The sequence below is a fragment of the Streptomyces sp. NPDC005004 genome, from assembly GCF_053600675.1.
This window is the reverse complement of sequence record NZ_JBSGAH010000002.1, coordinates 170,469-225,164: the sequence shown is the minus strand read 5'-3', so window position 1 is coordinate 225,164 and position 54,696 is coordinate 170,469. Positions and strand designations below refer to the sequence as shown.

The following is a 54,696-nucleotide window of genomic DNA, read 5'->3' as shown; positions in this document are numbered from 1 at the left end:
TCGACGGGCGCGGCCCCGGCCGGTTCACGGCCGAGTCCGGCGTACCGGTCGAAGGCGGTGACGGCCGAGCCCACCCGGCGCCGGCTCTCGGTGACGTCGTCGTACAGCTCGCGCAGCAGCCGGGACATGACCTCCTGCGGGGAGGTGGGGACCAGCCAGTCCATGTCGTCGGGGTCGGGGTGCAGCAGGGCCAGGTCCAGCAGACAGGGAACGGGTCCGGCCTCGGCGCGCGGCACCCGGCCCCGGCGCAGGGCGAGGGTGTACACCCGCTCTCCCGGCCCGCACAGCCGGTCGGCGCCGTGGGGATGCTCCTCCGTCCCGTGCCCGGCCATCGACCATTCCACCCCCGGTTGCTGCCACTTCCGCAGCGCAACTATGCGCGGCCCCGTGCGGGTCCGCAACACGGCTCTCCGCGCCCCCGGAAGCGCGGAGTACGGGTATGCCCCGGAATCGCCCGGGCCCCCGGAAGGCGGGGCCGACGCGGCCGGTGGGGGCGTCGGCCGGCGTGCCCGCACGGCAGTCGGGAGGGGGCCGGGACGTTTCCTAGTGGAGGCCGGCGGCGGCGCAGGCGGCCTTGTACGGGGCGGTGCAGATCTCGCCGACCGAGTAGATGCCGTCGGCGACGACGGTCGCCTTGATCTTGCTCTTGGTCAGCGCGCTCACCTGGACGAGCTGGGACGGGATGTTCTTCTGGGTGGGGCTGTCCACGTGGTCCTGGGTCAGGGCGTCGAACTGGATGTCCTTGCCCTGGACCTTGGCGACGGCCATCTGCGCGGCGGCCTCGGCCTCGTCCGGGTAGGACTTGTAGACGCTCATGTACTGCTCGCCGGTCAGGATGCGCTGCACGGCGTCGAGTTCGGCGTCCTGGCCGGTGATGGGGGGCATCTTGGTGACACCCGCGGCCTTGAGCGCCTTGATGACACCGCCCGCCATGCCGTCGTTGGCGGCGTAGACGCCGGCGATGTTGGCCTTGCCGACCTTGTTGATGACCTCGGCCATGTGGGCCTGGGCGATCTCCGGCTTCCACTCCTTGGTGTCGGAGGTGTCCGCGATCGTCACCTTGCCGTTCAGCTCGGAGAGCGCGCCCTCCTTGAACTGCTTGGCGTTGGGGTCGGTGAGCGAGCCGTTCACCATGACGATCTTGTCGGAGATCCCGGCGTTCGGGCCCAGCGCCTCCAGCAGGGAGCGGCCCTGCACCTCGCCGACCAGCTCGTTGTCGAAGGAGATGTACGCGTCGATCGGGCCCTCGGCCAGGCGGTCGTAGGCGATGACCGGGATGCCCGCGTCCTTGGCCTTCTTCACCTGCGGGGCGATCGCGTGCGAGTCGACCGCGTCGAGCAGGATGATGTTGACCTTGTCGTCGATCATCCGCTGCATCTGGTCGGCCTGCTTGGACGCGTTGGCGTCCGCGTTCTGGTAGTCGACCTTGCCCTTCTTCTTCGTCAGTTCGGCCACCTGCTTCTGAATGATGGGGTAGTCGAACTTGTCGTAGCGGGTGTTCGCCTTCTCCGGCAGCAGCAGTCCGATGGTGACGTTGTCCCCCATCGTCGGGCTGGCGCTCGCGCCGTCCCCCGCCGCGTTCAGCACGCCACAGCCGGCGAGCGAGAGGGACATCGTGGATACAGCCACGGATATGGCGATACGACGCATGCGAGGGCTCACTTCAGGTGCGTTCAGAGAGGAGGGGGCCACGGAGGTGATGCTTCCGCCCCGGGTGTCTGAAAAGACAACTTGGAGGCGCTACCCGCCGTCAAGCAATACAACTTAACGAGATGGCAACATCACTCTCCGTCGAGGACGTGAAGAGTTCGCGAACCCGTACGCCACTCCCTGTAAACCCTGGCCACCGTCTCTTCACCAACTTCCGACCTTCGCCCGCACGTTCTCCACCACTTCCGCACTCCTGAACGAACGAAATCGGCCAGATGCCGCGCTTTACCGCTTAACGGCCTCAACTTACCCCCCACTGCTGCCAGTTGAGGCGTCGGGTACGCCGAAGGGGCCGGGAGGACTGCTCCTCCCGGCCCCTTCGAAAGACGGCTGTCAGTCGGCGGACTGCTGACGCTTGGGGCGCCACACCACCAACGCGCTGCTCTGCTGCACCTCCTGGTACGGCACCAGATCGCGCCGGTAGGAGGCGTGGACGGCGGCCTCGCGCTGGCGCATCGCGGCCGCCGCGCCGTCCAGGGCCGACTCCAGCTCCGCGACGCGGGACTGGAGCGCGGCGACCTGGTTCTCCAGTTCGATGATGCGCTTGATGCCGGCCAGGTTGATGCCCTCGTCCTGCGACAACTGCTGCACCTGGCGGAGCAGTTCGATGTCACGGGCCGAGTAGCGCCGGCCGCGGCCCGCCGTGCGGTCCGGGGAGACCAGACCGAGGCGGTCGTACTGGCGCAGGGTCTGCGGATGGAGACCGGAGAGCTGCGCCGCCACCGAGATGACGTAGACCGGGCTGTCCTCGGTCAGTTCATAGGGATTACGGCGACGACCGGGTGTGTCCATGGGGGCTCAGTCTCCCTTCGCGGCCTCGAACAGCTCCGCCCGCGGATCCTCGTCCGCGGTCGCCTCGCGATACGCCTCCAGCGCGTCACGAGCCTTCCCCGAGAGGTCCTTGGGGACACTCACCTCCACGGTGATCAGCAGATCGCCGTGGCTGCCGTCCTTGCGCGCCGCGCCCTTGCCCCGCGCCCGCATGGTGCGGCCGTTGGGCGTGCCCGGCGGCAGCTTCAGCGTGACGGCGGGACCGCCGAGCGTCGGCACCCGCACCTCGCCGCCGAGGGCCGCCTCCGCGAACGTCACCGGGACGGTGACCGTGAGGTTGTCGCCCTTGCGGCCGAAGACCGGGTGGTCGCCCACGTGCACGGTGACATAGAGATCACCGGCCGGACCGCCGCGCTCGCCGGGGGCGCCCTTGCCACGCAGCCGGATGCGCTGCCCGTCGGTGACGCCCGCCGGGATGCGGACCTGCATGGTGCGCGAGGAACGCGCCCGCCCGCTGCCGTGGCACTCCAGGCAGGGGTGCTCCGCGATCAGGCCGCGGCCCTTGCAGTCCGGGCACGGGTCGGTGAGCGAGAAGCCGCCGCCCGAGCCCCGCGCGACCTGTCCGGTGCCGACGCAGGTCGGGCACACGCGCGGCGTGCCGTTCTTGTCGCCGGTGCCCGAGCACGCCTTGCAGGGCTGCTGGGACGTCATCCGCAGCGGGACCGTCGCCCCCTCGATGGCCTCGGTGAAGCTGAGGGTCACCTCGGTGTCGACGTCCTGGCCCCGGCGCGGCTGCGTACGGGTCGTGCCCGCACCGCCGCCCCGGTTGAACAGGCCACCGAAGACATCCCCGATGCCACCGCCGAAGCCGCCCTGGCCGCCGCCCGCTCCCGCGCCCCCGGCGCCCCCGAAGAGGTCACCGAGGTCGAAGTTGAACTGACCGCCGCCGCCCGGACCCGGACGGAAACCGCCGCCTCCGAACAGGGCGCGGGCCTCGTCGTACTCCTTGCGCTTCTTGGGGTCGCCGAGGACGTCGTTCGCCTCGGAGATCTCCTTGAACCGCTCCTCGGCCCTGGCGTTGCCCTTGTTGGCGTCCGGGTGGAACTCGCGGGCGAGCTTCCGGTACGCCTTCTTGATCTCGGCCTCGGTGGCGTCCCTGGGGACGCCGAGGACCTTGTAGAAGTCCTTCTCGATGAAGTCCTTGGTGCTCATCCCCGACGTCCCTCCTTCCTGTCCTTCGTGATTACGTCAGCCCTCCTCCGGGCCACCGTTCTCCTTGTCGTCCGCCGCGCTCTCCTCGGCGTCCTCCGCCTTGACGGTCTGCGCGCCGGGCTGCGGCTCGGCCACGGCCACCCGCGCGGGGCGGATGGTGCGCTCGCCGATGCGATACCCGGGCTGGAGGATCGCCACGCAGGTCGTCTCGGTGACGTCCGGCGCGTAGGAGTGCATCAGGGCCTCGTGGACGGTCGGGTCGAAGGGCTCGCCCTCCTTGCCGAACTGCATCAGGCCCATCTTGGCCGCCACGGTCTCCAGCGACTCGGCGACCGACTTGAAGCCGCCGACCAGCTCGCCGTGTTCCCGCGCGCGGCCGATGTCGTCGAGCACGGGCAGGAGCTCGGTCAGGAGGTTCGCGATGGCGATCTCCTTGACCGCGACCCGGTCGCGCTCGACCCGGCGGCGGTAGTTCTGGAACTCGGCCTGGAGGCGCTGGAGGTCGGCCGTGCGCTCGCCGAGCGCCGTGCGCGTCTGGTCCAACTGGGCCACGAGGGCCGCGTCCTGGCTTGCGTCCCCGGCCGGGGCCGCCTCCTCGGAGGAGGCGGCCTTCGGCTCGGCGTCGTCGGGGGTGGCGCCGGAGGGGACGTCGGGCTTCTCCTCGAAGCCCGGGGTCTCCTCCGTCACGCGGCACCGTCCTTGCGCTCGTCGTCGACGATCTCGGCGTCCACGACGTCGTCGTCGGCCTTGGCGTCACCGGCGTCGGCGGAACCGCCGGCGGCCTGGGCGCCCTGGGCGTCGGCGTACATGGCCTGGCCGAGCTTCTGCGAGACGGCCGCGACCTTCTCGGTGGCCGTGCGGATCTCGGCGCTGTCCTCGCCCTTGAGCTTCTCCTTCAGCTCGGCGACGGCACCCTCGACCTCGGCCTTGATCTCGCCCGGGACCTTGTCCTCGTTGTCCTTGAGGAACTTCTCGGTCTGGTAGACGAGCTGCTCGCCCTGGTTGCGGGTCTCGGCGGCCTCGCGGCGGCGGTGGTCCTCCTCCGCGTACTGCTCGGCCTCCTGGCGCATACGGTCGACCTCGTCCTTCGGCAGCGAGGAGCCGCCGGTGACGGTCATCTTCTGCTCCTTGCCCGTGCCCAGGTCCTTCGCGGTCACGTGCATGATGCCGTTGGCGTCGATGTCGAAGGCGACCTCGATCTGCGGGACGCCGCGCGGCGCCGGGGGCAGACCGGTCAGCTCGAACATGCCGAGCTTCTTGTTGTACGCCGCGATCTCGCGCTCGCCCTGGTAGACCTGGATCTGCACGGACGGCTGGTTGTCCTCGGCCGTCGTGAAGATCTCGGACCGCTTGGTCGGGATCGTGGTGTTGCGCTCGATGAGCTTGGTCATGATGCCGCCCTTGGTCTCGATACCGAGGGACAGCGGGGTGACGTCGAGGAGCAGGACGTCCTTGACCTCGCCCTTGAGGACACCGGCCTGGAGCGCGGCGCCGATGGCGACGACCTCGTCCGGGTTCACGCCCTTGTTGGCGTCCTTGCCGCCGGTCAGCTCCTTGACGAGCTCGGCGACGGCGGGCATACGGGTGGAGCCACCGACGAGGACGACGTGGTCGATCTCGTTGATGGAGACGCCGGCGTCCTTCATGACGTTGAAGAACGGGGTCTTGCAGCGCTCGAGCAGGTCCGCGGTCAGCTGCTGGAACTGGGCGCGGGTGAGCTTCTCGTCCAGGTGCAGCGGGCCCTCGGCGGACGCCGTGATGTAGGGCAGGTTGATCGAGGTCTCGGAGGACGAGGACAGCTCGATCTTGGCCTTCTCGGCGGCCTCGCGGAGGCGCTGGAGGGCCATCTTGTCCTTGGCGAGGTCCACACCGTGGCCGGCCTTGAACTGCTGGACCAGGTAGTCGACGACGCGCTGGTCCCAGTCGTCGCCACCGAGGTGGTTGTCGCCGTTGGTGGCCTTCACCTCGACGACGCCGTCACCGATCTCCAGGAGGGACACGTCGAAGGTGCCGCCACCGAGGTCGAAGACGAGGATGGTCTGGTCGTCCTTGTCGAGGCCGTACGCCAGGGCGGCGGCGGTCGGCTCGTTGACGATGCGCAGGACGTTCAGACCGGCGATCTCGCCGGCCTCCTTCGTCGCCTGACGCTCGGAGTCGTTGAAGTACGCGGGGACGGTGATGACCGCGTCGGTCACCTTCTCGCCCAGGTAGGCCTCGGCGTCCCGCTTCAGCTTCTGCAGGATGAACGCGGAGATCTGCTGGGGGTTGAAGTCCTTGCCGTCCAGCTGGATCTTCCAGTCGGTGCCCATGTGGCGCTTCACCGAGCGGATGGTCCGGTCCACGTTCGTGACCGCCTGGCGCTTGGCGACCTCGCCGACGAGCACCTCACCGTTCTTCGCGAAGGCGACGACGGACGGCGTGGTCCGGGCACCCTCGGCGTTGGTGATGACGGTGGGCTCGCCGCCCTCCAGAACGCTGACGACGGAGTTAGTCGTGCCCAGGTCGATGCCGACCGCACGTGCCATGGTTGATTCCTCCAACTGACTTGAGTGGAACGGACTCAAGCATGACACTCCCACTCCGCTGAGTCAACAGACATGAGTGAACCCGGCTCAACTCTTATCTCGCCCCTACACGCAACGCCCTTCGGGCGGGGGCAAGTCGGGGCGATCTTCCCAGTCGCACGGCGCCGCGAGGGCCCCTTGGGGGGCGTGTTCCCCGAGGCGCGTGGATACGGGGGGCGATGGGGACCGCCACAGGTGCCCCGGAGCGACCCCGGAACCGGACGCGAGAGAGGCTGCGGCGGCCCGGCCACGGGTTCGGCCGCGAGACGACGCGGGCGGTCGAGGCGGCGGCTCGGTGCGGCCAGGGCCGGGGTGCGGCCCTGGCGCGCCGGCGTCGAGGTCACCGGGTGGCCCGGATGCCGGTGCGGACCCGGGGTCGCTCGTGCGGCGGCCCTGTCACCCGGGTGTACCAGTCGGCCGGGGTCGGACCGTTTCCCGCGCGCGCGGGCGCGAGTGGGAGGATTTCACCGCCGTCCCGCCGAACCCCCTGGGCAGGGAAAGGCTAGCCTCAGCGATCCACGTCACCCCGCGGACAGCTGCATCGCGGCGGAAGATGGGGGTAGTCTCAGACGGACTGCATAAGTTACCGCTTAGTAATTTCGAGGCCGCCTCAGGAGCCCCTCATGCAACTCGCCGCGATCATCGTGTCGCTGGTCCTGACCGTGATCGGCGTCGCGCTGCTGGCCCGCGCCATCGGTCAGTTCGTCCGGTACTTCAAACTGGGCCAGCCCGTGCCCGCGGGGACCCGGACCGACAACCCGTACCAGCGCAGCGTGACCCTGGTGCGGGAGTTCCTCGGCCACACCCGGATGAACCGGTGGGGCATCGTCGGCATCGCCCACTGGTTCGTGGCCGTCGGCTTCCTGACGCTGCCGCCCACCCTGGCGCAGGCCTTCGGTCAGCTCTTCAAGGCCGACTGGACGCTGCCGCTGATCGGCGACTTCCTGCCGTTCGAGCTGTACATCGAGTTCATCGGTGTGATGACGACCCTGGGCATCCTGGTGCTCATGGCCATCCGGCTGATGAGCCTGCCGTCCCGCCCCGGCCGCAAGTCCCGCTTCGCGGGCTCCAAGTCCGGCCAGGCGTACTTCGTCGAGTACGTCATCCTCACCATCGGCCTCGCGATCTACACCCTGCGCGGCCTCGAGGGCGCCCTGCACCACGTCGACCACTACGAGGCGGCGTACTTCGCGTCGTATCCCCTGGTCCTCGCGTTCAAGACGCTGAGCGTGACCACCCTGCAGAACCTGGTCTACCTGGTCGCCACGATCAAGATCGGGACCTCGTTCGTCTGGATGATCGTCGTCTCGCTCAACACCAACATGGGCGTCGCCTGGCACCGCTTCCTCGCGTTCCCGAACATCTGGTTCAAGCGCGAGGCCACCGGCGGCACCGCCCTCGGCGCGCTCCAGCCGATGACCTCCGGCGGCAAGCCGATCGACTTCACCGACCCCGGTGACGACGACGTCTTCGGCGTCTCCCAGGTCGAGCAGTTCTCCTGGAAGGGCCTGCTGGACTTCTCCACCTGCACCGAGTGCGGCCGCTGCCAGTCGCAGTGCCCCGCCTGGAACACCGGCAAGCCGCTCTCCCCCAAGCTCCTCATCATGTCCCTGCGCGACCACGCCCACGCCAAGGCGCCGTACCTGCTCGCGGGCGGCGGCAAGACCATGGAGGGCGACGAGAAGGCGAGCGAGGAACAGCTCAAGGACGTCCCCGCCGCCGCCCTCGCCGAGGCCGAGCGCCCGCTCATCGGCACCGCCGAGGAGAACGGCGTCATCGACCCCGACGTCCTGTGGTCCTGCACCACCTGCGGCGCCTGCGTCGAGCAGTGCCCCGTCGACATCGAGCACGTCGACCACATCGTCGACATGCGCCGCTACCAGGTGATGATCGAGTCCGCGTTCCCGTCCGAGGCGGGCACGATGCTCAAGAACCTGGAGAAGAAGGGCAACCCCTGGGGCCTGGCCAAGAAGCAGCGCCTGGAGTGGCTCAAGGAGGTCGACTTCGAGGTCCCGGTCGTCGGCAAGGACATCGAGGACCTGACCGAGGTCGAGTACCTCTACTGGGTCGGCTGCGCCGGCGCCCTGGAGGACCGCGCCAAGAAGACCACCAAGGCCTTCGCGGAGCTGCTGCACATCGCGGGCGTCAAGTTCGCCATCATGGGCGGCGACGAGAAGTGCACCGGTGACTCCGCCCGCCGTCTCGGCAACGAGCCCCTGTTCCAGGAGCTCGGCATGGAGAACGTCATGTCCCTCAACGCCGCCTTCGGCGAGGAGATGGACGACGACGGCAAGGTGATCCCCGAGTCGGCGAAGCCCAGGTCGGCCAAGAAGATCGTCGCCACCTGCCCGCACTGCCTCAACACGCTCGGCAACGAGTACCCGCAGCTCGGCGGCGACTACGAGGTCATCCACCACACCCAGCTGCTCCAGCACCTGGTGGACGAGGGCAAGCTGATCCCGGTCACCCCGGTCGAGGGCCTCATCACGTACCACGACCCCTGCTACCTGGGCCGCCACAACAAGATCTACACGCCCCCGCGCGAGATCATCGGCAAGGTCCCCGGCCTGCGCAACGAGGAGATGCACCGCCACAAGGAGCGCGGCTTCTGCTGCGGCGCCGGCGGCGCGCGGATGTGGATGGAGGAGCGGATCGGCAAGCGCATCAACAACGAGCGCGTCGACGAGGCCCTCTCCCTCAACCCGGACATCGTCTCCACCGCCTGCCCGTTCTGCCTGGTGATGCTGACCGACTCGGTCAACGGCAAGAAGAACGACGGGAAGGCCAAGGAGTCCATCAAGGTCGTGGACGTCGCCCAGCTCCTGCTGGAGTCGGTCAAGACCCCGGTGGACCCGTCCGAGGACGACGAGCCCGCCAACGAGCCGGAGCCCGAGCCGGTTAAGTAGCAACGGCACGACGACGCGGCGGCGCCCCCGGCCAGCAGCTGGCCGGGGGCGCCGTTCGTCTCACCGACGGCGGGAAAGGGCTACGCCTCCTTCGGCGCCGCCTGCTGCACCACCTCGAACGACCACAGCGTCGAGCCCGCCGCCGCGGGGCGGTGCTTCTCGCCGCCCTCGCCGCCGCCGGTCCCCTGGTGGGCCGCCTTCATCGGGCCCTCCATCCACGCCTGGAAGGCCGCGTCGTCGCGCCAGCGGGTGTAGACGAGGTACTGGTCGGTCCCCTCGACCGGCCGCAGCAGCTCGAACCACTCGAAGCCGTCCGAGCTCTCCACCGTGTGGGCCCGCGAGGCGAACCGCTTCTCCAGCACCTCCCGCTGCTCGGCGGGAACGGTCAGTACGTTGATCTTGACTACGCTCATGCCCCCATCCTGCCCCCGCCGCCCCGGCGGCGCGCCCCCGACACCGGGGTCACGGCGACCCCACGGGACCCACAGGCCACGGCAGACCGAGATTTTCCCGAACTCCAGTACAACCCTTACGCCTTCACGCCGGTCTCTTGATCGCCGACCGTCGCGCTCCCCCTCGGGCGGACCGAGGGGGAGCGCGGCGGGCGGCCTCATTCGACTGCGGATGCCCGACCCGGCGTCCCCTGTATGCCGCAGGAGAAACCGCATGTACGCACCTCACAGACTCGCCCTCGCGACGGCCACCGCTGCCGCGCTGACGGGCGGTCTGTTCACCTTCGCCGCCGCACCCGCCTCGGCCGCCGACTCCGTCAAGGTCGCGCACGCCGACTTCAACGGCGACGGCTACGGCGACATCGCCACCGAGGCGGCCGGCGCCTACGTCGGCGGCCTCAAGGCAGCCGGCCAGGTCTCCGTCGTGTACGGCGGCGCCTCCGGCGTCTCCGGCGCCAAGCACGTCACCCTCAGCCAGAACTCCGCGGGCGTCCCCGGCACTTCCGAAGCGGGCGACCTCTTCGGGGAATCGGAGGCGTACGGCGACTTCAACGGCGACGGCTACGACGACCTCGCCGTCGGCGCCCCCAGCGAGAAGGTCGGCTCCGACACCAACGGCGGCACGGTCGCCCTGCTGTGGGGCTCCAAGAGCGGTCTGACCGGCAAGGGCGTCACCCTGGCCGACCCCGCGCCCAGCTCGCACGACCGCTGGGGCCTGACCCTCGCCTCCGGCGACTTCGACGGCGACGGCAGGGCCGACCTGGTCGTCGGCAGCACGTCCAACACTCTCTACCTCTACCGGGGCGGCCTCGACGCCTCCGGCACGGCCCCGAGCCGTACCACCTTCACGGTGCCCATCCAGAAGGGCACCTCCGACTACCCGTACGGCCCGCTGCACCTCGCCGCGGGCGACGTGAACGGCGACGGCCGCAGCGACCTCGTGATCAACGGCTGGGAGAACTCCAGCGACTACGGCTGGAACACCAACTACTGGCTGCCCGGCACCAGCAGCGGCCTGACCTCGTCCTCGGTCAAGACGCTGAAGTCCGGCATCGTCACCGGCATCGGCGACATCAACGGCGACGGCTACGGCGACATCGTCAGCGGTGTCGGCTGGGACGCGGGCAAGCTGGACGACGGCACTCCCATCCCGGACTCCTCCACCGGCGGCCGCGTCAACATCACCTACGGCTCCGCCTCGGGTCCCGCCTCGACCACCGTGATCAACCAGGACACCGGCAACGTCCCCGGCGGCTCCGAGAAGGGCGACGAGTTCGGCTGGGACCTGGACCTCGGCGACGTCAACGGCGACGGCTACCAGGACATCGCGATCGGCAGCCCCTTCGAGGACCTCGGCGGCGTCGCCGACACCGGCCAGGTCACCGTCCTGTACGGCTCCGCGAGCGGTGTGAACACCACCTCCGGCGGCCAGGCCCTCGCCCAGAGCACCGCGGGCGTCCCCGGCAGCGACGAGAAGGCCGACCACTTCGGTCTCGACGTCAAGCTCGACGACGTCAACGGCGACGGCAAGGCCGACCTGGTCGTCGGCTCGGACGAGAACGGCGGCAACGGCTCGCTGACCTACCTGCCCTCCGACGGCACGAAGATCACCGCGACCGGCGCGCACCTCGTCAACGTCGGTGACGTGGGCATCTCCACCGCGGGCACCCCCGAGCTGGGCGGCATCTTCGCGGACTGAGGAGAAGGGCCAAGCCTGAGGAGGACGGCCACGGTGCGGTGACGGCCCTGCGCGGCACCGCCTCCGGCCCGACCGCGGCCGGCCTCCGCCGGGTTCATCGGCGCCCGTGACGTCTCCGTCGCGGGCGCGGTCGGCTTCGGCTGGGAGATCGCCCCGTGACCCGCACCCGTCCGGCACATCCCTGACCGACCCCTGACGGTCCCTTAGGGGATGTCACAGGTCGGCCGCAAAGCCGGTCCCAGCCCCCTGAGCCCGGCCCGCGACCGCCCTGGACCAGGTACGTTCGACGGGTGGCTGGATTCAGGATCGGACGCGGGGACCACGACAATCGCTCCCCGCAGGGACAGGGACATCAGGCGCCGCAGGGCCCGTCGTACGGCGGCGGACCCGCCCCGCGCCACGGACAGCAGGGACCGTCGTACGGCTACCCGCAGGGCGGCCCGGCGTACCCGCAGCAGCAGGCGTACCCCCGGCCGGGACAGCCGGGCCCCGGTGGCCCGTCGTACGGCTACCCGGGCCCGCCCGCCGACGGCCCGGAGTACTTCGGCGACGTCGGCCACCACCCGGGGCCGCGCGCGCCGCACGACCCGTACGCCGCCGACAACCCGGGCCACACGCAGGCGTTCTCGGTCGACGACGCCGCGGGCTACACCCAGGGCGAGACCTACCACGCCGGTGCCGCCGAGCCCTCCGGCCCGATCGGGCCGCCGCTGCACTGGAAGGAACTGCTGAAGGGGATCGTCCTGTCCCCGAACCAGACCTTCCTGCGTATGCGCGACTACACGATGTGGGGCCCCGCCCTCGTCGTCACCTTCCTCTACGGCCTGCTCGCCGTCTTCGGCTTCGATGGCGCCCGCGCGGACGCCATCGGCGCGACGCTGACCAACGCCATCCCGATCGTGCTGGTCACCGCCGTCGCGATGGTGCTCAGCATCTTCGTGCTGAGCGTGGTCACCCACACCCTGGCCCGTCAGCTCGGCGGCAACGGCAACTGGCAGCCGACCGTCGGCCTGTCGATGCTGATCACGTCGCTCACGGACGCGCCCCGGCTCGTCTTCGCGATGTTCGCGGGCGGCGACGCGGGCTTCGTCCAGGCGATCGGCTGGGCGACCTGGCTCGGCGCGGGCGCCCTGCTCACGCTGATGGTGTCCCGCTCCCACGACCTGCCCTGGCCGAAGGCGCTGGGCGCGTCGGCGATCCAGCTCATCGCGCTGCTGTCGATCGTGAAGCTCGGCACGTTCTAGTCCCACACCCGGACACCTGGTCCGACACGCGGACACACGCCCGGGAAATACCCGTATGGCATACACCCGTCCGGCATATGCAGATCCGATATGCCCCTTTATCTCCCGATACGTTGAGGATGCCGCACCGGCCGAGGAGCCGGTGCGTGCCTCTTCTTCGAGACGAATCAGGGAGTGAGTGTGAACGCTCGCTTTGGCGTGACCCGCGCAAAGGCGCTCACGATCGCCGCACTGTCCGCCCTCGCCGCCACGGCCCTCCAGGTACCGGCCACGGCCGCCGGCGGCACCGGGGGCGGAGGCGGCGCGGACCACTGGGGTGTCATCACCCGCAACACCATCGGCTCGCCGGTGGCCGCGCTGCGGGAGGGCCCCTACGGCTCGTTCGGCGTCACCGGCGCGGCCGCCCGTCCGCCCTTCGGCACCGGCAGCCTCGGCATCGAGGTGGCGGACAACTCCACCTCGCTGACCCCGCCCAGCGAGAAGGTGGACTTCGGCAACGAGGTCGACTTCTACGGCCACCCGGTGCTCGGCCTCACCCAGGTCGGCTTCCGCGTGTTCCAGACCGGCGAGAACGTCTCGTACGGCGGCCCGGCGAACCTGCCCAACATCAAGTTCGAGATCAACCCGAACGTCGCGGCCCACCCCGGTGACACCTACTCCACGCTGGTGTGGGTGCCCGGATCGGTCACCACCACCGACCGCTGGAGCGGCTACCTCGACGCCACCACCACCGGCACCTGGTACCTGACAGGCGGCGAGACCGCCTGCACCCAGGCCGCCCCCTGCACGTTCGCGCAGGTCAAGGCATCGCTGAACGACGGCGGCGCGGCACCGCTCATCTACACGGCGGCCGTCGGCAAGGGCCGCGACCACCTGTGGACCGGCGCGGTCGACGGCCTGCGCATCAACAACGACGTCTACGACTTCGAGGCGAACGGCGTGAAGGTGCGCCGCGCCTGACCGAGCCGCACGCGGGTGACGCGGTCCCGGGACGGCCGACGGTCCTCGGCCGGGATCAGAGGGCGTCCTTGGACGGCGTCACCGGCTCGCCCCGCCTGCGCACCGGAGGCAGCACGCTCCACGGGAAGTTGATCCAGGCGTCGGTGCGCTTCCACACGTACTCGCACTTCACGAGCGAGTGCGGCTTCTCGTACACGACGGCGGTGCGCACCTCGGCGACGGTCTCCCGGCAGAAGTCCCGCACCAGCTTGAGCGTCTTGCCGGTGTCGGCGACGTCGTCGGTGATCAGGACCTTCTTGTCGGAGAAGTCGATGACGTTCGGGACGGGCGCCAGCATGACCGGCATCTCGAGGGTGGTGCCGACGCCGGTGTAGAACTCCACGTTGACCAGGTGGATGTTCTTGCACTCCAGGGCGTAGGCGAGACCGCCGGCCACGAAGACGCCGCCGCGGGCGATGCTCAGCACGATGTCCGGCTCGTAGCCGTCGTCCGCGATGGTCTGCGCCAGCTCGCGGACGGCCTCGCCGAAGCGCTCGTAGGTCAGGTTCTCCCGTACGTCGCTCATATCGCCCTCACACCTGGGTCCGATGGAAGTTCAGGTAGGAACGCGAGGCGGTCGGGCCGCGCTGGCCCTGGTACCGGGAGCCGTAGCGCTCGCTGCCGTAGGGGTGCTCGGCCGGCGAGCTGAGCCGGAACATGCAGAGCTGGCCGATCTTCATCCCGGGCCAGAGCTTGATCGGCAGGGTGGCGAGGTTGGACAGCTCCAGCGTCACGTGACCGCTGAAGCCGGGGTCGATGAACCCGGCGGTGGAGTGCGTGACGAGGCCCAGGCGGCCCAGCGAGCTCTTGCCCTCCAGGCGGGAGGCGAGGTCGTCGGGGAGCGTGATGACCTCGTACGTGCTGGCCAGCACGAACTCACCGGGGTGCAGGATGAAGGGCTCGTCCCCCTCGGGCTCTACCAGCCGGGTGAGGTCGGCCTGCTCGACGGAGGGGTCGATGTGGGGGTACCGGTGGTTCTCGAACACCCGGAAGTAGCGGTCGAGCCGCACGTCGATGCTGGACGGCTGCACCATGGATTCGTCGTAGGGATCGATCCGCACCCGCCCGGCGTCGATCTCGGCCCGGATGTCCTTGTCTGAGAGAAGCACGTCCCGAGGATACGCAAGGGGTACGGAGGGCGGACAATCGTGGCGAGCGCGTGCACGGGCGGCTACGCAGCGCGGCCGCCCCCGGAGGTGGGGACGGCCGCGCGCGTCACTCTTCCGTTCTCCGCCCGCTACCGCTTCTCGAGCGTGACCGGTACGACGCTGCGGAGCCGGGCGCACCGCGGGCACCGCACGAGCCGGCCGGGTCCGAGCCGCTCGGCCTGCTGCATCGGGAACGAAGTGGTGCTGAAGACGTGGCCGTCCACGCAGCGGACGACGGTGCGTTCCATCAAGTCCCTCAAGTCCCTTCCCCAGGAGCCTCGTCGGGCCATCAACCCCGACGACAAAAGCCACATTACGGGATGCTCGGGAAGCCCCTCCAGGCGGCACTCCGCCCCACCCGAGCCCTCTCCGAAGGCCCCACCGTACGCCCCAACTCCGCACTCCCGTACCGCCCTGAGCCCCCGACACGCCAAGCACCCCGCACCCCTGGTGGGGGATGGGGTACAGTGAGCGAGCGTTCGGACATCGGCTGCGATTCGGCCGATATGTCCGTCTTACGCGGGTGTAGTTTAATGGTAGAACATCAGCTTCCCAAGCTGAGAGCGCGAGTTCGATTCTCGTCACCCGCTCCATGACAAAGGCCCAGGTCATCGACCCGGGCCTTTTTGCTGTTCGGCATCTCTCAGTCGTCGCGTGCCACATCCGTGCCAGAAGCTTGATCCTTCGGCTTGCGTGCCCCAGCCTGGCGAGCCTTCCGCACGCTCCGGTCGAGCATCCCCGCGACCTCCTGTTGCCGCGCATCCTCGGAGTGCTGGTAGCGCATCGCAGCCTTCTCGGACGACTGCCCGGCCCGTGTCATCGTGTCCTTGAGCGTGGCGCCCGAACGGGTCGAGAGGGTGTGCCCCGTGTGCCGGAGATCGTAGAAGCGGAAGTTGCTCGGGAGCCCGACCACCGCGCGAGCCTTGCGCCAGTACCGGCCGAAGGTGCTGCGACGGAAGGGCGCACCGCGCTCCCCGACGAAGACCAACCCATCGGGCCCGTCTTCCGCGAACGACTCCATGTGCCAGCGCACCTCCCGCTCAAGGAACGATGGCAGATGGATCGTGCGGACGCCCGCTTCCGACTTGGTCTCGCCGGGGGCGCGTCGCCCGTTCGTCCGCTCGGGTTCGGCAACCCGGATGGTGACCTTCAAAGCATCGAGATCGACATCACGGCGGCGGAGACCCGCCAACTCTTCCGGCCTGGTCGGCCCGTACGCCCCGAGGTAGACCATGAGGCGCCACCGCACACCGATGGCGTCGGCCAGGGCATCGACTTGGGCGACGGTCGCGATGGGGCGTTCCTTCGCCTTCTCGGCCCCCGCGCCCTTGATCCGGCAGGGGTTGCGACGGATCAGCTCGTCGTCGACTGCGGTCTCCATGACCGCCTTGAGCAGCCGATACGCCTTCGCGGTCGCGGTCTTCGCGCCAGTGCGGAGCCGTTCTGTACGCCAGGCCCGAACACGGGGAGAGGTGATCTCGTCCAGGTTGTCGTCACCGAAGGTCGGCAGGAGGTGCGCGTCGAGGAGGTAGCGGTACAGGTCGACCGTGAGGACGCCGAGTTCTCGATCCTCAACCCACTTGTCGGCGAAGACACGGAAGTTGACCGCGCCTGCCTCAGGGTCTCGCCAATCACCCTTGCGGACCTCCGTTTGCTTCTCGGCAAGCCAGTCGTCCGCCTCGGACATCGTCGCGAAAGTCCGAGGCGCCGGACGCATCACACCATCCGGGCCGGGATACCGGGCCTGGAACCGGCCGGAGGGAAGCCGCCTGATCGCACCGAAGCGGCGACGCCGCCCCCTGTTGTTCGCCATCAGGCCGCCCTCCTCACCGGGACGGTGCGCGAGGCGATGTACTGCTTGACCACCGATTCCGCGATGAAGACCCTCCGGCGGTCCTTGACGTACTCGATCCGCCGTTCCTCGATCAGGCGCCGTACGTAGCGCTCGCCTCCGAGCACGTCAGCGACCTCCCGCACAGTGAGCAATCGGTCCATGGTCACCACTCCCCCTCGGCGTGTAGGTCGGGCGCGTTGTGCAGTTCCTCGCGGGCGGCTTCGCGGTTGTGCTGGATGTCGCGGCGGATGTTGGCGGCGAGCCAGGATTCGCCGGGGGTGTGGCCGTGTCCGGCGTAGGCCCAGTGCGCGAGCGTGAGGGTGGTGGCTTCTTCGTCGTCGGGGTCGGGCAGGCCGAGGGCGGCGCGTTGCTGGCTCGCGCGGTAGTCGGCGCGGACCTGGCGGAGGGCGCCGAGGGTGGTGGAGTAGCGGCGGGACTTGGTGGAGAAGTGGCCGCGGAAGCCGAGCATGTGGGCCCAGTCGCGCAGCTTGCGGTCGGGGTAGAGCGGGTGGAGGTCGAGGCAGGCGGCGATGAGCCGGGCCGGGTGCTCGGGCACGTCGAGCAGGGCGAGGGCTTCTTTGTTGCCGATGCGTCGGTCCACGGTGCCGGTGGTTTCGGCGGCTTTGGTGGCGTACTTGGCGACGTAGGAGGCCACGGCCTGTTCTGTGATCTCTGAGCCGTCTCCGAAGGCGCGGATGGGGCGCACGTCGATCTGCTCGCCCCACCGGAGAGTGCGGGCGGGCTGGTTCCCGGCGGGGTCCACGTCGACGGCTACGCGGGCGGCGGCGGCGCGGATCGCGGCGTCGAGCAGGTCACCGGTCGCCCAGGGCGGGGGCGGGCTGTCAGGGCCGTCCGGTCCGTCGAAGCGGATCACGGCGTGGAAGTGCACGGCGCCGCGTTTCTGGTACTCCGCGACCTTGCCGAAGGAGATCCGGGACTCTTCCTTGGCGGCTTTCTGGGTGAGCCCGGCGGCGCGGGCGATCTCGCGGCGGAGGTAGATCGTGAAGTAGCGCCACAGGTCGGAGGCGTGGTTGTTCCACAGCACCGCGCCCGGGTAGTCGTACGTCTCTGGGTCGAGCGGGGTACCCAGCTCCGGGGCGTCCTCGGCGTGCCGGGTGCCGCAGCGGCAGGGCCGGTTGCCGGGGCGGTTGTGGACCGGGCCGAACGACGGGGCGGTGAGGGTGGCGAACACCCGCGGGTGGTCGCGGATGGTGTGCGGGGTGCCCTTGTCCGGGTCTCCGACGAGCCCGGCGCGGATCAGGTGGTAGGTGTCCCCGGCGTAGGTCCAGGCGCAGGAGGGGCAGCGGGAGGCGCGCCGGTTGCCGCAGGCGATGCGGAGCCGTCCGCCGGGCTCGGTGTCGGTCGAGTAGTGGTGCAGGACGTGCCCGGTTGAGGCGTCGCGGGTGACGGTCAAGCCCTGGAGGTGGATGGGATCGGTGCAGCCGCCGGTGCGGCGGATCTGGTCTTGGATGCGGTCGAAGCCGGGAGACCCGGCCAGCCTCAGCACGTCAGCGAGGGTGGCCGGGTCCAGGCCCGCCGGAGAGGCGGTGTCGATCACTTACCGCCCTCCCCGTCAGCGTGGGTGTCGATCCACTGCTCGGCGCACACCTTGTGGACGGGCTTGCCCTTGTCGGAGCGGAGCGGTGTCGGCTTGTCGCAGAGGACGCACGGCTTGTCGCCGGTCGGGTCGTAGTGCTCGGGCGAGCGCCAGTCGAGGAGAGCCACGGCGGTCACCGCCCGGCGCGAACGAGGCCGGCGGCGGGGGCGCGGTGGCCGGTGCCCTGGCAGGCGGGGCAGTCGACGCGGACCAGGACGCGGCTGCCGTCGGGGTGGCGGGTGCCGGTGGTGATGGCGACGGAGGCGAAGCCGTCACAGTCACGGCACAGGCGCGGGGCAGGGGTGTGCTGGGGCATGATGGGGCTTCCCTTTCGGGTCCTTTGGATCTGGAAGGTGGGAAGGCGCCCGGAGCGGACGAAGTTTGGCGACCGAGGCCGCTCCGGGAGCCGTTCAGCGGTGGTTGTGCGAGTCCTTGACGAGCGAGCGCAGGACGACGGCGCAGATGGCGACGGAGACGCCGGTGATGGCGACCGCCAGGAGCATGGAGACCAGCACGGCGCCGACGACGAGGACCACGGCGGTGCCGCCTCCGACGAGCGCCAGGGTGCTGCCGGGGGTGAGCTGAACCACCGGCCGGTTCAACGCCGGAGCCGGGGCCACCGGGACCGGGGTCGACGTGATGGTGGCCGGGGTGTCCGCGGCGGTCGCGGGCGCCGGGGCGGGCACGGCCGGGGCGGTGTCGGTGGGCGGGTATTTCGGAGTGAACATCGGATCTGTCCTCCTGTCAGGGGTTGCAGCGGTGGGCGCGGGCGGCGAGTTCGGCGGCGGCGCGGTCGGCGTAGTCGGTGGAGAAGCCGCAGCCGGGCGCGGAGCAGGCGGCGGTGTGGCGGGTGCGGCCCCGGCCGTCGTGGTAGGTGGCGACGGTGACCGGGCCGAAGCGGCGCACGTCACGGAACCTGCGATACACACTCATTGATCAACCTCCTTCCGGATCAGGCGAGTTGGAGTTGCGCAGCGATCGCTTGGCAGGTCGGGGCGGGCAGCCCGAGCCGGGCGGTGAGCGCGTCGGCGGTGATCGGCTCGCCGGTCGACTTGCGGTGGGCGTCCGCGATGGAGCGCGCGTGGTCGAGCAGGGCCGCCGGGACCGTAGGAACCGGAGCGGGCTGCTTGACCGAAGCCGGAGCCAACTCCGCATGAGCGGGCACGGGTGCCGGGGCCGGGGTGGTGTCGGTGCGGTGCATCTCGACTTCCGGCGCCTCCGGCTCGGGGTCCTTCTCTGACGCGTCCGGTCGGGGTGCGTGGACCAGGAGGGTTCCGCCGAGGAAGGCGAGCGCGGGCCACCCGGCGACGAGGATGCGCAGCCAGGGAGGCACCTGGTCGAGATCGAGCAGGCCCGCGGTGGCGACGTTCGCGCCGAGCGAGGCGGTGAGCGCGATGGCGAACCAGGTCCACGAGGACCGGTCCCGTCCCGCGCGCAGCCGACGCCAGGCGGCCACCAACAGCAGGTCGACGGAGACGGGGTAGGCCCACGCCTTCCACCCGGACTGCCCGGCAGCAGCGGCCAGATCATGCAGGTGAGCGAAGGACAGCGCCCCGGCGATCACGGCTTGGATCAGCACGGCGTCGAGTCGGATCGAGCGGTTCACGGCGATCACTCCCCGTCCAACGCTTCGCCGGAGCCCAGGCAGGACAGGCAGAGCGCGGCCTGACGGTCATCGGTGGCGCGGCCCTTGCGGGCGCCGACGCGAACGGTCTCCGTGACCTCACCCCCGCCATCGCAGTCGAGGCAGGGGATCGGCTTCGGCGGGATCTTCTTGCGCGTGGCCATAACGGGCTCCCCCCTTCTCAGTCCGTGACCGGGACCGGCTTGACCAGCGACGGACCCGGCTCCGGGACGGTCGCGGGCACGTGCGGGCGGTACGGGTCGAGGGCGGGAAGGTCCGGGACCAGGTGGGCGAACTCCCGGCACACGGCCGCTGCTTCGGCGCGCGAGGTGTGGGGGGTGCGGATCTTCGTCCAACCGCCCGAGGTGTCCGCCGCTACGGCGGTGCCGGGACGCTCCGCGGGGATCAGACCGGCCGCTATGACCGCATCGGGGGCGACATCCGCGAGACCCATTTCGGCGGTCTGCTTGTCGTTGACCCGGTGCACCACACGGCCGGTGAGCTGGGCTCGGAGCATGGTCGCGCCGCGTCCGAGTTCGGAACCGAAGCGCTGCCCGCACACCTCCAGGTAGATCCCAACCGCGCGCGCCATCTGCGCGAGCCGGATCAGGGCGGTGACGATCCGTTCCCGGCGCTCCTCATCCTTCTTGGAGGAGAGCAGGAACAGCTCCGCCACCTCGTCCACGAGGACGACGACGGGCACCGGCCGTAACGCGGTCGGGAGGTCCCACACGTCGGAGACGCCGTGCAGGCTCAGCAGGTCGAACCGGGATTCCATCTCCGCCACGAGCACATCCAGCAGCGAGGCGGAATCGTCCGGGGTCGTGGCCAGCGCGGACAGGCGGGGCGCGTACGCGGACTGCTCGACGCCGCGCTTGCAGTCGATCCCCACCAGGGCCACCGGCAGCTTCGCCAGACCGCTGATGAGGTTGCGCTGGTAGACCGACTTCCCCGAGTTGTTCGCCCCGAGGGTGAGCGCCATGGGCACCTTGCGGTAGTCCCGCACGAACGCGGTCCCGTCCTCCCGCAGCGCCACCGGAACCGCCAACCCCTCGGCCCGGGCCCCGCGCGGCATCCGGACCCGGCGCAGCACGTCGTAGCCGGTCATCCGCAGCTCGACGTGGCCGGGCTTGGTCTCCGCGACGGTCACTGAGTGCACACCCCAGGCGTGGCGCAGCCGCTCTGAGGCGGCCACCAGGTCGGCCGGTTCGAGACCGGCGGGCAGGCGCAGGGTCACCCGCAGCCCGGTCGAGGTCCCCCGGACCCGGCGCACCTTCGGCGGGACCGGCAGCACCTCACGGTGGGCGACGTTCCGGGCCAGGAACGCCCGCAGGCGGGACGGCTGAACCGTCAGCCCGCACACGTCCATCGTGGACCGGTAGGAGATCGTGAACCGGCCCCAGGTGACCGGCAGTCCGACCAGCGACCAGTACACGCGGGGCGCGTACACCTTCGCGTACCCGAGACCGCCAGCGCCCGCGAGGACACCGGTGGTCTCCAGCACCGTGGACAGGTCGGTCATGGTCAGACCGCCGGGGTGATCGCGACCGCGCGGAACGAGATCCCGTGCCGCTTCTGCCCGTTGAACTCGTTCTCCCAGTCCCGCGCCTTCAGCCCCACGACCCGCACCGGGGTACCCGGCGTCAGACCCTCCTGGTAGCCGGTCTCCGGGATGGTGACCTGGTAGAGGTTGCCCTCTCCCTCGTCGGAGACCAGCAGACCCACCGTCGAGAGCGGGGCCCCGGTCTCCCGGTCCATCGCGCGCTCACCGGTCTTGGCGTTGGCCAGCTTCGGCGTCGGCGCGGTCGCCACGAACACCACAGCGGTCGAAAGGTCGATCTTGAACGACGGCATACAGCACATCCCTCGCTCTGGGAGGCCACCCTTCGCGGCCTCTCTAGACATCTTCAGCTTGAGGCTGCCTGTCTAGAGATGTCAAGTGGGATGTATAGAGATGTTGGTTGGCCTCGATCGCGGTCACACGCAAAGAGCAGACGGCCTAGCTATGGCCTAGGCTGTCTAGAGAAGAGAGGAGGGCTCCGGAATGGCCAACACCGACGACGACCGTCGGCCGAAGTACCAGCGGATCGCGGACACCCTGCGGGAGGCGATCCAGTCGGGCGAGTACGGTCCGGGTGATCGGCTTCCGGGGGAGAACGAGTTGATGGCTGCGCACGGCGTGGCCCGCATGACCGCCCGGCAGGCGCTGAGCGTGCTCCGTGACGAGGGCGTGGCCGAGGCCCGCAAGGGCGCCGGTGTGTTCGTCCGAGCCTTCCGCCCGCTCCGGCGTCGAGGTATCCAACGACTGTCACAGGAGCAGTGGGGCAGTGGTCGGTCCATCTGGTCTGCGGATATCGAGAACCGCGCGCTGGAAGTTGACCAGGTCACCGTGTCCGAGGAGACGGCTCCGGACCACATCAGCGCCGTCCTGGATCTGAACGACGACGACACGGTGTGCGTCAGGCGTCGGCGCTTCGTCCTTGACGACAAGGCCGTGCTGTTGGCCACCAGCTATCTGCCCATGTCGGTGGTTGCCGGGTCTGCGATCACTCAGGAGGACACCGGTCCGGGTGGCACGTATGCCAGGCTTGCCGAACTCGGGCACAAGCCGGTGCACTTCCGCGAGGAGATCCGCTCCCGGATGCCGTCGAAGGACGAGGCCGCACGGCTGAGCATGTCCGCGGGTACTCCGGTCATCCTCATCTGTCGTACCGCGTTCGCGGATGAAGGGCGCCCCGTCGAGATCAACGAAATGACGTTGGACGCTGCCTCGTACATCCTGGAGTACGACTTCGACGCGTGAGCCAACGCGGGCTGTTACAGGTTTCTCTACCTCATCAAGCCCCGGCTCCGCTCCGCTCCGCCGGGCGCGCTCCCGGCTCCGCCGCGGGCGGCGCTCCTGCCTCCGGCCCGCTCTGCCCGCGCTGCGCCGACGCGCGCCCTGGGACAAGGTGGGCCGGGCGGCATGAGGCCAGAACACGTCGTGGCCGGGGCGGTCGGCTCCACGGCTTTAGGCAGCCACTTTGGGGGGAGCCTCGAAGATCATGGCCCCAACGTCGTGCTTTAACGGGCAGGTCCACAGACTGCCCGACGCGCCGGAAGCTTACGGGGCCATGATCACTCCCCCCAAAGCAGCTCCAGCCCAAAGCCGCTCCACCGACCTTGCGTCGTCAGCTAGGACGCAAATCTCTCCGGTCCGGGGAAGTCCTCGTGCCCCACATACATCACGTTGCCGACATAGTTCACGTACTTCACGTAGGAGGCACCCCTACGGCGAGCGATGGTCCCCTTCTTCCGCGTCCGCTTGGACTTGTTAGTGATCAGCCTCCGGTCGCGCTTCTCCTCACCGAGGTACTGGCCGTCAACGCCGTAGACCTCGTCGCCGTAGAACCTGCCAGCGTGTCGGCCCCCGTGAGTAAAGAGATCATCACCAACTCGGTAGCCGAAGTACTTTCCGCCCCAAGTCCAGTAGTGCTTATCAGCCATGTGGCACCTCCTCACCACAGTGTGGGGCACGGCACTGACAACGGGGGATCCGTGCCACATCCGTGCCAGATCACGCGGTGAAGCACGGGGAATGACGGGGAAATACCCCGCCAGCCAACCCGGCCCCGTCGCCGCTCCACCGCATGTCAGCTCGACAGCCGCCCGTAGACGACCCGAGCTTCCCAAGCTGAGAGCGCGAGTTCGATTCTCGTCACCCGCTCCATGAAGAAGGCCCTGGTCGACGACCGGGGTCTTTTCGCTGTTCGGCCGGGAAAAATCGCTGTCCCCTCGGTGGCGCGCGGTGGTAGGGAGTCCGTGTGACGACGACACTCGCGTTTCCCGCCCTGTTGCGACTGCTCGACGAACGGTCGAGCGCCTTCCGCGCCGCGGTCGCCTCCGCGCCCGACCTCGACGCGCAGGTGCCGAGCTGCCCCGAGTGGACGCTGTTCGATCTGGCGGAGCACATCGGCGAGGGGCGCCGCGCGTGGGCCGCCACCGTCGCGGCGGGGCCCGCTCCGGCCAAGTCGGCTGGGGAGGGCCCCCTGACCGCGCCCCGGGAGCGCGAGGCGCTGGTGGCCTGGCTGGCGCAATCCACGGAGCGACTGCTGGACGCGCTGCGGGAGGCCGGCCCGGATCGCGTCTGCTGGACGTGGTGGGGTGCGTCCCAGTCGCCGGTGAACTGCGGTGCCGTCGCCCGGCACCAGCTCCAGCAGATGGCGGTGCACACCTACGACGCCCAGCTCACCGCGGGTGCCCCGGAGCCGCTGCCGGTCGAGGTGGCACTCGACGGTGTCGAGGAGTTCCTGTTCACCTGCATCGCGACGCCGAGCGCCTGGCCGCACAAGCCCACCGCCTTCGACTTCCACGCCACCGAGGGCCGCTCCTGGCGCCTCACGCTCGACGGCGACGGCGCGCGTTCCGCCCGTATCCCCGGGCCCGGCACGACGCCTGTCGCCGCGCCCGGCGTCTCCGTTCACGGCACGGCCGGTGAGCTGGTCCTCTTCGTGTACGACCGCATCCCGGCGGACTCCGTCCGGATCGAGGGAGACGCGGGTCTGTTCGACCTGCTCCGCGAGTGGGAGCCGGAGGAGTAGGACGGGTGCCCGGGCGGCAGCAGGACGAGGGCGCGGTAGTGAGACCAGGCGCTGGGGTGGTTCGTACGTGCTTTTCGGCGTCACTCACGGCGAGTTGACCGGCATCCTCGGGGAGGACCGGGTCGCGACCGTGCCCGCGAACGCCTTCCCGCCCGCCGTCGCGGACACCGAGGGCGCGCGCTTCCTGCAGACCGTCGGCGTCCCCACCGGGACGCTCGCCCTGCGTCAGCCCGAGGAGCCCGGCGGCCGGCTGCCCCTCGTCCGGGACGCCGTCCACCTCGACGACTTCGAGGACCTTCCCCAGGAAGCGGGCGACTGGCCCGTCATCGGCCGGCTGCTCAACGCGCACCTCGCCCTCGATCCCGGGTCGGGCGCGGTGTACGCCCTCGACGCCGACGAGCAGAGCGCGCAGAAGCTCCACACGGACGTCTCCTCCCTCGCCGAGGTCGCCCTGCGGCTCCAGCGCCTGCTCGGCGAGTTCAGCTTCGGCGACGACGAGGAAGCGGGCTTCGAGCGCCTGGAGGGCGACGTCGACCGCATCCGCGAGGAGACGGGCGACGTCGACCCGCTCCCCTTCCGGGACGACGAGACCGTCTGGTCGGTGGTGGGCGACGAGATCGCCATGGGTCAGCGCTTCACGGGCGACAGCCCGGGTGGCCGTTCGCTCTACGGCTGACCGACCCGGTACCAGTGGGTGCCGCCGACCAGGAACTCGTAGGTCGGGCGGCCGTTGCTGCCGGTGGTGCGGAACGGGGTGCCGTGGTCGCTGATGCGGAGGGTGCCCTGGCGGCCGCCGCTGTTCCACTGGAGGTCGACGTACCACCGCACGTCGTGGGTGTCGGCGCTCGCGGTGATGTAGAGGACCTCGGGGTCGGACTGGCTGACCTTGTAGGGGAAGCCGCGCTGACCGGCCTTCGGGACGACGACCGGGTGGGCGGCGTCGAGATTCGTGCCGAAGGACCTCGTCTCCACTCCGCCACCGCAGCCCGACGAGCCCAGATACGCGTTCCAGGCGGGCGGGGCGCTCGAGTCGACCACGACGACGTGCATGGACTCGATGACGACCGTCTCGTCACCCGTGCCCTGCACGGTCAGCGCGACGCGCTGCTCGTCGGCGGCGACGGCGCCGTTCGCCTTCACCCACCCCGGCACGTCCTGTCCCATCACCGGCGGCGAGACCTGCCCCGGAGGGCGGTTGATCAGGTACTTCGCCTCGCACTGCGGGTCGTCCCAGCCGTAGGTGCGGGTGCTCACCGTGAGGGGGAGCGCGTCGTGGTGCGGCTCCGTCGTGTGTGCCGGGGGCTTGGTGGTGGGCGGGGTGGAGGCGGCGGTGGGGGACGGGGACCCGGTCGGTCGCCTGGCGGGCGAAGTCGACACCGCGGGGTGCGGCGTGGGGGCGGGGTTGCCGGCGGCGGTCACGGTGCCGGTCGGGCGGCCGTTCGCCGTCGGGGTCGTTCCCCAGTCCTTCGGGTCGAGTGCGAGGGCGGTGGACACGGCGACGACCACGGCCACGGCTGCGGCGACGGGGATCCAGCGCCTGCGGGCGCTTCCGGGGGAGGGGGTGGATTCCGCCGGAGGGCCGGGCACGGGTGTGGGCTCCGGGGCGGGTCGGTCCGTTCGCGGCTCCGGGGCGGTGTCGGGCGTGGCCGCTTCCGGGGTGTCCATGGAAGCCGGGGAGGCTGTGGAAGCCGGGGTGTCCGGGGTGTCCGGGGTGTCCGCCGGCTTCCGGCCGCGTTCGCGGGCCGCGTCCGCCAGGACCCAGCGGCGGTGCAGCTCGACCAGTTCCCCGGGGGTCGCCCTGCACAGGCGGGCGAAGCGGGAGAGGACGGCGTAGTCGGTCGGTACGCCGTCACCCTTGCAGTAGCGGTGCAGCGTCGACGTGCTCATGTGCGCGCGTTTCGCCAGGGCTTCGTAACTCAGCCCGGACCGCTGCTTCAACTCGCGTAACAGCGCGGCGAAATCGGCGATCTCGTCAGCGGCCCCCACCAGTCCCCCATTCCGTTCGGCATCCCAGGGTGGTCATGTTTCCCCAGGTCAGAGCCGGTGCGAGCATCCCAGCGTCCCGAAACTCCCGATGGAATGGCGGGCGGGACGGCGGGTGGCACAGGCTGAGGTCATCCAAGCACGGAGCCCCGCCGGGAACGGTGACGGCCCCGCTCGGACCGGCTCAAGGGGCCGCGCCTCCAGGCGCGTTCGGCCCGACCCACCTGTACAGAGAGAGCAGTCGACCCATGCGTATCGCCTCCCGCTTCACCGCCCGCGTCACCTCCTCCGTGGTCGTCGCCGGTGCCCTCGCGCTCGTCGGCGTCCAGGCCGCCGGGGCGACCGCATCCGCCGCCACCAAGGCGTCGACGGTCACCTGCACCAGCGCGAACACCAAGCTGACCGTGACCGAGGTGTCCCGCCCGATCAACCACCTGCTGCTCAAGGCCACCAACACCGGCACCGCGGCCTGCAACGCCTACTACGCCCCCTTCCTGCGGGCCGGGGCCGACGCGCAGGCCCCGCTGGCGTGGGCCGAGGAGACCAAGCCGCAGGCCGTGATGACGCTCAAGCCGGGCGAGTCCGCGTACGCCGGCATCCTGACGTACTCCCCCGACGGCGAGGGCGGCTCCACCGCGAAGACCCTGGGCGTGATCTTCACCGACAAGAAGGCGGCCTCGACCGCCAAGGAGAAGACCCTGAACCTCCCGAACGGCGGCGTCTTCTTCAACAGCGCGGCCGCCGTGACGTACTGGCAGGACGACGCGGCGGACGCCCTCGCCTGGTAGCCGAGGCGAAACGCGAAAGCCCCGGGCCCGCCTGCGTGGTGGGCCCGGGGCTTCGTGGGGTCACTTGGTGAAGGTGAAGTACTTCCAGGCGCCGTGCGTCGTCGAGTTGACGTTGTCGCCGGAGGTGCCGTTGACGTACGACGAGCGGGTGCGGGCGAGGATGCCGGATTCGCCGGGGGCCTCGAGACGGACGGCGGAGGTGCCGTCGGAGGCGAGGGCGAAGTACTCGGAGTCGGTCTGGTACCAGGTGCCCTGGTAGTAGACCTCCAGCTCGAAGCGCTGGCTGCGGCCCTTGTAGTAGTTCATGGTCGTGGTGAGGACCGGGTCGGTGTTCTTGTGGAAGTAGTAGTAGGTGTGGGAGCCGATCCGGCCGGTCTTGTAGTGGTGGGAGACGGCGGTGGAGACCTTGGCCTTGGCGTACGCGACGGACTTGGCGGTCTTGTCGGCGTAGCGGGCGTCGCCGGAGAAGACGGCGGTGACGGTGGTGTCGCGGGTCATGTCGACCGTCGCGGAGATGTCGCCCTTGGAGTTGACCTTGGCGGTCTTCAGCAGCTTCTTGGACTTGTCGGAGCCGAAGGGGTCGGCGTAGAGGGAGACGGTGCGGTTCTTGTACGTCGTGCCGAGGTGGGCGGTGAAGGTGACGTCCTTGCCGTACGCGTACAGCTTGCCGTTGTTGTTCAGGCTCAGCGACGTCGACTTGCGGGAGACCGCGACCGCGTCGGAGCCGGAGGCGGGGGCGTGGGTGGCGTCGCCCGCGTAGGTGACCTTGTAGGTGACCTTGCCGCCCGCGGGCGGGGTGTCGGTGAAGGAGAAGGTGCCGTCCGCCTTGGTCTTCGCGGCGGCCAGCGTCTTGCCCTTGGGCGACTCGACGTCCGTACGGGTCACCGTCAGGGCGGTGCCCGCGGCCGGGCGGACCTTCGAGGTCAGCTTGCCGGTGACGGTCAGCTTCGTCGCGCGGTCCGCCTTCGCCGGGGCCGACACCGTGAGGGTGGGCAGCTCCTTCGTCGGGTCGGTCAGGGTGCGCAGGGTGAGGGTGCCGTAGGTGTTCTCGGAGACGGCGAAGAGCCGGCTGGAGTCCGGCGCCCAGGCGAGCGCGCCGTCCACGAGGGTGTCGGCGCCGCTGCTGTTGCCGGTGTTGGGGAAGTCGTACGTCCGCACCGGCACCTGGTCGCCGGGGCGGTGGATGTGGACGTCGGGCTCGTACCAGGAGAAGCTGCCCGCGGCGACCGTGCCGTCGGGGGCGACCCGCACGGCGTTCGGGTACGCGTCGTCGGGGTAACCGGTCTGCTGGGTGAGGTCGGTGGTGGAGTAGACGCCGATGGAGTAGCCGCCCCCGGAGCCCCAGGAGGTGAGGACCTGGCGGCCGTCCGGCGTCAGGTCGAGCTGCTTCACACCGGAGTCCATCTGTCCCCTGGCCCGGAGCGTGGCGCCGTCGGCGGTGACGTCGTACACCGCGAGATCGCCGCCGTTGCCCGCGACCAGCACGCCCGGGACGGACGGGTCGGCGGCGAGGAACGTGGAGCCGCCGTAGAAGCCGACGTCGCCGCGCTGGGCGAGGTGGACGACGGGTTCGGCGCCGGAGACGTCCAGCGAGCCGAAGTCGGTGTTCTGGCTGAACCAGATACGCCCGTCCACGACCTCCAGGTCGCTCGGGGCGTCGCCGACCGGGTAGCTCGCGGTCTGGGTGTACGTACCCGTGTCCACCGCGATGATCCGGTCGCTGTTCTTGACGGCCGCGTACACCTGGCCGGAGTCGGCGGACAGCGCGAGGCCGGTCACGCCGGAAAGGCCGGTCAGCGTGGCCTTCACGGTGCCGGAGTAGTCGGTGACGACGATCTTTCCGCCGCTCGGGTCGGAGACGTACACGCGCTGGTGCGCGCCGTCGACGACCATGTCGCCGACCGACGTCACCGGAAGGACCTTGGCGGAGTCCGCCGCCGCGGTACCGGCCGCGCCCGCCATCAGGGACGCGGAACCGAGAACGACCGCGAGCGCCGTCGCGATCGAGATGCTGCGCCTGCGCACAGTGATTGAACCCCCACGGGAATGTCCGGTGCTCCCCGGACGAAGACGAGACACCACCTGTCCCCCCTCGCCCCGGATGCGGGTGCGTGGTCGGTGGTGTGGAGGGCAGCGTATGGCATGGCTGCGACAAGAGGGGAGGGGGATACGGGGCTCGGCCGAGGAGCTTCCGGCGGGGTCCGGCATGGGGTGCTCGCGAGAGCGGGCGTCGTTATAGTGGGCGCGCGTATGCGTCGGCACGGGGTCGGCGCCGGCCCGAGGAGGTGAGTCCCATCAACGCGGTAATGGTCGGGATTCCCTGCTGGAGGGCTCGTCGTGGACGACACGCTGCTGGAAGCCGCTCGTACGGCTGCTGATACTTCTTCTTTTCCCGCAAGTTCCGCCTCTTCGCTGTCCTCCGTCGCCTCGCGGCTGCGTGCCGCCGGGTGTGTGTTCGCGGAGGAGGAGGCCGCGATGATCCTCGACGCGGCCGCGCGGACGGGCGAACCCGGTGACGGGATGGTCGAGCGGCGGTGTGCCGGAGAACCGCTGGAACACGTCGTCGGGTGGGCCGCGTTCGGGGGGCTGCGGATCGCGGTGGGGCCGGGGGTGTTCGTGCCGCGGCGGCGGACGGAGTTCCTGCTGGAGCAGGCGCTGCGGGTCGGGCGGGACGCGGGCGTGGTCGTGGACCTGTGCTGCGGGGCCGGGCCGCTGGTCACCGCGCTGGCCGTGCGGCTGCCGCGGGCCGAGCTGCACGCCGCCGACATCGACCCGGCGCAGACGGCGTACGCGCGCCGCAATCTCGCGCTGTTCGCGGACCGGGCGTCCGTCCACGAGGGCGACCTCTACGACGCGCTGCCGTCCGCCCTGCGCGGTCGCGTCGAGCTGCTGGTGGCCAACGCGCCCTACGTCCCCCGCGACGCCCTCGCCACGCTGCCGGCCGAGGCACGGGACCACGAGCCGGTGCGCAGTCTGGACGGCGGGTCCGACGGGCTGTCCGTACAACGGCGGGTCGCTCGGGGGGCGTCGGAGTGGCTGGCGCCCGGGGCGCATCTGCTCGTGGAGACCAGCGCGCGACAGGCTCCGCTCACGCGCGGTGCGTTCGCCGGGGCGGGGTTCGACGCGTGGGTGGTGGAGTGCGAGGAGCGGGAGGCGAGTGTCGTGGTGGCCCGCCGGCGGGGCGGCGTGTGACGGTCGGGGGAGCGGCGCGTGGCGGCGGTGCTCCCCCGTGGCTCCGCCGGGTGCGCGCCGCTCCCCCTGTCTGTGGGGTCAGGTCACCCGGGGCAGCCGGGTGAGGTGGTCGGCCGTCAGGTAGTCGCGTACGTGGGGGGCGCGGGCTGTCGTGAAGGCCCAGGACGTGACGGTGGGGCGGGCCCGGTGAGTGGCGGTGCGGGGGTCGTCGAGCCAGGTGAGGCAGGAGCTGACGAGGCTGCGGTAGTTCGTGCGGGCGGCGTTGTCCTGCGCCAGGTCGGTGCCGTACCCCGGGGCCTGGGTGTGGGCCAGGGTGACCCAGGGGTCCAGGGCGGTCAGGGCGATGTCCGGGTCGCCGCTGCGCAGGGCGCCGAGGACGAGCAGGTGGCGGAACGAGCCCTCGGTGAGGTGACGGTCCTCCTTCATCTCCCTGCGGAGGCGGGCGTCGGCCTCGGTCAGGAAGGCGAGGGCCGTGGCCCGGTCGCGGCGCATCAGGTGGTCCTCGAACGTCCAGCACATCAGGTGCAGCCGGACCATCGGCTCGAGGTACGTGTCGCCCTCCTCCTCCGCCCGCTCCAGCAGGGCGTCGAGTTCGGCCCGGCGCTCGTCGTGCTGCCAGGGCCAGGCGTGGCGGGGGTGGGTGCCGCTGCCGCACAGGCCGCAGCGGCGCGGGACGGACGGCCTCGGGTCCGGGAAATAGCCCGCGCCCTCGCACTCCGGGTCGTCGCAGGACCAGCCGGTCGCCAGGGCGCCGGGGGGTGCCTGGTAGCCGTCCAGGGTGGGCGGGAGCTGCCCCGGGCCGAAGAGTCTGCGGAGGATGTCCATGAGGTTCCCCTGGGTGTGTGCGGACGTGCCTGGGTGTGCGGGCGTGTGTGTGCGGGCGTGTGTGCGTCCGTGCGCCGGGGCGGGCCGGCGCGCGGACGGTCAGGTGGTGGCGGCGCGGTCGCGGGCGGCGCGTTCGGCCGGGGTAAGCCGCGTGACGCGGCCGGAACGGCTCTCGGCGCGGACACCCCACGGCGAGGAGGGGCGGCCGTTCAGCAGCCAGACGGCCAGCGTGACCTCCCAGAGGAACGCCTTGCCGATGCTCACCGCCGTCCACTCCGGGCTGATCAGCAGCAGCCGGGGCGGTACCCCGTGCCAGAAGGAGCCGCCGGCCCGCGCGTTGAAGGTCCACATCGCGATGGCCAAGCCGAGAAAGTGCGCCAGTACGAGCACCGATTCCATCGGTTTCCTCCCCTTGTCCCGCCCGCCCCGGTCGTCCTCACGGCGGGTCCCTCCTTCGTACCGCCCGGTCCGCGCCCGGCACCGGGGCGTTGCACAGCTCGCCGGGCGCTGCAACGCGCGCGGGAGACGGGCGGGACTTCGGGTAGCGCCGGCCGGCAAAGGTTCGTCATCTTGGGTCCGTTGTGGCCGCACTCCTGCCAAACTGTCCGACATGAGCACGCTGGGGGGCGGGAGCACGACGGGGGTGCCGGGGCGGCGGATGCGGCTCGCGTGGCTGTTGCGGGTGAACCGCCTGCTCGGGCAGGACACCGCGCTGCGGTCACTGCCGGGGTTCGCGGCGGCGTTCCGGGGCGGGGCGTACGCGCGCGAGGTGAGCGTCAGCACCGTCTCGCGGTGGGAGACGGGGGTGACTCCGGTTCCGTGGGCGGCCGTCCGGCGGTACGAGGAGTTGCTGGGGCTGCCCCGCAACCTGCTCACCGCCACCGCGCGCACCGTCTGGCGCTATCTCGCCCCCGGCCCCGTCCTCGACACCGCGCCCACCGGACCCGGCGCCCGCGACCTGGAGGACCTGCTGGAGCAGGCCGTCTCCGACGACGTGATGTCCGGCGACGACTGGGACCAGTTGGCCGAGGGGATCTGTGTGCGGCCCGACGTGGTGCTGATGCCGTCCGGGACCTGGTACCGGCTCGCGGAGCGGCTCGTCGAGGAGATGGTGATCGCGGACGGCCTGCCGTGGCTCCTGCGGTTCGAGTCCCTGAACCGGCTGCTGAACCATCCGCGCGGCGCCCGGACGGTCATCACGGCGTGCGCGGAACTCGCGGCCGGGCGTGCGCGGTTGACGGCGGTGGAGATCGTCTGCGCGCTGGACAACTGCGGGCACCCGGACGCCGCCGCCCGGGTCCTGGACGAACTAGTCTCCCCGAGCGGGCGGCTGGCGCATCGCGGCGCCGTGATGGCCTGCTTCCGCAAGGTCAGCTACCGGCACTTCGACCCCGAGCAGGTACGGCTGCTGACCCGCGCCCTGCACGACCTCCGGGGCTCCGGGCCGGTCGGGGACCAGGTCGAGCCGCTGCGCCGTCATGTCGCCGCGGCGCACCCGGAACACCACCGCGCGCTGCTGGGCCGGACCCCCGCGCGGGCTGCCCCGCCGGACGCCGTGCCGGCCGCGCTGGCGGCGGCCGTGCGGCGGGTGACGGCCCGGGTCCGCTCCGTCGAGCCGGACGGGACGAACGACACCGGCGTACTGTCCGCGCTGGTCGGAGAGGCGCTGACCAGCGCAGTCTTCGACGTACGGCTCTACGCCGCGTTCCTCCTCGCGGCCACCCCCTACCGCGCGGCGCTGGCCGACGCGTGCGCGGCCGAGCTGGCACGGCCCGCGGCGATCCGGGACGAGGAGGTGGCGGTGCCGTTGCTCGAAGCGCTGCGGGTGCTCGGCGACCACCGGCACCGGGGGCTGCTCCAGACGCTGGCGGTGCGTCCCGGTGTCCCGCGCGGCACCGCGTACGCCGCCGTGCGCGCCCTCGGTCATGTCGCCGCCGGACACGCCACCGACGCCTTCCTGCGCGAGGCCGTCGCCCTCCACCAGGCCACCTGGCTGCGCGGCCGCGACCCGGTGACCGCCGCCACCCTGGTCAGCCTGGTCTACGCCCTCGGCATGGGTGCCCGCGACGACCTCCTCACCGAGGTCCGCATCCGGCCCGACACCCTGCCGGAAGCGCGTACGGCGGCGGACCAGTGGCTGGGGATCGCGGGGCACCTGCGGGCGAGCGCGCTGCTCTGACGCGGGACGGGCATGTCCACGGAGTGGGCGGGCTGTTGATGGGCGGGGACGGCTGCTGTACTAATGGGCGCCATGAATCACGAGCCGTTGGTGCGACGCCTGGTCATCGACCTGTGCCGACGCCCGGCCGCTTGTTGTCGCTGAACTCGTTCCGCCGACGCGGATGTCGCTGATTCCCGCGTAGTCGGCGTTCTCTTCCCTTCTTTTCCTTGCCGTTGAGCGGCCCGTGTCCCTGCGGGAGCCGTCCGGCTCTGCCCCGTTGATCTCCAGCGCCGGTGACCGGTGCCGTGTGGAGGTTTCTCGTGTCCACTTCCCTGTCCGACGCCGTCCCCGTCGAGACACCCGACGCATCCGGCGGCGCACCCGGCGTTCCCGGCGGCGGGCGGGCGCGTGCCGTGTGGCCGCGCCTGCGGCGGCTCGCGCTGCCGGTCGGTTCGCTGGTGCTGTTCCTCGTCCTGTGGCAGGCGGTGGCGGCGGCCGGAACCTGGAGCGAGACGCTGGTGCCACCGCCCGCGAAGGTGTGGGACGCGTTCATCGACGTCTCCACCACGCACGACGGCACGCGCGGCTACAACGGCACCACCCTGATCGAGCACCTCGGCATCAGCCTGCGGCGCATCGCGCTGGGCGCCGGGCTCGGCATCGTCGCCGGAGTGGTCTTCGGGCTGCTGATGGGGACCGTCGGCCCGCTGCGCGCGCTGTTCGAGCCCTGGATCACCTTCCTGCGCACGCTGCCGCCGCTGGCGTACTTCTCGCTGCTCATCATCTGGCTGGGCATCGACGAGGAACCCAAGATCACCCTGCTCGCGGTGGCCGCGTTCCCGCCCGTCGCGGTGTCCACCACCGCGGCCGTCGCGGCCGTGCCGCGCGCGCTCGTGGAGGCTGCCCGCGCGCTCGGCGCCTCGCGATGGGACGTGGTCAAGGACGTGATCGTGCCCTCCGCGCTGCCGGAGACCTTCACCGGTGTCCGGCTGGCCGTCGGCGTCGCCTACTCCTCGCTCGTCGCGGCCGAGCTGGTCAACGGACTGCCCGGGATCGGCGGCATGGTCAAGGACGCCGCCAACTACAACAACACCCCCGTCGTGCTCGTCGGCATCATCACCATCGGGGTGTCCGGGCTGCTCATCGACACCCTGCTGCTCCGGCTGGAACGCGCCGTCGTGCCGTGGCGCGGGCGGGACTGAGTCCCTCTTCCTCTCCTCCGATCCGCTGTCCCCTCCCCGTCAGAAACGGTCGTCCCATGGCGTCTTCCCTCTCCCGTCCCTCCCGCCGGCTGCTCCTCGCCGGCGCGCTCGGCACCGCCGCCCTCGCCGCCACCGGCTGCTCCTCGTCCAGTGACGCGTCCTCGGGCAGGAACAAGCGGCTGCGCATCGGCTACTTCGCCTTCCCCAGCGGCGATCTGCTGGTCAAGCACAGAAAGCTGCTGGAGAAGGCGCTGCCCGACTACGCGGTGAGCTGGGTCAAGTTCGACTCGGGCGCGAGCGTCAACCAGGCGTTCCTCGGCAAGTCGCTGGACATCGCGGCGCTCGGCTCCAGCCCCTTCGCGCGGGGGATATCGGGGAGTTCGCCGATCCCCTACAAGGTGGCGTTCGTGCTCGACGTGGCCGGGGAGAACGAGGCGCTGGTCGCGCGCAAGAAGCTCGGCATCAAGGACGTGGCCGGGCTCAAGGGGCACACCGTGGCGACGCCGTTCGCCTCCACCTCGCACTACAGCCTGCTCGCGGCGCTGGACCAGGCCGGGCTCAAGGCGTCCGACGTGAAGCTGGTCGACCTCCAGCCGCAGGCGATCCTCGCCGCCTGGCAGCGCGGGGACATCGACGCCGCGTACGTCTGGCTGCCGACGCTGGACGAGCTGCGCAAGACCGGCACCCAGCTCACCAGCAGCAAGGAGATCGGCGCAGGGGGCAAGCCGACGCTCGACCTCGCCGTGGTGTCGGACGACCTGATCGCCAAGGACCCGAAGGTGATCGGCGCCTGGCGCAAGGCCGAGGCGGAGGCGCTGCGGCTGCTCAGGTCGGACCCGGACGGCTCGGTCGAGGACGTAGCCGCCGAGCTGGGCATCAGCACCGCCGACGCCAAGGCGCAGCTCTCCCAGGGCGTGTTCCTCACCCCGGAGCAGGTCGCGTCCGCCGAGTGGCTCGGCACCGAGGGCCACCCCGGCAAGCTGCTCGACTACGTCATCGACACCGGTCGCTTCCTGGCCGGCCAGAAGCAGATCGACGCCGCCCCCACCGAGCGGGCCGTCCGCTCCGCCTTCTATCTGAAGGGACTGCCCGATGGCCTCAGGTGAGCTGACCGAGAACGACGTCCGCACCGAGGCCGCGGAGGCCGTACGCCTGGAGAAGGTCAGCCATCGCTACGGCCAGGGGCGCGACGCCTTCACCGCCGTCGGACCCGTCGATCTCACCGTGCCCGCCGGGGAGTTCCTGGTGCTGGTCGGCGCCTCCGGCTGCGGCAAGAGCACGCTGCTGCGGCTGATCGCCGGGTTCGAGCAACCCACCGACGGCTCGGTGCGGGTGACGGGCGCCGCACCCCGCCCCGGACACGCGGCGGGCGTGGTGTTCCAGACGCCCCGGCTGTTCCCCTGGCGCACCGTCGGCGGCAACGTCGACCTCGCCCTGCGCTACGCGGGCGTCGAGCGCGAACGCCGGGCCGAGCGGCGCGCGGAACTGCTGGAGCGGGTCGGGCTCGGCGGCACCGAGCGGCGGCGGGTGTGGGAGATCTCCGGCGGGCAGCGCCAGCGCGTCGCCATCGCCCGCGCGCTCGCGGCCGAGCACCCGCTGTTCCTGCTGGACGAGCCGTTCGCCGCGCTGGACGCGCTGACCCGGGAACGGCTCCAGGAGGACGTGCGCGAGGTGACCGCCCGCACCGGGCGCACCACCGTGTTCGTGACCCACTCCGCCGACGAGGCGGTGTTCCTCGGCTCCCGCATCGTCGTGCTGTCCAAGAGCCCCGGGACCGTCGCCCTGGACCTGCCGGTACCGCTCCCGCGCGAGGGGGTGGACGCCGACGCGCTGCGTGAGTCACGGGAGTTCGCCGAACTGCGCGCGCGGGTCTCACATGCCGTCAAGTCCGCCGCCGCCTGACCCCGACCGCACGGAGCACCGGGAGCCGTGCAGCACGGCAACCCTCCGGAACCCCAGGAAAGGAAGCCCCCGTTGAGCATCACCAGCGACCGCTCCTCCGACACCACCGTCCAGCTTCCGCTGACCAGGCTCGGGCCGAGCTTCGGCGCCGAGATCGACGGCATCGACCTGGCCCGTCTCACCGACGACGAGGTGACCGCCGTCCGCGCGGCTCTGGTCGAGCACAAGGTGCTCTTCGTCAGCGGCCAGCACCTCGACGACGCCCAGCAGATCGAGTTCGGCCGGCGCCTCGGCGAGGTCACCGTCGGCCACCCGGTGCACGACTCCGGTGACGTGGCGCCGGAGGTGTACGCCCTGGACAGCCAGGACAACGGCTTCTCCGACGTCTGGCACACCGACGTCACCTTCGTCCGGCGGCCGCCCGCGATCTCCATCCTGCGGGCGGTCGTCCTGCCGCCGCACGGCGGCGACACCACGTGGGCGGACAGCCAGTTGGCCTACGAGTCGCTGTCACCGGGTCTGCGGGCCCACCTCGACGGCCTCACCGCCGTGCACGACGGCAACCGCGCCTTCGGCTACTACCTGGCCCAGCGTCGGCAGGGGCAGGGCAACCTCTGGGACGGCGAGGTCGTCACCGAACTCGTCCCCGTGGAGCACCGGGTGGTGCGCGTCCACCCCGAGAGCGGCCGCAAGGGTCTGTTCGTGAACCCGGGCTTCACCTCGCACATCGCCGGGGTCTCCGAATACGAGAGCCGGGGCCTGCTCGACATCCTCTACGCCCACCTCACCAAGCCCGAGCACATCGTGCGGCACCGCTGGCGGCCTGGCGACGTGGCGCTGTGGGACAACCGCAGCACGGCGCACTACGCCAACCGCGACTACGGCGACCAGCACCGGGTGATGCACCGGATCACGCTGGCCGGGGATGTCCCGTTCGGTGTTTCACGTGAAACCTTGTCCGTTTCACGTGAAACATCCCCGCTCGGCTGACCGCCGCTACTGACAGCGCTCCCCGGGCAGGGCACCGCTTTCGACAGCGGGGCGCACGGGGCACGATGAGGTCGGCGGAACCGCGCTCGGTTCCGCCGACGTCGTCCGTAGAGCCCCCGAGCCCGCCGAAGGGAAGCGCCGTTCCATGCCGACGCTCACCGTGCTGACGCCCGTCCACGAGGGCGGGCACGTCTATCTGCGCGAGCTGCACGGCTGTCTGGCCGGGCAGCGTCTGCCCGAGGGCTGGCGGCTCCAGTGGGTGCTCCAGGAGGACGGCCGCACCGGCACCCCACTCGCCGCCGTGCCGGACGCGCCCTGGATCTCGAAGGGCACCGGCCGCCAGGGCGGCGCCGCCCGCGCCCGCACCCTCGGACTGGCCCGCGCCACCGGCACCCTGCTGCGCTGTGTCGACGCCGACGACCTGCTGCCCGACCCCGGCGCCCTCGCCCGCGACATCGAGGTCCTCACCGCCCATCCCTCTTACGGCTGGACGGTAGCCCCCTGTCTGGACCTGCTTCCCGACGGCATTCTGGTGCCGGGCCCGTACGACCCCCCGCCCGGCCCGCTGCCCGCCCGCGCGCTCCTCGACGGCGCCAAGCGCGGCGAGATGCCGGTGGTGGGCACGACGCTGACCGCCCGTACCGCCCTGGTCCGGCTGCTCGGCGGCTGGCCCGCGCTGCCCGCCTTCGAGGACGGCGCCCTGGTGCTCAACTGCGAGGCGGTGAGCCCCGGCTGGATGCAGTCCGTCCCCGGCACCCTCTACCGCAAGCACCCCACCCAGCACACCGCCACCGCCGACTTCCGCGACGAGGAGGAGGCGCGGCTGCGTGTGGAGATCGCCGTCGAGCGGGCGGAGGCGCTGCACGCCTCGGGGTGGCGGTGGGCGCCGTGAGCCGCGTCCTTACGGAGTCGTGACGTGCGGACGTCACGACGGGAACCGGGCGGCGCACGGGCCTAGCGTGGCCGTATGCGTGTACTGGTCACCGGCGGTGCCGGCTTCATCGGGTCCCATGTCGTCGACGCGCTGCGGGCGCGCGGGCACGAACCGGTGGCGTACGACGTGCGGGACGACCCCGGCGCCGACGTCCGCGACCCGGAGGCGGTGGCCCGGGCCCTGACCGGCGTCGACGCGGTCTGCCACCAGGCGGCCCGGGTGGGTCTCGGCGACGGGGTGTCCGACGCGGCCGAGTACGTCTCCCGCAACGACCTCGGCACCGCCGTCCTGCTCGCCGCGATGGCCGCGGCGGGTGTGGACCGGCTGGTGCTCGCCGGATCGATGGTGGTGTACGGCGAGGGCCGTTACGCCTGCCCGGTCCACGGTGACGTACGTCCTGGCCCGCGCGCGGAGACCGATCTGGCGGCGGGCCGCTTCGAGCCGCCGTGCCCGCGCTGCGGCCGGGCGCTGCTCCCCGGCCTCGTCGGCGAGGACGCCCCGGCCGACCCGCGCAATGTGTACGCCGCGACCAAGCTGGCCCAGGAGCATCTGACCGCCGCGTGGGCCCGCGCCACGGGCGGTACGGCCTTCTCGCTGCGGTACCACAACGTCTACGGCCCCCGGATGCCCCGGGACACTCCCTACGCCGGGGTCGCCGCGTTCTTCCGTTCGGCGCTGGAGCGTGGTGAGGCGCCGCGTGTCTTCGAGGACGGGGGCCAGCGACGCGACTTCGTGCACGTGCGGGACGTGGCCGCCGCAAACGTGACCGCGCTGGAGGCGCCGGAGCGGCCGGGCACGCTGAGCGCGTACAACACCGGCAGCGGTGAGCCGCGTACGGTCGGCGAGCTGGCGCGGGCGCTGGCCGCGGCGTACGGCGGGCCCGAGCCGGTGGCCACCGGCGAGTACCGGCTCGGGGACGTACGGCACGTCACCGCCGACTCCTCGCGGCTGCGGGCCGAGCTGGGCTGGAAGCCCGAGGTCGGATTCGCGGAGGGCATGGCGGAGTTCGCGCACACCCGCTGATGCCTCCCGGGCCGCCCCGGTCTCAGTGGGCCGGGGCCGGCAGCGTCACCTCGAAGCGGCAGCCGCCGGGGATGTTCCGGACGCTCGCCCGGCCCTGGTGGGCCTCCACGATGCCCCGCACGATGGCCAGCCCGAGCCCGGCGCCCGCCGGAGGTGTCCGCGCGTCGGTGCCGCGCCAGCCGGTGTCGAAGACACGCGGCAGGTCCGCCTCGGGGATGCCGCCGCAGCCGTCGGTCACCGTGAGCACCACGCCGTCGGGTGCCCGGCGGGCGGCGACGGCCACCGTGCCGTCGGCGGGGGTGCGGCGGATGGCGTTGACGAGCAGGTTGGCCAGGACGCGGCTCATCTCCTTGCCGTCCACCTCGACCGGCACCGGCTGCACTCCGTCGCCCACCAGCCGTACCCCGTGCTCGCGGGCGAGCGGGCCGACGCCGTCGAGGGCGTCGCCGACCAGGTCGTACAGCGAGACCCGGGCCGGGTTGAGGGGGAGCGTCCCGGCGTGGATGCGGGACAGCTCGAAGAGGTCGCCGACCATGTCGTTGAGGCGTTCCACCTCGGTGCGGATCTGGCGGAGGTAGCGGGCGGGGTCGGCGGCCACGCCGTCCTCCAGCGCCTCCGACATCGCGCGCAGTCCGGCGAGCGGGGTGCGCAGGTCGTGCGAGATCCAGGCGACCAGCTCGCGCCGGGACGCCTCCAGGGCGCGCTCGCGCTCACGGGAGGCGGCGAGCCGGGCGCTGGTGGCGGCCAGTTCGCGGCTCAGCTCGTCGAGTTCGGCGGTGGCCGGGGCGGCGGGCACGGCGAAGGCGCCGTCGTCCCCGAAGTTGCGCGCCGCGTCGGTCAGTTCCCGGCTGCGCGCCACCACGCGGCGGCCGAGCAGCAGCGCGGTGAGCAGGGAGACGACGGCGGCCATCGCGACGACGGTGGTGACCACCCTGAGGTCGTGCGGGGACAGGAACATCGCCCAGGCGACCGCCATGGTGCCCGCCAGCATCGCGAACACCCCGACGCCCGCCACCACGGCGAGGGAGGCGGTCAGCGAGCGGCGCCGGACCAGTCGCAGTACGCCCGCCCCGGCGAGGCCGGTGGCCGCGGCGGCGAGGAAGGCGTAGAGGGCGATGAGGAGCATGTCGCGCATGTCAGATCTCCTCGCCGACGGCGGACCCGTCGAACCCGTCGGCCCCGGCATCGCGCGCCGGTCCGCCGGAACCGGAACCGTCCTCCGGCTCGCCGGACCCGACCGGCTCGAACCGGTACCCGACCCCCCACACCGTCCGGATGAGCCGCGGGTTCGCGGGGTCGTCCTCGACCTTGCCGCGCAGCCGCCGTACGTGAACGGTGACGGTCGACAGGTCGCCGAAGTCCCAGCCCCACACCTCCCGCATCAGCTCCTCGCGGCCGAAGGCGCGTCCGGGGTGGCGCAGGAAGAAGGCGAGGAGGTCGAATTCGCGGAGGGTGAGCGCCAGTTCCGTGCCGTTCTTGGTGGCGCGGCGGGCGGCCGGGTCGACGGCGAGCCCGGCCGAGGCGAGCGGAGCGGGTGCGGGCACGGCCGCGGGCGCGGGCCGGGTGCGGCGCAGGACCGACTCCACCCGGAGCACCAGTTCGCGGGGGCTGAACGGCTTGGTGACGTAGTCGTCCGCGCCGACCTCCAGGCCGAGGACGCGGTCGTCCTCGTCGCCGCGCGCGGTGAGCATGATGACCGGCACCGGACCTCGTTCGCGCAGCCGCGCGCACACCTCCAGGCCGTCCATGCCGGGCAGCATCAGGTCCAGGACCACGAGGTCGGGCCGGTGGGCGGCGGCGCGGGCGAGGGCGGCGGGGCCGTCGGCGGCGCGGTCCACCAGATGCCCGGCGCGGACCAGATAGCCGGTGACGATCTCCGCGACGGTCGGGTCGTCGTCGACGACCAGAATCCGTCCGGTGGCCTCGGGCGGCCGCGCGGCGGGTCCGGGGCGGTGGGCGGGGTACGGCTGCTGCATGTTCTCCAGCCTCGCACCGCTCCGCCGGGCGGGGCGCGGTGCGGCTCCGACGTCCGCGTTTCGTAAGGAGCCGAAGTCCCCTTTGCCCCGGTTCGGGTTCGTAGGGTGAAAGCCGTGACCAACTCCCCCTCCCGTCCCGGCGCGGACTCCCGACCCGGCGTGGACGTCGTGCTGCCCTGTCTCGACGAGGCCGGGGCGCTGCCCTGGGTCCTGGAGCGCGTCCCGCCCGGCTGGCGCGCGCTCGTCGTGGACAACGGCTCCACCGACGGTTCCGCCGAGATCGCCCGCTCCCTCGGCGCCACGGTCGTCCGCGAGGAGCGGCGCGGTTTCGGCGCCGCCTGCCATGCCGGGCTGCTCGCGGCCACCGCCGACGTGGTCTGCTTCTGCGACTGCGACGCCTCCTTGGACCCCGCTCTGCTGGTGCCCTTCGTCGAGGAGGTCCGGGCCGGGCGGGCCGACCTGGTGCTCGGCAGGCGGCGCCCGCAGGGGCGGGGCGCGTGGCCCGCGCACGCCCGCGCCGGGAACCTCGCGCTCTCGCTGCTGCTGCGCCGCCGTACCGGACTCGCCCTGCGCGACCTCGGTCCGGTGCGCGCCGCCCGTCGCGAGGCGCTGCTCGGGCTCGGGCTCACCGACCGGCGCAGCGGCTACCCGCTGCAGATGGTGGTGCGCGCGGCCGACGCGGGCTGGCACGTCACCGAGCACGACGTGCCGTATCTGCCGCGCACCGGCGCCTCCAAGGTGACGGGCACCTGGCGCGGCACCTGGCATGCGGTACGTGACATGAGCCGCGTGCTGCGCGAGACCCCGGCGGCGGGAGGACAGCGGTGACCACGCTGCTCGTCATCGCCAAGGAGCCGCGGCCGGGCCGGGTCAAGACGCGGCTCACCCCGCCGTTCTCGCCCGCGCAGGCCGCCGCGCTCGCCGAAGCCGCGCTCGCGGACACGCTGCGCGCGGTGGCGGCGACGCCCGCCGCGCGACGGCTGCTGGTGCTGGACGGCAGTCCCGGACCCTGGCTGCCGGACGGCTTCGAGGTGGTGCCGCAGTGCGCGGGCGGTCTCGACGAGCGGCTCGCGGACGCCTTCGCCCGTTGCGCGGGACCGGCGCTGCTGATCGGCATGGACACCCCGCAGGTCACCCCCGAGCTGCTGACGGCGGACTTCGCGGAGTGCGACGCGCTGTTCGGCCCGGCCGAGGACGGCGGTTTCTGGGCCCTCGGACTCGCCCGCCCCGAACCCGCGCTGCTGCGGGGCGTGCCCATGTCGGTGCCCGAGACCGGGGCCGTGCAACGCGAGCGGCTGCACGCCGCCGGGCTGCGGGTACGGGACCTGCCCAGGCTGCGCGACGTGGACACCGCCGCCGACGCCCGCGCGGTCGCCGCGCTCGCCCCGCACGGCGCCTTCGCGGCACGGCTCGCGGACTGTACGCACGGCGGTGCGTCATGAGCGCCACCACCGCACCGCCCGCCTGGGCCGCCTCCGACCCGTACGCCACCGCGCTGCGCACCGGCCGGGGTCCGCTGTTCCTGCGCCGCGACGACGGCTGGCTGCTGCCGCTGGAGGTCGAGCGCTGGTGCGCGGACGCCGACGCGGTCGACCGGGCCGTACTGGACCACTGCGAGGGCCCGGTGCTCGACATCGGCTGCGGTCCGGGCCGGCTGGTCGCGGAGCTGGCCGCACGGGGCGAGCGGGTGCTCGGCGTCGACGTGAGCGCGGCCGCCGTCGCCCGCACCCACCGGCTCGGCGGCCAGGCCCTGCGCCGCTCGGTGTTCGACCCGCTGCCCGGCGAGGGCGGCTGGGGCACGGTCCTGCTGATGGACGGCAACGTGGGCATCGGCGGCGATGTGGCCGCCCTGCTGCGGCGGACCGGCGAACTGCTGCGGCCGTCCGGTCTGCTGATCGCCGAGACGAGCCCCACCGAGGTCGACGAGCGCGCCCTGGTGCGGGTGGTGGACCTGGCGCACGGCCGGTCACCCGTGGGCGATCCGTTCCCCTGGGCGCGGATCGGCGCCCCGGCGCTGCTGCGACTCGCGCGGGGCGCCGGGTGGCGGACGGAGGCTCAGTGGGCGGCGGGCGAGCGGTGCTTCGTCGCCCTGCGCAGCCGGAGGACGCACACCAGCGCCGAGCCTCCGAAGAGGACGGCGGTGATCAGCAGCCAGCGGGGCAGGAAGCCGTCCGGGTCGAGCCCGGTGGCCGAGCGGTAGTGGTCGGCGGACAGGCCGAGGATCAGGGGCGCCCACACCAGCAGCAGCAAGCCCGACAGCAGCGCGGGCACACGGACGTACGGCACGAGCGAGCGCCGCCCGGCCGCGTCGCACCCCGCCACCAGCGCGCGGTCCAGTGCCGAGTACAGCGGCAGCAGCACCAGGTCGTGCAGCAGGGCCGCGCCCACGATCCACAGGACGACGCCGAGCCAGTCACCGGCGAGCAGCCGGATGCCCGCGTAGACGGCGAGCGCGAACGAGCAGAGGAGCAGCAGCAGTTGCAGCGGGCTGCCGACCGGGAAGCGGAACCGGGGCATCACAGGTCTCCGAAGGTCAGCCGGGCCACCCACTTGGTGTTGTGGACGCCGGGCAGCGCGGGCACGATGATCCGCGCCGGGTAGCCGTGGTCGAGGGACAGCGGCTCGCCGTTGACGTACAGGGCGAGCAGGGAGCGCGGGTCGGACACCTGGTTGGCGCGCAGCGCCGCGCGGCGGAAGGCGCCGTGCCGTTGCAGCGACTCCACGAGCAGGTCCACCGCCCCCGTGTCGTACCCGGCGAGCGCGGCGAGGTCCCGCAGCCGGACCCCGCGCCACCACTGGTCGGCGGTGGACCAGCCCTCGACGCAGGCGATGGGCAGCGAGGAGCTGTGCTGGGGAAGGCGGAGCAGGTCGGCGCGGCCGAGCCGTAGGGTCCCGGCCGGTCCGGTGACGACCAGCCGCCAGGCGTCCTCGCTCGTCTCGGACTCGGTGATCCCGGCGTAGGCGGCCGTCTTGTTGATCTGGAAGCCGTTCGGGCCGCCGCCCGGATCGGCCCCGCCGTGCGGCGCGAGCAGCGCGGTACGGCGCAGGGGGCCGCCCAGGCTCTGCCCGACCGTGGTCAGGAACAGCAGCAGCGAACCCGCGCCGACCAGCCGCAGCGCGCCCCGGCGCGAGACGGTGGGCTCGGCGGGACGGGCGGAGGCGAGACCCGCCTCGTCGGCAGGTCCCCCGGGGACCGCGCCCGCCTCGGCGGCGGGACGCTCCGCGGCCACCCGCTCCCGCTCGCGCAGCGAGCGCACCGCCCGCACCGCCACCGGCGTCTTCAGCGCCGCGTGGACGACGAAGGCGGACATGAACACCCACGCGCCGTAGAAGTGCAGCGGGTAGAAGGAGCCCGGGAAGACGTACTCCAACTGGATGTTGAGCAGGCCGGTGGTGAACTCGAAGAGTCCGCCGCCGACCAGGAGCAGCAGCGAGAGCCGTTCCAGGGCGTGCGCGAGGGAGCGGGCCGGGGGCAGCGAGAACAGCTTCGGCACCACCGACCACAGCTTGGCGAGCAGCACCGGAACCAGGGTGACACCGAGCGTGACGTGGACGCCCTGGGTGAGCCGGTACAGCCAGGACGGACCGGCCGGCCAGGCGAAGAGGTAGAAGCCGAGCAGTCCCTTGTCCGGGGTCGTGTCGTTCACCGGCGACAGATCCGGGTTGTAGGCCGCGTACGACACCAGGCCGGTCACGAACATGACGGTGACGCCGCCGAGCAGCACCAGGCCGAGCACGGCGGTGAAGCGGGTGCCGCGCAGGGGGCTGCGCCAGAAGGCGGGGGAGGAGGGGAGGCGAGGACGATCGCGCATGTCCCGACCGTAGGGCGGGAGACCCCCCGAAACGGGTGCGCGACCCATGACGAAACGCTGACATCCGGCCCGTACGGCGGCGTCCGCGCGCGCGGTCGGCCTAGCGTGCCGGTGTGATCGACCGCTCCCCGCACACCGATTCCGCGCGCCCGCCGTCTGCCGTGGCCCGCCGCGATCTCCTCGCCGCCCTCGCCGCCGTCCTGCTCGTGACGGCGGCCGTGCTGGTCGGCCGCCACCTCCAGGACACCCGGCACACCCTGTTCGTGCACTGGCCGCCGCTGTACGCCGACTGGGCGCCGCACGTGGGTCCGGGCACCCCGGCCGCGCTGCTGCTCGCGGCGGGCGCGGTGGCGTACGGCCCCGCGCTCGCGGCGCGACTGTCCTGGCGTGCGCTGCCGTGGGCTGTCTGGGCGGCGTCGGCCGCGTGGATCTTCTCGCTCGCGCTGATCGACGGCTGGCACACCGGGATCGCCACCCGGCTCACCACCCGCAACGAGTACCTGCGAGTGATCGGCCGCTTCCACGACATCCCGGCGGCCCTGCGCGACTTCGACCAGCACATCGTCAGCGGGTCGCCGGGCAACTGGCCCGCCCATGTCGCCGGGCATCCTCCGGCCGCCACGGTCACCTTCGTGCTCCTGGACCGGATCGGGCTCGGCGGCGGGGCATGGGCGGGGACCTGGTGCGCGGTGCTGGGGGCGTCCGCGAGCGCGGCCGTCCTGGTCGCGCTGCGGGTCCTGGTGGACGAGCCGACGGCGCGTCGCGCGGCGCCCTTCGTGGTGTTCGCGCCTGCCGCCGTCTGGCTGGGCGCCTCGGCGGACGCCTACTTCGCGGCGGTCGCGGCCTGGGCACTGGCATGCCTCGCCCTCGCGGTCACCCGGCGCTCACCGCTGTGGGCGGCCGCCTCGGGCCTGCTGTCCGGCCTGACCGTCTATCTGTCCTACGGTCTGACGCTGATCGCGCTCGTCGCCCTCGCGGTGCTGTGGCTGGGACGCGCGGGGGTGCGGGACCGGCCGGTGCTGCTCGTCGCGCTGGTGGCCGGACTGGCCGTGGTGCCGGTGGTGTTCACGCTGCTCGGCTTCAACTGGTGGTCCGGCTATCACCTGTTGGTGATCCGCTACTACCAGGGAGTGGGAGGCATCCGCCCCTACGGCTACTGGATCTGGGCCAACCTCGCCTGCGCGGCCGTCATCACCGGACCGGCGACGGCGGCGGGGCTCGGCCGCGCGGGTTCGTCCCTGGTGCGCCGTGGCGACCCGGCGGCCACCCGCCTCGCGCTCCTGACCGGGGCCGCCCTGCTGGCGCTGCTCGTCGCGGACGTCTCCGGCATGAGCAAGGCGGAGACCGAGCGCATCTGGCTGCCGTTCGCGATGTGGCTGCTCCCCGCGTGCGCGTACCTGCCCGGGCCCCGGGTGTGGCTCGGGGCCCAGGCGGTCACGGCACTGCTGGTCAACCATCTGCTGCTGACCGGCTGGTGAGTCAGCGGCCGAGGCGTCCCTTCACCATGCCGAGGGCCGCGTTCACCTCGTCCACGCGGAAGAGGCGGGCCAGGACCGCGAACAGCACGAGCAGGACCACGCCTCCGGCGGTCAGGGCGACGGCCGAGGAGACGACGGCGTTCGTGGAGATGCCGGAGAGCCAGCGCACCAGCAGACCGGCCGCCGCCGTCGCCGGGAGGCAGGCCGCGATCAGGCGGACGTAGGTGCGGGTGACGCGGCGGCCGTCGAGGTCGCCGCCCAGGCGCTTGCGCAGCCGGGTCCAGGCGACGCGGACGCCGGTCGCGTAGGCGAGGCCGTACGACAGGGCCATGCCCGCGACGGCCCAGCGGGCGGGAAGCAGCAGGTAGGAGGCGACGGACCCGGCGGCGTTGACCGCGGCGACGATCACCGTGTTGTAGAAGGGCGTGCGGGTGTCCTCGAAGGCGTAGAAGCCGCGGAGCACGACGTACTGCACGGAGTAGGGGACGAGTCCGAGCGCGAACGCCATCAGCACGAAGCCGATGTTGCGGGCGCCCTCCTCACCGGCACCGGCGTAGAGCAACTGGATCAGCGGGACGCCGAGGGCCAGGAAGGCGAAGGCGCACGGCACGATGAAGACCGCCGAGGAGCGCAGCCCCTGGGAGAGGTCGTCGCGGACGCCCGCGAAGTCCTCCTCGTGGGCGGCGCGGGAGATGCGGGGCAGGATCGCCGTCATGATCGAGACGGTGATGATGGCCTGCGGCATCTGCCAGAGCAGCAGGGCGTAGTTGTAGGCGGTGATGCCGGTGCCGGGGTGACCCGTCTTCTCGGCCGCCGCGCCCGCCGCCGTGGCGAGCCGCGTGACGACCACCATGCCGGCCTGGTTGACCAGCACGAACAGGAACGTCCACTTGGCCAGGCCCAGCGCCTTGCCGAGGCCCTGGCCGCGCCAGTCGAACCGCAGCCGGATGCGGAAGCCGGAGTCGCGCAGGTACGGCATCATCGCCAGCGACTGGACGGCGAGTCCCAGCAGGGTGCCGATGCCGAGCAGCCGTACGCCCTCGGGGCTGATGGAGGCGGCCGAGATGCCGGAGTGCCCGGCCGAGCCGAAGACCCAGACGAACGAGCCGAACGCCACGATGATCAGGATGTTGTTGAGGACCGGCGTCCACATCATGGCGCCGAACCGGCCGCGCGCGTTGAGGATCTGGCCCATCACCACGTGCAGGCCCATGAAGAACATGGTGGGCAGGCACCAGCGCGCGAAGGTGACCGCCACGTCGAGCTGGTCGGGGTGGGAGGCCATGGACGGCGACATGAGGCGGATCAGCCAGGGCGCGGCGACCACGCAGATCGCGGTGACGGAGCCGAGGAGTGTGATGACGAGGGTCATCAGCCGGTTGGCGTAGGCCACGCCGCCGTCGTCGTCCTCCTTCATCGACCGCACGAGCTGCGGGATGAAGACGGAGTTGAGCGCGCCGCCGCCGACCAGGACGTAGATCATCGTCGGCAGGGTGTTGGCGACCTGGTAGGAGTCGTTGAGCGTGCCGACGCCGAGGGCCGCACCCATCACCAGGGTGCGCAGGAAGCCGGTCAGCCGGGAGACCAGGGTGCCGGCCGCCATGACGGCGCTGGACTTGAGGAGCCCGGCCGCCTTGCCGCCGGACTTCTTGGCCGCGGGGGCGGCCTCGGCCACCGGGGCGGCTGCCGGGGCCGCGGTGTCCACCAGCCGGATCTGCAGGGTGGCCGGATCGGTCCCGCCGCCCGACGCCCCGCCTCCCGTCAACCCGCGTCCCGCCGCGCCGACTTCGCTCTCGCTCCTGGAACCCACGCTGATCCTCTCCCGGCGGCACGCCGAGCCACACGACGACGACCACGCTGCCGACGGCTCCGCGCCACGTCCGGCCAGGTCTGATGAACGCCGGAACCAGGGGCACGAAGGCGCGGTTGACGGCGGAGGGAAGAGTACCGGTCGTACGGCGCGGGGCCTCGCCCACCGGTGGGTGGACGAGGCCCCGTGTGCGCGTACGGCGACTGCCGGACGTCGGGTATGGACCGTTACGCGACGATGCCGGAGCCCGCGGCCTTGCGGCGGCGGACGACGAAGACGGCGCCCGCGCCCAGGGCGACGGCGGCGCCACCGCTCAGCGCGATGGCCGGCAGGACCGAGCTGGCACCGGTCTCGGCGAGGTGGCCCTGCGGGGCGATCTCGGTGTTGCCGGACGGCTTGGCCGGGAGCGGCTTGTGACCGCCCTGCGGCTTGGCGTCACCCGGCTTGCCGGGGGCGGTGCCCGCCTTGAGGATGTCGAACTCGTAGTAGCTGTCGTCGCTGGAGTAGACGCAGTCGCCCTTGTCGTCGGCGTACATGCCGATGCTGATGGCGAAGCCGTAACCGGCCGGGGCCTTGGCGTCGACGGCCAGACGCAGGTCGACGGAGAAGGACTCGTTGGCCTTGACGTCGGTGTAGCCGAGGTAGCCCGCGCCCTCGTCGTCCTCGTCCAGGGAGATGTCCGTCCACGTGCCGGTGGCCGGGTCCTTGTACTGGAGGGTGAGGTGGTTGGCGTCGGAGAAGTCGTCCTCGCCCACGCTCGCGGCGAAGACACCGAGGTCGACACGCTTGTAGGAGTGCTCGCCCGTGTTGCTGACGTTCAGCTTGAAGGTGTGGAACCCGCTGCCCGCGACGACCTTCGACGGCAGGCCGGAGAGGGTGGTGTGCAGGTCGTCGTCGAACTTCGGCTCGGTGCTGCCGTCGCACTCGGTCGGGAACGTGGACTCCGAGGCGGACGGCGAGGCCGACACGCTCGCCGACGGCGCGGCGGGCTGGGTGGCGGAGGGCGACGCGGTCGTGGACTCCGACGTGTTCGCGGCCGGAGTCGTGTCCTCGGCGGCGGGGGTCGTGTCCTCCGCGGCGGGGGTCGTGTCCTCGGCCGCCGGAGTCGTGTCCTCCGCGGCGGGGGTGGTGTCCTCCGCCGCCGGCGTCGACTCGGAGGCGACCACCGCCGGTGCCTCGTCGGAGGCGTACGCGACCGGGGCCGCCAGCAGCACAGCGGGAGCTATGGCAGCCGTCGCTGCGGCCAGAGCCAGGGAACGGCGAAGCTTCATGCGAACCTCGGATGCGTGAGTGATCGGTGTGTTCGCAGAGATGACCGGTTACGCGGGTAAACAGTTGCCCAAAGGCTTACGGGATTCTTAAGTGACATGGATCACAGGGCCGAGTCGTCCTTGCGCGGACCCGGGACCGCCGGGCGCCCGCCCGGGGTCGCCGGAGACTCGATCTCCGTCAGCAACGTACGCAGCGCTGCCCGGACCCGAGGCATGTCGGGCGCGGTGTCGAGCAGAGCGGGGTGCGGGTCGAGACCGGTCAGCGCGCGGTGCGCCCGGTGCCAGGCGCGGGCCGTCCGCCCTCGGTGGTGATCGGCGTAGGCGCGGGCGTAGCGGGCCAGCGCGGTGGCCCAGGCGTCCTCGCGGACGCCGGGCTGCGTGAGGGCGCGGCGGGCCTCGCGCTGGGCGGAGGCCGGGGTCAGCGGGGCCTGGAGCACGGCCAGGGCGGCGAGGCTGACGGCCGGGGCGGGACCGCCGGGGGCGTACGGCGGGACGGTGTCGGCCGCCTGGCGGAAGCAGTCGGCGGCGGCGCGGGTGTCGCCGCGCTCCCAGGCCAGCACGCCCTCGACATGGCTGACCCGGCCGATCAGCGCGTCGTCGCCGGCGAGCACGGCGGCGGGCCAGACCTGGCCGAGCAGTTCGCGGGCGGTGGCCGGGTCGCCGGGGGCGCTGAGCCAGGCGGCCAGCCAGCGGGCGCGGGCGGCGAGATGGTCGTCGGCGCGGTGGTGCGCCAGCAGCCGGGCCAGATGGCGCCGGCCCTCCTCGGCGTGGTCGTGCACCGCCCACCAGAACCAGAGGTCCACCACTCCGGCCAGCGCCGCCGCCACCTGCCCGGCGGGCGGACCGGGCAGCGCGAGGGCGTGGTCGACGAGTGCGGCCAGGTCGGCCTCGTTGTCCCGCACCAGCCGCGCCGCCTGCCGCTGCTCGCCCGCGCTCCACAGGTTCCCGGCGATCTCCGCCAGCCGCCGGTGGTGCAGCACGTGCCGGGTGACGGCCACCCTGAACTCCCCGGCCGCGCCGAGCCGTTCGGTGCCGAAGTCGCGGGCGGCCCGGGTCATCACGTAGCGCGGCGGGCGTACGCCACCGGGCTCGCCCAGGGTCCGCAGCACCCCGGCGGCGGTCAGCCGGGCCAGGCACGCCGGAACCTGGTGCGGGGCGACTCCCGCGCCGGAGCACAGATACGCGGCGGACGGTTCGCCGAACGGCCCGGCGAAGACGGCGGCCCTGCTCCACACCGCCCGCTCGACGCGGTCGCACAGCAGATAGGCCGAGCCGACGGCCGACCGCAGCGAGCGGTGTCTGCGCAGCGCGGGTGAGGGCGCGGACAGCCAGCACTGGTCCCGCTCCAGGCGTTCCGCCAGCTCCTCCACCCCCATGCCCCGCCCGAGCTGCTCGGCGGCCAGCTCCACGGCGAGCGGCATGCCCTCCACCAGTCGGCAGATCCGGACGACCACGCCGTACTCCGCCACCGTCCGGGGCAGCGCCCGCGCGAGGAACAGCTCGACGGCGTACGCCTCCTCCAGCGGCGCGAGCCGTACGACGTGCTCGTCCCCGAGACCGAGGGCCTGGCGGGAGGTCACCAGGACGCGCACGGAGGGGAGTTGCATCAACAGGTGCTGGACCAGGCCCGCGCACTCGGTGCGGACGGCGTCGGCGTCGTCGAGCAGGAGCAGGGTGGGGCGGCCACCCGCGCCGAGTCCCCACTCCAGCGCCTCCAGCGGACCGCCGCCCGTCGCCTCGGCCACGCGCTCGGCCAGCGCGCCCGGGGCCGTACGGCTGCCGCCGGGGCAGCGGACGCGGACCACCGCGCCCCAGGCCCCGCACGCGGCGACCGCCGTGGCCAGGCTGCTCTTGCCGACACCCGCGGGCCCGGTCACCGTCACCAGCCGCCCCCGGGCCAGCCCCTCCCGCAGCGCGGCCGTCTCCGCCGCACGGCCGACGAGCACGCCCGGTTCCGGACGGCCCGTCGTGGCAGCCCGGTCGGTGCCCGAGGCGTAAGACCTCACTGCGTCAGTACTCCAAACCCCTCGCGCGGTGCGACGACCCGGCGCTGCGCACGGGTAAATCGTTCCTGCGGAACCGCTACGGGAACTCCAACGCCCCACCGGAACGCCGGGTGGCGCACCCGCGCCGGCTATCACACGGCACGACGAACGCCCGAACGCGCGTCCGGCGAAGAAGCCTTCAGCCGTGAGCGCCTCAGCGGCGCAACCGCGCCCCGGCCCGGCCCCGGACGTGTATCCGCACCGACACCCCCAGCCCGCGCACCCGCACCGTCACCCGCACCCGCGCCGTCACCCGGACACGCAGCCGGACCCGGGCCGTGGCCCGGGCCCGGTCGCCGCCCATCGGGTTCTCCTCGCGCGGTCCGGCTCCTACTCGCCCTCGTCCACCCGGGTCGGGCGGCTGCGGCCGGGCTCGGGCAGTTCGCCCATCTCGTGGCGCAGGAAGAGCACGTCGCCGACGAACAGGTCGTAGACGAGGATGCCCACCACGCCGCCGATGAACGGGCCGACGATCGGCACCCACCAATAGTCACTGAACTGGCCCGCCACCGAGCCCGGGAACGCGAGGCTGTCCCAGCCCGCCACCCAGGTGAGCAGGCGGGGGCCGAAGTCGCGGGCGGGGTTGATGGCGTACCCGGCGTTCGCGCCGTAGGACATGCCGATCGCGGCGACGGCGAAGCCCGTGACGAGCGGGGCGAGGTTCGCCTTCACGGCCTGGTTGCGCAGGTCGAGGATGGCGACGACGAACATGACGAGGAAGGCGGCGCCGACGATCTGGTCGATCAGCGGACCCCAGATGCCGCCGTGGAAGTAGGGCGCCGGGAAGGTCGCGAAGATGGAGAACGAGGCCAGGGTGTGCCCGTTGGTCTTGGGGCCCTGCACGGCCGAGTCGAAGGTGTCGATCGCGTTGTGGTAGACGAGGTAGACCAGCGCGGCGCCCGCGAAGGCGCCCGCGACCTGCGCGAACCAGTACGGCAGCACCTTGATCCAGGGAAAGCCGCGGCGCACGGCCACCGCGAGGGTGACGGCCGGGTTGAGGTGGGCGCCGCTGACGCCGCCCGCCACGTAGACGCCGAAGGTCACCGCCAGGGCCCAGCCCCAGGCGACCAGCAGCCAGTCGCCCGCCGCCAGGAAGATGGTCGTGGTGGTGGCGGCCCGGCCGGAGCCGGGCAGTGCCGCGACGGCCATGGCGACCACACCGCAGCCGAACGAGATGAGGACGAAGGTCCCGAGGAACTCCGCCATCATCTCGCCCGCCAGACCGCCCCGGTGTCTGAGCCGGGACGGCTTGATGAGCGGGGGTATTTCGACAGCCATTGAGGGCCCCTCTGAGAGAGCGAATGCGGCCAACAGCCTCATGCTGGTCCACAACCACTCGTTCCGCAGAGCGGGTTACTGCCTTCGGGTTACCCCTCGATCCGCCGGTCGGCCGTGAGCGAGGCGATGCGGTCGAGCTGCGCCGTCGTCACCGCGCGCACCATGAGGAAGCCGGTCACCGCCGCCGCCACCATCGCCGCCTCGCTGAACAGCAGGGGCCAGACCGCGCTGTAGGCGCGCTCGATCAGCTTGTCCGTGCCGTCGCGGTAGAACAGGCCGGTGCCGCAGGCCATGCCGACCAGCCACAGCACCCACCACACCGTGACCACGGAGGGCAGCATCCGCCCCGGCACGGACTTGCGGTACGCGTCGGCGATCACCCCGCGCGGAATCCACAGGTTGGCGACGGGCAGCACCCAGCCGAGATAGACCCAGAACCCCGCGTACTTCGGCCTCTCGCGCGACAGGGCGACGGAGTTGTCCCGCACCCGCCACATCCAGGAGATGAAGAACACCGCGCAGATCACCATCGTGACGCCGACGAGGGAGGTGACCAAGTGGTACGAGCTCTCCAGCGAGTTCAGCGGCCGGTGCACACCGTCGCCCTGGTCCGGGGGTCCGGAGGCGGGCTCGCCCGCCGTCCACAGCCGTATCTCCCACACCGCGCGCAGCGCATGACCGAGCCCCGCGAGCAGCAGGGCCCAGCCGGTCAGCCGGGCCGCCGTCTCCACGGGGCGCAGTCCGTGCACCTGGGGTGCGGGGTCGGCCTGAATCGTCCTCTGTTCCGTCACGACGCGATTCTGACCGGGTGGATCGCCCCGCACCAGGGGCTTTTACGACTGATCAGACCGTGCGGCGCTGCGGGTGGTACGTCGCCAGCGCCCAGATCACGAAGAAGTCGATGCCGATCATGATCAGCGACCAGATCGGGGAGTACGGCAGGAACAGGAACTGGGCGATGATGCTCAGCGAGGCCAGCAGGATGCCGACCATCCGCGCCCACTCCTGGCGCATGAGGACGCCCACGCCGGTGATGACGGAGATGACGCCGAGTACCAGCAGGATCCAGCCCCAGCCGGTCAGGTTGATCTTGTAGACGTACAGGCCCACTCGCGCGTACACGTCGTCCGCGGCGATCGCGGAGATGCCCTGGAGGATGGCGAGGATGCCGGTCACCAGCATCAGCACACCCCCGAACATCGCGCCGCCCTCGGCGAGCCCCTCGTGGGACGAGGGGGCCGGTTGCGTCTGCTGCTGCTGGGTCATGGCAGTACCTCCGCCGTCGTCGCCCCGAGAGGTTCGTTGCTACGACGATCACGCGGACACGGCCGGGTGACCACGGGTGCTACGCCGAACGGGTGAAGGCGCGGGCGCGGGCACGCCAGGCGGGCCCTCACGCCATCCAGAAGAAGACCGCCGTCATCCGCTTCTCCTCAAGCGTCCGGCCGAAGTAGCCGGTCGCGCTGTGCACGAGGTTGGCGTGGTAGAGGAGCAGACGGTTGTAGCGGTGGGGGACGTCCACGTCCTCCTCGAAGGCGTCCGGGGCGACGAAGCGGGTGCCGAGGGCGTCGACGAGGTTGTCGTGCGGGGCCTGGACGACGTTGCCGCCGAGCCGGCCGCCGGGCAGGGACTGGCGGTAGAAGCTGGTGCCGCAGGACTTCGGCACGTGCGGGTTGAGGTACAGCA

Annotated in this window: 57 protein-coding genes, 1 tRNA gene and 1 pseudogene (2 of these 59 running past the window's edge); 21 read left to right on the top strand and 38 right to left on the bottom strand. The window is 71.9% G+C overall.

The features are described 5' to 3' along the window. The 6 genes from ACWEEU_RS03375 to dnaK form a co-directional block, all read right to left on the bottom strand. Positions 1-332, bottom strand: partial view of a helix-turn-helix transcriptional regulator gene (locus tag ACWEEU_RS03375; RefSeq protein ID WP_385750047.1) — the start only. The gene continues 688 nt to the left of window position 1, outside the view; only the first 332 of its 1,020 coding nucleotides appear in the window; it begins with the start codon at positions 330-332; its stop codon lies beyond the left edge, outside the window. 211 nt (positions 333-543) lie between these two features. Beyond that, entirely contained in the window at positions 544-1,650 is a 1,107-nt protein-coding gene (locus tag ACWEEU_RS03370; RefSeq protein WP_385750045.1) for a sugar ABC transporter substrate-binding protein, read from the bottom strand. Between the two features lie 393 nt (positions 1,651-2,043). Then, positions 2,044-2,502: a heat shock protein transcriptional repressor HspR gene (locus tag ACWEEU_RS03365; protein WP_199581448.1), complete on the bottom strand. Its 459-nt coding sequence runs from the start codon at positions 2,500-2,502 to the stop codon at positions 2,044-2,046. A gap of 6 nt (positions 2,503-2,508) precedes the next feature. After that, the gene (gene dnaJ / locus ACWEEU_RS03360; protein WP_385750042.1) at positions 2,509-3,693 is read right to left on the bottom strand and encodes a molecular chaperone DnaJ; all 1,185 of its coding nucleotides are present in this window, start codon (positions 3,691-3,693) and stop codon (positions 2,509-2,511) included. A 36-nt stretch (positions 3,694-3,729) separates the two neighbouring features. Then, complete coding sequence (grpE, locus tag ACWEEU_RS03355; RefSeq protein ID WP_385750041.1) at positions 3,730-4,380, bottom strand: nucleotide exchange factor GrpE; 651 nt, start codon at positions 4,378-4,380, stop codon at positions 3,730-3,732. Further along, the gene (gene dnaK / locus ACWEEU_RS03350) at positions 4,377-6,218 is read right to left on the bottom strand and encodes a molecular chaperone DnaK (protein WP_451727953.1); all 1,842 of its coding nucleotides are present in this window, start codon (positions 6,216-6,218) and stop codon (positions 4,377-4,379) included. The genes grpE and dnaK overlap by 4 nt, the downstream gene beginning before the upstream one ends. Positions 6,219-6,880: 662 nt before the next feature. Here dnaK and ACWEEU_RS03345 point away from each other — a divergent pair. After that, the gene (locus tag ACWEEU_RS03345) at positions 6,881-9,163 is read left to right on the top strand and encodes a (Fe-S)-binding protein (protein WP_385750037.1); all 2,283 of its coding nucleotides are present in this window, start codon (positions 6,881-6,883) and stop codon (positions 9,161-9,163) included. Between the two features lie 80 nt (positions 9,164-9,243). Here the strand turns inward: ACWEEU_RS03345 and ACWEEU_RS03340 are convergent, their stop codons facing one another. Next, positions 9,244-9,576, bottom strand: coding sequence for an antibiotic biosynthesis monooxygenase family protein (locus tag ACWEEU_RS03340; RefSeq protein WP_385750035.1), 333 nt, complete (start codon positions 9,574-9,576; stop codon positions 9,244-9,246). A 253-nt stretch (positions 9,577-9,829) separates the two neighbouring features. Here ACWEEU_RS03340 and ACWEEU_RS03335 point away from each other — a divergent pair, with 253 nt between their 5' ends. From ACWEEU_RS03335 to ACWEEU_RS03325, 3 genes are all read left to right on the top strand, one after another. Beyond that, positions 9,830-11,314: an FG-GAP and VCBS repeat-containing protein gene (locus ACWEEU_RS03335; RefSeq protein WP_385745731.1), complete on the top strand. Its 1,485-nt coding sequence runs from the start codon at positions 9,830-9,832 to the stop codon at positions 11,312-11,314. Positions 11,315-11,604: 290 nt separating this feature from the next. Next, positions 11,605-12,558, top strand: coding sequence for a Yip1 family protein (locus tag ACWEEU_RS03330; RefSeq protein ID WP_451727948.1), 954 nt, complete (start codon positions 11,605-11,607; stop codon positions 12,556-12,558). Between the two features lie 198 nt (positions 12,559-12,756). Further along, positions 12,757-13,518 (top strand): hypothetical protein, encoded by a 762-nt coding sequence (locus ACWEEU_RS03325; RefSeq protein ID WP_385745735.1) that lies wholly within the window; start codon positions 12,757-12,759, stop codon positions 13,516-13,518. Positions 13,519-13,573: 55 nt separating this feature from the next. On the opposite strand, the gene ACWEEU_RS03320 is transcribed toward ACWEEU_RS03325, so the two are convergent. The 3 genes from ACWEEU_RS03320 to ACWEEU_RS03310 all read right to left on the bottom strand — a co-directional run bounded on the left by ACWEEU_RS03320 (position 13,574) and on the right by ACWEEU_RS03310 (position 14,965). Next, entirely contained in the window at positions 13,574-14,083 is a 510-nt protein-coding gene (locus tag ACWEEU_RS03320; protein ID WP_385745737.1) for a phosphoribosyltransferase, read from the bottom strand. Between the two features lie 7 nt (positions 14,084-14,090). Further along, the gene (gene dcd, locus ACWEEU_RS03315) at positions 14,091-14,666 is read right to left on the bottom strand and encodes a dCTP deaminase (RefSeq protein WP_201820314.1); all 576 of its coding nucleotides are present in this window, start codon (positions 14,664-14,666) and stop codon (positions 14,091-14,093) included. A gap of 128 nt (positions 14,667-14,794) precedes the next feature. Further along, positions 14,795-14,965: a hypothetical protein gene (locus ACWEEU_RS03310; protein WP_199581872.1), complete on the bottom strand. Its 171-nt coding sequence runs from the start codon at positions 14,963-14,965 to the stop codon at positions 14,795-14,797. 259 nt (positions 14,966-15,224) lie between these two features. Here ACWEEU_RS03310 and ACWEEU_RS03305 point away from each other — a divergent pair. Then, positions 15,225-15,298, top strand: a tRNA-Gly gene (locus ACWEEU_RS03305). Positions 15,299-15,348: 50 nt separating this feature from the next. Here the strand turns inward: ACWEEU_RS03305 and ACWEEU_RS03300 are convergent. The 11 genes from ACWEEU_RS03300 to ACWEEU_RS03250 form a co-directional block, all read right to left on the bottom strand. Then, positions 15,349-16,518 (bottom strand): tyrosine-type recombinase/integrase, encoded by a 1,170-nt coding sequence (locus ACWEEU_RS03300; protein WP_451727943.1) that lies wholly within the window; start codon positions 16,516-16,518, stop codon positions 15,349-15,351. Further along, on the bottom strand, positions 16,518-16,700 hold the full coding sequence (locus ACWEEU_RS03295; RefSeq protein WP_361778352.1) for a helix-turn-helix domain-containing protein: 183 nt from the start codon (positions 16,698-16,700) through the stop codon (positions 16,518-16,520). The genes ACWEEU_RS03300 and ACWEEU_RS03295 overlap by 1 nt, the downstream gene beginning before the upstream one ends. A gap of 2 nt (positions 16,701-16,702) precedes the next feature. After that, entirely contained in the window at positions 16,703-18,097 is a 1,395-nt protein-coding gene (gene repSA, locus ACWEEU_RS03290) for a replication initiator protein RepSA (protein WP_451727940.1), read from the bottom strand. After that, the gene (locus tag ACWEEU_RS03285) at positions 18,094-18,264 is read right to left on the bottom strand and encodes a hypothetical protein (protein ID WP_451727937.1); all 171 of its coding nucleotides are present in this window, start codon (positions 18,262-18,264) and stop codon (positions 18,094-18,096) included. The genes repSA and ACWEEU_RS03285 overlap by 4 nt, the downstream gene beginning before the upstream one ends. Positions 18,265-18,269: 5 nt before the next feature. Beyond that, a complete protein-coding gene (locus ACWEEU_RS03280; RefSeq protein ID WP_451727934.1) occupies positions 18,270-18,452 on the bottom strand; it encodes a hypothetical protein in 183 nt (60 codons plus the stop codon). A gap of 94 nt (positions 18,453-18,546) precedes the next feature. Continuing rightward, positions 18,547-18,864, bottom strand: coding sequence for a SpdD protein (locus ACWEEU_RS03275; RefSeq protein ID WP_451727931.1), 318 nt, complete (start codon positions 18,862-18,864; stop codon positions 18,547-18,549). A 16-nt stretch (positions 18,865-18,880) separates the two neighbouring features. Beyond that, positions 18,881-19,069, bottom strand: coding sequence for a mobile element transfer protein (locus tag ACWEEU_RS03270; protein ID WP_451727928.1), 189 nt, complete (start codon positions 19,067-19,069; stop codon positions 18,881-18,883). Positions 19,070-19,088: 19 nt separating this feature from the next. After that, positions 19,089-19,742, bottom strand: coding sequence for a DUF2637 domain-containing protein (locus ACWEEU_RS03265; RefSeq protein ID WP_451727925.1), 654 nt, complete (start codon positions 19,740-19,742; stop codon positions 19,089-19,091). 5 nt (positions 19,743-19,747) lie between these two features. Further along, positions 19,748-19,924 carry a hypothetical protein gene (locus tag ACWEEU_RS03260; RefSeq protein WP_451727922.1) on the bottom strand — a complete coding sequence of 59 codons (177 nt, stop codon included), beginning with the start codon at positions 19,922-19,924 and terminating at the stop codon, positions 19,748-19,750. Positions 19,925-19,941: 17 nt separating this feature from the next. Continuing rightward, on the bottom strand, positions 19,942-21,282 hold the full coding sequence (locus ACWEEU_RS03255; RefSeq protein WP_451727919.1) for an FtsK/SpoIIIE domain-containing protein: 1,341 nt from the start codon (positions 21,280-21,282) through the stop codon (positions 19,942-19,944). Positions 21,283-21,284: 2 nt separating this feature from the next. Further along, positions 21,285-21,614, bottom strand: a complete 330-nt coding sequence (locus tag ACWEEU_RS03250) for an SCO3933 family regulatory protein (RefSeq protein ID WP_451727916.1) — start codon at positions 21,612-21,614, stop codon at positions 21,285-21,287. A gap of 190 nt (positions 21,615-21,804) precedes the next feature. Here ACWEEU_RS03250 and ACWEEU_RS03245 point away from each other — a divergent pair, with 190 nt between their 5' ends. After that, the gene (locus ACWEEU_RS03245) at positions 21,805-22,563 is read left to right on the top strand and encodes a GntR family transcriptional regulator (RefSeq protein WP_451727913.1); all 759 of its coding nucleotides are present in this window, start codon (positions 21,805-21,807) and stop codon (positions 22,561-22,563) included. 371 nt (positions 22,564-22,934) lie between these two features. On the opposite strand, the gene ACWEEU_RS03240 is transcribed toward ACWEEU_RS03245, so the two are convergent. Beyond that, the gene (locus ACWEEU_RS03240; RefSeq protein WP_451727910.1) at positions 22,935-23,246 is read right to left on the bottom strand and encodes a hypothetical protein; all 312 of its coding nucleotides are present in this window, start codon (positions 23,244-23,246) and stop codon (positions 22,935-22,937) included. 317 nt (positions 23,247-23,563) lie between these two features. On the opposite strand from ACWEEU_RS03240, the gene ACWEEU_RS03235 reads away from it, so the two are divergent. Continuing rightward, positions 23,564-24,340 carry a maleylpyruvate isomerase family mycothiol-dependent enzyme gene (locus ACWEEU_RS03235; RefSeq protein ID WP_385745745.1) on the top strand — a complete coding sequence of 259 codons (777 nt, stop codon included), beginning with the start codon at positions 23,564-23,566 and terminating at the stop codon, positions 24,338-24,340. Between the two features lie 67 nt (positions 24,341-24,407). Continuing rightward, positions 24,408-25,016, top strand: coding sequence for an SUKH-4 family immunity protein (locus ACWEEU_RS03230; RefSeq protein ID WP_451727907.1), 609 nt, complete (start codon positions 24,408-24,410; stop codon positions 25,014-25,016). Here the strand turns inward: ACWEEU_RS03230 and ACWEEU_RS03225 are convergent. Further along, positions 25,007-26,326 carry a helix-turn-helix domain-containing protein gene (locus ACWEEU_RS03225; protein WP_451727904.1) on the bottom strand — a complete coding sequence of 440 codons (1,320 nt, stop codon included), beginning with the start codon at positions 26,324-26,326 and terminating at the stop codon, positions 25,007-25,009. The genes ACWEEU_RS03230 and ACWEEU_RS03225 overlap by 10 nt on opposite strands. A 245-nt stretch (positions 26,327-26,571) precedes the next feature. Between ACWEEU_RS03225 and ACWEEU_RS03220 the strand changes: the two genes are divergently transcribed. Beyond that, on the top strand, positions 26,572-27,111 hold the full coding sequence (locus ACWEEU_RS03220; RefSeq protein ID WP_451727901.1) for a DUF4232 domain-containing protein: 540 nt from the start codon (positions 26,572-26,574) through the stop codon (positions 27,109-27,111). A 60-nt stretch (positions 27,112-27,171) separates the two neighbouring features. Here the strand turns inward: ACWEEU_RS03220 and ACWEEU_RS03215 are convergent, their stop codons facing one another. Beyond that, a complete protein-coding gene (locus ACWEEU_RS03215) occupies positions 27,172-29,136 on the bottom strand; it encodes an Ig-like domain repeat protein (protein ID WP_451727898.1) in 1,965 nt (654 codons plus the stop codon). 387 nt (positions 29,137-29,523) lie between these two features. Here ACWEEU_RS03215 and ACWEEU_RS03210 point away from each other — a divergent pair, with 387 nt between their 5' ends. Beyond that, entirely contained in the window at positions 29,524-30,303 is a 780-nt protein-coding gene (locus tag ACWEEU_RS03210; protein WP_451728324.1) for a putative protein N(5)-glutamine methyltransferase, read from the top strand. A 78-nt stretch (positions 30,304-30,381) separates the two neighbouring features. Here ACWEEU_RS03210 and ACWEEU_RS03205 read toward each other — a convergent pair whose 3' ends face one another. Further along, positions 30,382-31,128: a hypothetical protein gene (locus ACWEEU_RS03205; protein WP_385745755.1), complete on the bottom strand. Its 747-nt coding sequence runs from the start codon at positions 31,126-31,128 to the stop codon at positions 30,382-30,384. Between the two features lie 99 nt (positions 31,129-31,227). Then, positions 31,228-31,527 (bottom strand): hypothetical protein, encoded by a 300-nt coding sequence (locus ACWEEU_RS03200; protein ID WP_385745757.1) that lies wholly within the window; start codon positions 31,525-31,527, stop codon positions 31,228-31,230. Between the two features lie 211 nt (positions 31,528-31,738). Between ACWEEU_RS03200 and ACWEEU_RS03195 the strand changes: the two genes are divergently transcribed. The 7 genes from ACWEEU_RS03195 to ACWEEU_RS03165 all read left to right on the top strand — a co-directional run bounded on the left by ACWEEU_RS03195 (position 31,739) and on the right by ACWEEU_RS03165 (position 39,340). Further along, a complete protein-coding gene (locus tag ACWEEU_RS03195; protein ID WP_451727894.1) occupies positions 31,739-33,307 on the top strand; it encodes an XRE family transcriptional regulator in 1,569 nt (522 codons plus the stop codon). A gap of 395 nt (positions 33,308-33,702) precedes the next feature. Beyond that, a complete protein-coding gene (locus ACWEEU_RS03190) occupies positions 33,703-34,491 on the top strand; it encodes an ABC transporter permease (RefSeq protein WP_451728321.1) in 789 nt (262 codons plus the stop codon). A gap of 56 nt (positions 34,492-34,547) precedes the next feature. Further along, entirely contained in the window at positions 34,548-35,597 is a 1,050-nt protein-coding gene (locus ACWEEU_RS03185) for a taurine ABC transporter substrate-binding protein (RefSeq protein WP_451727891.1), read from the top strand. Next, entirely contained in the window at positions 35,584-36,393 is an 810-nt protein-coding gene (locus ACWEEU_RS03180) for an ABC transporter ATP-binding protein (RefSeq protein ID WP_451727888.1), read from the top strand. Before ACWEEU_RS03185 ends, ACWEEU_RS03180 begins: the two co-directional genes overlap by 14 nt. A gap of 72 nt (positions 36,394-36,465) precedes the next feature. Continuing rightward, positions 36,466-37,383 (top strand): TauD/TfdA dioxygenase family protein, encoded by a 918-nt coding sequence (locus tag ACWEEU_RS03175; protein ID WP_451727885.1) that lies wholly within the window; start codon positions 36,466-36,468, stop codon positions 37,381-37,383. Between the two features lie 145 nt (positions 37,384-37,528). Continuing rightward, a complete protein-coding gene (locus tag ACWEEU_RS03170) occupies positions 37,529-38,275 on the top strand; it encodes a GltA (protein ID WP_451727882.1) in 747 nt (248 codons plus the stop codon). Positions 38,276-38,350: 75 nt separating this feature from the next. Further along, a complete protein-coding gene (locus ACWEEU_RS03165) occupies positions 38,351-39,340 on the top strand; it encodes an NAD-dependent epimerase/dehydratase family protein (protein WP_451727879.1) in 990 nt (329 codons plus the stop codon). 22 nt (positions 39,341-39,362) lie between these two features. Here ACWEEU_RS03165 and ACWEEU_RS03160 read toward each other — a convergent pair whose 3' ends face one another. Together ACWEEU_RS03160 and ACWEEU_RS03155 are read right to left on the bottom strand one after the other, a co-directional pair. Next, positions 39,363-40,475 (bottom strand): sensor histidine kinase, encoded by a 1,113-nt coding sequence (locus ACWEEU_RS03160; protein WP_385745765.1) that lies wholly within the window; start codon positions 40,473-40,475, stop codon positions 39,363-39,365. A gap of 1 nt (position 40,476) precedes the next feature. Beyond that, the gene (locus tag ACWEEU_RS03155) at positions 40,477-41,316 is read right to left on the bottom strand and encodes a response regulator transcription factor (RefSeq protein ID WP_451727874.1); all 840 of its coding nucleotides are present in this window, start codon (positions 41,314-41,316) and stop codon (positions 40,477-40,479) included. A gap of 105 nt (positions 41,317-41,421) precedes the next feature. On the opposite strand from ACWEEU_RS03155, the gene ACWEEU_RS03150 reads away from it, so the two are divergent. The 3 genes and pseudogenes from ACWEEU_RS03150 to ACWEEU_RS03140 form a co-directional block, all read left to right on the top strand. Continuing rightward, a complete protein-coding gene (locus ACWEEU_RS03150; RefSeq protein ID WP_385745769.1) occupies positions 41,422-42,144 on the top strand; it encodes a glycosyltransferase family 2 protein in 723 nt (240 codons plus the stop codon). Continuing rightward, the gene (locus tag ACWEEU_RS03145; protein WP_385745770.1) at positions 42,141-42,758 is read left to right on the top strand and encodes a TIGR04282 family arsenosugar biosynthesis glycosyltransferase; all 618 of its coding nucleotides are present in this window, start codon (positions 42,141-42,143) and stop codon (positions 42,756-42,758) included. Before ACWEEU_RS03150 ends, ACWEEU_RS03145 begins: the two co-directional genes overlap by 4 nt. Beyond that, positions 42,755-43,186 (top strand): annotated as a pseudogene (locus ACWEEU_RS03140) (class I SAM-dependent methyltransferase); the annotation flags it as partial. The gene ACWEEU_RS03145 and the pseudogene ACWEEU_RS03140, both read left to right, overlap by 4 nt. Before the next feature lie 185 nt (positions 43,187-43,371). On the opposite strand, the gene ACWEEU_RS03135 reads toward ACWEEU_RS03140, so the two are convergent. Together ACWEEU_RS03135 and ACWEEU_RS03130 are read right to left on the bottom strand one after the other, a co-directional pair. Next, positions 43,372-43,833 (bottom strand): hypothetical protein, encoded by a 462-nt coding sequence (locus ACWEEU_RS03135; RefSeq protein WP_451727869.1) that lies wholly within the window; start codon positions 43,831-43,833, stop codon positions 43,372-43,374. Beyond that, positions 43,833-45,128 carry a molybdopterin-dependent oxidoreductase gene (locus tag ACWEEU_RS03130; protein ID WP_385745775.1) on the bottom strand — a complete coding sequence of 432 codons (1,296 nt, stop codon included), beginning with the start codon at positions 45,126-45,128 and terminating at the stop codon, positions 43,833-43,835. The genes ACWEEU_RS03135 and ACWEEU_RS03130 overlap by 1 nt, the downstream gene beginning before the upstream one ends. A 113-nt stretch (positions 45,129-45,241) precedes the next feature. On the opposite strand from ACWEEU_RS03130, the gene ACWEEU_RS03125 reads away from it, so the two are divergent. Beyond that, the gene (locus ACWEEU_RS03125) at positions 45,242-46,606 is read left to right on the top strand and encodes a hypothetical protein (protein ID WP_451727866.1); all 1,365 of its coding nucleotides are present in this window, start codon (positions 45,242-45,244) and stop codon (positions 46,604-46,606) included. Between the two features lies 1 nt (position 46,607). Here ACWEEU_RS03125 and murJ read toward each other — a convergent pair whose 3' ends face one another. The 8 genes from murJ to ACWEEU_RS03085 all read right to left on the bottom strand — a co-directional run. After that, the gene (gene murJ, locus ACWEEU_RS03120) at positions 46,608-48,416 is read right to left on the bottom strand and encodes a murein biosynthesis integral membrane protein MurJ (RefSeq protein WP_385745779.1); all 1,809 of its coding nucleotides are present in this window, start codon (positions 48,414-48,416) and stop codon (positions 46,608-46,610) included. 227 nt (positions 48,417-48,643) lie between these two features. Continuing rightward, positions 48,644-49,687 carry an LAETG motif-containing sortase-dependent surface protein gene (locus ACWEEU_RS03115; RefSeq protein WP_385745781.1) on the bottom strand — a complete coding sequence of 348 codons (1,044 nt, stop codon included), beginning with the start codon at positions 49,685-49,687 and terminating at the stop codon, positions 48,644-48,646. A 101-nt stretch (positions 49,688-49,788) separates the two neighbouring features. Continuing rightward, on the bottom strand, positions 49,789-51,633 hold the full coding sequence (locus tag ACWEEU_RS03110; RefSeq protein ID WP_451727861.1) for an ATP-binding protein: 1,845 nt from the start codon (positions 51,631-51,633) through the stop codon (positions 49,789-49,791). Positions 51,634-51,886: 253 nt separating this feature from the next. Continuing rightward, positions 51,887-52,036 carry a hypothetical protein gene (locus ACWEEU_RS03105; RefSeq protein WP_385745785.1) on the bottom strand — a complete coding sequence of 50 codons (150 nt, stop codon included), beginning with the start codon at positions 52,034-52,036 and terminating at the stop codon, positions 51,887-51,889. A 26-nt stretch (positions 52,037-52,062) separates the two neighbouring features. Next, entirely contained in the window at positions 52,063-53,010 is a 948-nt protein-coding gene (locus tag ACWEEU_RS03100; protein ID WP_385745787.1) for an MIP/aquaporin family protein, read from the bottom strand. An 89-nt stretch (positions 53,011-53,099) separates the two neighbouring features. After that, positions 53,100-53,801 carry a DUF4328 domain-containing protein gene (locus tag ACWEEU_RS03095; RefSeq protein WP_451727857.1) on the bottom strand — a complete coding sequence of 234 codons (702 nt, stop codon included), beginning with the start codon at positions 53,799-53,801 and terminating at the stop codon, positions 53,100-53,102. A gap of 52 nt (positions 53,802-53,853) precedes the next feature. After that, positions 53,854-54,276 carry a DUF7144 family membrane protein gene (locus tag ACWEEU_RS03090; RefSeq protein WP_385745791.1) on the bottom strand — a complete coding sequence of 141 codons (423 nt, stop codon included), beginning with the start codon at positions 54,274-54,276 and terminating at the stop codon, positions 53,854-53,856. Positions 54,277-54,403: 127 nt separating this feature from the next. Then, positions 54,404-54,696 carry the end of a DUF6445 family protein gene (locus ACWEEU_RS03085; RefSeq protein ID WP_385745793.1) on the bottom strand. 394 nt of this gene lie beyond the right edge of the window, so 293 of the gene's 687 nt are visible here — the last part of the coding sequence; its start codon lies off the right edge, out of view; it ends in the stop codon at positions 54,404-54,406.

Bases quoted from the DNA above. Each gene is read 5' to 3' on its own strand.
- ACWEEU_RS03370 (WP_385750045.1), bottom strand. From the start codon at position 1,650: ATGCGTCGTATCGCCATATCCGTGGCTGTATCCACGATGTCCCTCTCG.
- ACWEEU_RS03365 (WP_199581448.1), bottom strand. From the start codon at position 2,502: ATGGACACACCCGGTCGTCGCCGTAATCCCTATGAACTGACCGAGGAC.
- dnaJ (WP_385750042.1), bottom strand. From the start codon at position 3,693: ATGAGCACCAAGGACTTCATCGAGAAGGACTTCTACAAGGTCCTCGGC.
- dnaK (WP_451727953.1), bottom strand. From the start codon at position 6,218: ATGGCACGTGCGGTCGGCATCGACCTGGGCACGACTAACTCCGTCGTC.
- ACWEEU_RS03345 (WP_385750037.1), top strand. From the start codon at position 6,881: ATGCAACTCGCCGCGATCATCGTGTCGCTGGTCCTGACCGTGATCGGC.
- ACWEEU_RS03340 (WP_385750035.1), bottom strand. From the start codon at position 9,576: ATGAGCGTAGTCAAGATCAACGTACTGACCGTTCCCGCCGAGCAGCGG.
- ACWEEU_RS03335 (WP_385745731.1), top strand. From the start codon at position 9,830: ATGTACGCACCTCACAGACTCGCCCTCGCGACGGCCACCGCTGCCGCG.
- ACWEEU_RS03320 (WP_385745737.1), bottom strand. From the start codon at position 14,083: ATGAGCGACGTACGGGAGAACCTGACCTACGAGCGCTTCGGCGAGGCC.
- ACWEEU_RS03300 (WP_451727943.1), bottom strand. From the start codon at position 16,518: ATGGCGAACAACAGGGGGCGGCGTCGCCGCTTCGGTGCGATCAGGCGG.
- ACWEEU_RS03295 (WP_361778352.1), bottom strand. From the start codon at position 16,700: ATGGACCGATTGCTCACTGTGCGGGAGGTCGCTGACGTGCTCGGAGGC.
- ACWEEU_RS03280 (WP_451727934.1), bottom strand. From the start codon at position 18,452: ATGCCCCAGCACACCCCTGCCCCGCGCCTGTGCCGTGACTGTGACGGC.
- ACWEEU_RS03275 (WP_451727931.1), bottom strand. From the start codon at position 18,864: ATGTTCACTCCGAAATACCCGCCCACCGACACCGCCCCGGCCGTGCCC.
- ACWEEU_RS03270 (WP_451727928.1), bottom strand. From the start codon at position 19,069: ATGAGTGTGTATCGCAGGTTCCGTGACGTGCGCCGCTTCGGCCCGGTC.
- ACWEEU_RS03260 (WP_451727922.1), bottom strand. From the start codon at position 19,924: ATGGCCACGCGCAAGAAGATCCCGCCGAAGCCGATCCCCTGCCTCGAC.
- ACWEEU_RS03255 (WP_451727919.1), bottom strand. From the start codon at position 21,282: ATGACCGACCTGTCCACGGTGCTGGAGACCACCGGTGTCCTCGCGGGC.
- ACWEEU_RS03250 (WP_451727916.1), bottom strand. From the start codon at position 21,614: ATGCCGTCGTTCAAGATCGACCTTTCGACCGCTGTGGTGTTCGTGGCG.
- ACWEEU_RS03245 (WP_451727913.1), top strand. From the start codon at position 21,805: ATGGCCAACACCGACGACGACCGTCGGCCGAAGTACCAGCGGATCGCG.
- ACWEEU_RS03240 (WP_451727910.1), bottom strand. From the start codon at position 23,246: ATGGCTGATAAGCACTACTGGACTTGGGGCGGAAAGTACTTCGGCTAC.
- ACWEEU_RS03220 (WP_451727901.1), top strand. From the start codon at position 26,572: ATGCGTATCGCCTCCCGCTTCACCGCCCGCGTCACCTCCTCCGTGGTC.
- ACWEEU_RS03205 (WP_385745755.1), bottom strand. From the start codon at position 31,128: ATGGACATCCTCCGCAGACTCTTCGGCCCGGGGCAGCTCCCGCCCACC.
- ACWEEU_RS03200 (WP_385745757.1), bottom strand. From the start codon at position 31,527: ATGGAATCGGTGCTCGTACTGGCGCACTTTCTCGGCTTGGCCATCGCG.
- ACWEEU_RS03195 (WP_451727894.1), top strand. From the start codon at position 31,739: ATGAGCACGCTGGGGGGCGGGAGCACGACGGGGGTGCCGGGGCGGCGG.
- ACWEEU_RS03185 (WP_451727891.1), top strand. From the start codon at position 34,548: ATGGCGTCTTCCCTCTCCCGTCCCTCCCGCCGGCTGCTCCTCGCCGGC.
- ACWEEU_RS03180 (WP_451727888.1), top strand. From the start codon at position 35,584: ATGGCCTCAGGTGAGCTGACCGAGAACGACGTCCGCACCGAGGCCGCG.
- ACWEEU_RS03170 (WP_451727882.1), top strand. From the start codon at position 37,529: ATGCCGACGCTCACCGTGCTGACGCCCGTCCACGAGGGCGGGCACGTC.
- ACWEEU_RS03165 (WP_451727879.1), top strand. From the start codon at position 38,351: ATGCGTGTACTGGTCACCGGCGGTGCCGGCTTCATCGGGTCCCATGTC.
- ACWEEU_RS03160 (WP_385745765.1), bottom strand. From the start codon at position 40,475: ATGCGCGACATGCTCCTCATCGCCCTCTACGCCTTCCTCGCCGCCGCG.
- ACWEEU_RS03155 (WP_451727874.1), bottom strand. From the start codon at position 41,316: ATGCAGCAGCCGTACCCCGCCCACCGCCCCGGACCCGCCGCGCGGCCG.
- ACWEEU_RS03135 (WP_451727869.1), bottom strand. From the start codon at position 43,833: ATGCCCCGGTTCCGCTTCCCGGTCGGCAGCCCGCTGCAACTGCTGCTG.
- ACWEEU_RS03130 (WP_385745775.1), bottom strand. From the start codon at position 45,128: ATGCGCGATCGTCCTCGCCTCCCCTCCTCCCCCGCCTTCTGGCGCAGC.
- ACWEEU_RS03115 (WP_385745781.1), bottom strand. From the start codon at position 49,687: ATGAAGCTTCGCCGTTCCCTGGCTCTGGCCGCAGCGACGGCTGCCATA.
- ACWEEU_RS03105 (WP_385745785.1), bottom strand. From the start codon at position 52,036: ATGGGCGGCGACCGGGCCCGGGCCACGGCCCGGGTCCGGCTGCGTGTC.
- ACWEEU_RS03100 (WP_385745787.1), bottom strand. From the start codon at position 53,010: ATGGCTGTCGAAATACCCCCGCTCATCAAGCCGTCCCGGCTCAGACAC.
- ACWEEU_RS03090 (WP_385745791.1), bottom strand. From the start codon at position 54,276: ATGACCCAGCAGCAGCAGACGCAACCGGCCCCCTCGTCCCACGAGGGG.